At 75.8% G+C, this 42576-nt stretch carries 32 protein-coding genes (1 of these 32 cut by a window edge); 20 read left to right on the forward strand and 12 right to left on the reverse strand.

Annotated features, from left to right (window positions below; all coding sequences use genetic code 11):
* The 3 genes in view from ABZ493_RS12865 to ABZ493_RS12875 are tightly spaced (at most 57 nt apart) and all read right to left on the reverse strand, a layout consistent with a single transcriptional unit that may run on beyond the window.
* Positions 1 to 3180: the 5' portion of an FtsK/SpoIIIE domain-containing protein gene (locus tag ABZ493_RS12865; RefSeq protein WP_430582555.1), read on the reverse strand. 1572 nt of this gene lie to the left of the window's left edge; only the first 3180 of its 4752 coding nucleotides appear in the window; it begins with the start codon at positions 3178 to 3180; its stop codon lies beyond the left edge, outside the window.
* 57 nt (positions 3181 to 3237) lie between these two features.
* A complete protein-coding gene (locus ABZ493_RS12870) occupies positions 3238 to 5874 on the reverse strand; it encodes an FtsX-like permease family protein (protein ID WP_430582556.1) in 2637 nt (878 codons plus the stop codon).
* The gene (locus ABZ493_RS12875; protein WP_430582557.1) at positions 5871 to 6665 is read right to left on the reverse strand and encodes an ABC transporter ATP-binding protein; all 795 of its coding nucleotides are present in this window, start codon (positions 6663 to 6665) and stop codon (positions 5871 to 5873) included. The genes ABZ493_RS12870 and ABZ493_RS12875 overlap by 4 nt, the downstream gene beginning before the upstream one ends.
* Positions 6666 to 7059: 394 nt before the next feature.
* Here ABZ493_RS12875 and ABZ493_RS12880 point away from each other — a divergent pair, with 394 nt between their 5' ends.
* On the forward strand, positions 7060 to 7992 hold the full coding sequence (locus ABZ493_RS12880) for a hypothetical protein (protein ID WP_430582558.1): 933 nt from the start codon (positions 7060 to 7062) through the stop codon (positions 7990 to 7992).
* Positions 7993 to 8106: 114 nt separating this feature from the next.
* Here the strand turns inward: ABZ493_RS12880 and ABZ493_RS12885 are convergent, their stop codons facing one another.
* Together ABZ493_RS12885 and ABZ493_RS12890 are read right to left on the reverse strand one after the other, a co-directional pair.
* Entirely contained in the window at positions 8107 to 8832 is a 726-nt protein-coding gene (locus tag ABZ493_RS12885; RefSeq protein WP_430582559.1) for a response regulator transcription factor, read from the reverse strand.
* Complete coding sequence (locus tag ABZ493_RS12890; RefSeq protein ID WP_430582560.1) at positions 8829 to 10220, reverse strand: histidine kinase; 1392 nt, start codon at positions 10218 to 10220, stop codon at positions 8829 to 8831. The genes ABZ493_RS12885 and ABZ493_RS12890 overlap by 4 nt, the downstream gene beginning before the upstream one ends.
* Before the next feature lie 230 nt (positions 10221 to 10450).
* On the opposite strand from ABZ493_RS12890, the gene ABZ493_RS12895 reads away from it, so the two are divergent.
* From ABZ493_RS12895 to purE, 4 genes are all read left to right on the forward strand, one after another.
* Positions 10451 to 11134: a response regulator transcription factor gene (locus ABZ493_RS12895; protein ID WP_346456979.1), complete on the forward strand. Its 684-nt coding sequence runs from the start codon at positions 10451 to 10453 to the stop codon at positions 11132 to 11134.
* 24 nt (positions 11135 to 11158) lie between these two features.
* On the forward strand, positions 11159 to 12502 hold the full coding sequence (locus ABZ493_RS12900) for an ATP-binding protein (protein WP_430582561.1): 1344 nt from the start codon (positions 11159 to 11161) through the stop codon (positions 12500 to 12502).
* A gap of 82 nt (positions 12503 to 12584) precedes the next feature.
* Positions 12585 to 13829, forward strand: a complete 1245-nt coding sequence (locus tag ABZ493_RS12905; RefSeq protein WP_430582562.1) for a 5-(carboxyamino)imidazole ribonucleotide synthase — start codon at positions 12585 to 12587, stop codon at positions 13827 to 13829.
* Positions 13826 to 14362 (forward strand): 5-(carboxyamino)imidazole ribonucleotide mutase, encoded by a 537-nt coding sequence (gene purE / locus ABZ493_RS12910; protein ID WP_430582563.1) that lies wholly within the window; start codon positions 13826 to 13828, stop codon positions 14360 to 14362. The genes ABZ493_RS12905 and purE overlap by 4 nt, the downstream gene beginning before the upstream one ends.
* A 25-nt stretch (positions 14363 to 14387) precedes the next feature.
* Here purE and ABZ493_RS12915 read toward each other — a convergent pair whose 3' ends face one another.
* The 3 genes from ABZ493_RS12915 to ABZ493_RS12925 form a co-directional block, all read right to left on the reverse strand.
* The gene (locus ABZ493_RS12915) at positions 14388 to 15455 is read right to left on the reverse strand and encodes a TIGR00341 family protein (protein WP_430582564.1); all 1068 of its coding nucleotides are present in this window, start codon (positions 15453 to 15455) and stop codon (positions 14388 to 14390) included.
* A 120-nt stretch (positions 15456 to 15575) separates the two neighbouring features.
* A complete protein-coding gene (locus tag ABZ493_RS12920) occupies positions 15576 to 16961 on the reverse strand; it encodes an LCP family protein (RefSeq protein ID WP_430582565.1) in 1386 nt (461 codons plus the stop codon).
* Positions 16962 to 16974: 13 nt separating this feature from the next.
* The gene (locus ABZ493_RS12925) at positions 16975 to 18330 is read right to left on the reverse strand and encodes an LCP family protein (protein ID WP_430582566.1); all 1356 of its coding nucleotides are present in this window, start codon (positions 18328 to 18330) and stop codon (positions 16975 to 16977) included.
* A 117-nt stretch (positions 18331 to 18447) separates the two neighbouring features.
* On the opposite strand from ABZ493_RS12925, the gene ABZ493_RS12930 reads away from it, so the two are divergent.
* From ABZ493_RS12930 to ABZ493_RS12950, 5 genes are all read left to right on the forward strand, one after another.
* Positions 18448 to 20217 carry a DUF2142 domain-containing protein gene (locus tag ABZ493_RS12930; protein ID WP_430582567.1) on the forward strand — a complete coding sequence of 590 codons (1770 nt, stop codon included), beginning with the start codon at positions 18448 to 18450 and terminating at the stop codon, positions 20215 to 20217.
* The gene (locus ABZ493_RS12935) at positions 20214 to 21308 is read left to right on the forward strand and encodes a glycosyltransferase family 2 protein (protein ID WP_430582568.1); all 1095 of its coding nucleotides are present in this window, start codon (positions 20214 to 20216) and stop codon (positions 21306 to 21308) included. Before ABZ493_RS12930 ends, ABZ493_RS12935 begins: the two co-directional genes overlap by 4 nt.
* Positions 21305 to 22474 (forward strand): glycosyltransferase, encoded by a 1170-nt coding sequence (locus ABZ493_RS12940; protein ID WP_430582569.1) that lies wholly within the window; start codon positions 21305 to 21307, stop codon positions 22472 to 22474. The genes ABZ493_RS12935 and ABZ493_RS12940 overlap by 4 nt, the downstream gene beginning before the upstream one ends.
* The gene (locus tag ABZ493_RS12945) at positions 22471 to 23466 is read left to right on the forward strand and encodes a lysylphosphatidylglycerol synthase domain-containing protein (RefSeq protein WP_430582570.1); all 996 of its coding nucleotides are present in this window, start codon (positions 22471 to 22473) and stop codon (positions 23464 to 23466) included. The genes ABZ493_RS12940 and ABZ493_RS12945 overlap by 4 nt, the downstream gene beginning before the upstream one ends.
* A 92-nt stretch (positions 23467 to 23558) precedes the next feature.
* The gene (locus tag ABZ493_RS12950) at positions 23559 to 24374 is read left to right on the forward strand and encodes a class I SAM-dependent methyltransferase (RefSeq protein WP_430582571.1); all 816 of its coding nucleotides are present in this window, start codon (positions 23559 to 23561) and stop codon (positions 24372 to 24374) included.
* A gap of 83 nt (positions 24375 to 24457) precedes the next feature.
* Here the strand turns inward: ABZ493_RS12950 and ABZ493_RS12955 are convergent, their stop codons facing one another.
* Positions 24458 to 25222 carry a TIGR03089 family protein gene (locus ABZ493_RS12955; protein WP_430582572.1) on the reverse strand — a complete coding sequence of 255 codons (765 nt, stop codon included), beginning with the start codon at positions 25220 to 25222 and terminating at the stop codon, positions 24458 to 24460.
* A gap of 161 nt (positions 25223 to 25383) precedes the next feature.
* Between ABZ493_RS12955 and ABZ493_RS12960 the strand changes: the two genes are divergently transcribed.
* The 3 genes from ABZ493_RS12960 to ABZ493_RS12970 all read left to right on the forward strand — a co-directional run bounded on the left by ABZ493_RS12960 (position 25384) and on the right by ABZ493_RS12970 (position 30930).
* A complete protein-coding gene (locus ABZ493_RS12960) occupies positions 25384 to 25722 on the forward strand; it encodes a WhiB family transcriptional regulator (RefSeq protein ID WP_430559888.1) in 339 nt (112 codons plus the stop codon).
* Positions 25723 to 25810: 88 nt separating this feature from the next.
* Entirely contained in the window at positions 25811 to 29188 is a 3378-nt protein-coding gene (locus ABZ493_RS12965) for a glycosyltransferase (protein WP_430582573.1), read from the forward strand.
* Positions 29185 to 30930: a DUF5719 family protein gene (locus ABZ493_RS12970; protein WP_430582574.1), complete on the forward strand. Its 1746-nt coding sequence runs from the start codon at positions 29185 to 29187 to the stop codon at positions 30928 to 30930. The genes ABZ493_RS12965 and ABZ493_RS12970 overlap by 4 nt, the downstream gene beginning before the upstream one ends.
* 117 nt (positions 30931 to 31047) lie before the next feature.
* Here ABZ493_RS12970 and ABZ493_RS12975 read toward each other — a convergent pair whose 3' ends face one another.
* Positions 31048 to 31560 (reverse strand): metallopeptidase family protein, encoded by a 513-nt coding sequence (locus ABZ493_RS12975; RefSeq protein WP_430582575.1) that lies wholly within the window; start codon positions 31558 to 31560, stop codon positions 31048 to 31050.
* 119 nt (positions 31561 to 31679) lie between these two features.
* Here ABZ493_RS12975 and ABZ493_RS12980 point away from each other — a divergent pair, with 119 nt between their 5' ends.
* The gene (locus ABZ493_RS12980; protein WP_429764601.1) at positions 31680 to 32036 is read left to right on the forward strand and encodes a DUF3499 domain-containing protein; all 357 of its coding nucleotides are present in this window, start codon (positions 31680 to 31682) and stop codon (positions 32034 to 32036) included.
* 27 nt (positions 32037 to 32063) lie between these two features.
* Here the strand turns inward: ABZ493_RS12980 and manA are convergent, their stop codons facing one another.
* Positions 32064 to 33272: a mannose-6-phosphate isomerase, class I gene (gene manA / locus ABZ493_RS12985; RefSeq protein WP_430582576.1), complete on the reverse strand. Its 1209-nt coding sequence runs from the start codon at positions 33270 to 33272 to the stop codon at positions 32064 to 32066.
* A 104-nt stretch (positions 33273 to 33376) separates the two neighbouring features.
* Between manA and ABZ493_RS12990 the strand changes: the two genes are divergently transcribed.
* Both ABZ493_RS12990 and ABZ493_RS12995 read left to right on the forward strand, forming a co-directional pair.
* Positions 33377 to 34816 carry a phosphomannomutase/phosphoglucomutase gene (locus ABZ493_RS12990; RefSeq protein WP_430582577.1) on the forward strand — a complete coding sequence of 480 codons (1440 nt, stop codon included), beginning with the start codon at positions 33377 to 33379 and terminating at the stop codon, positions 34814 to 34816.
* Positions 34813 to 35001 (forward strand): hypothetical protein, encoded by a 189-nt coding sequence (locus ABZ493_RS12995; RefSeq protein WP_430582578.1) that lies wholly within the window; start codon positions 34813 to 34815, stop codon positions 34999 to 35001. Before ABZ493_RS12990 ends, ABZ493_RS12995 begins: the two co-directional genes overlap by 4 nt.
* 36 nt (positions 35002 to 35037) lie before the next feature.
* On the opposite strand, the gene ABZ493_RS13000 is transcribed toward ABZ493_RS12995, so the two are convergent.
* A complete protein-coding gene (locus ABZ493_RS13000) occupies positions 35038 to 36393 on the reverse strand; it encodes a SpoIID/LytB domain-containing protein (protein WP_430582579.1) in 1356 nt (451 codons plus the stop codon).
* A 157-nt stretch (positions 36394 to 36550) separates the two neighbouring features.
* On the opposite strand from ABZ493_RS13000, the gene ABZ493_RS13005 reads away from it, so the two are divergent.
* The 4 genes from ABZ493_RS13005 to ABZ493_RS13020 all read left to right on the forward strand — a co-directional run.
* Positions 36551 to 38482 (forward strand): N-acetylmuramoyl-L-alanine amidase, encoded by a 1932-nt coding sequence (locus ABZ493_RS13005; protein ID WP_430582580.1) that lies wholly within the window; start codon positions 36551 to 36553, stop codon positions 38480 to 38482.
* Positions 38483 to 38564: 82 nt separating this feature from the next.
* Positions 38565 to 40445 carry a glycosyltransferase gene (locus tag ABZ493_RS13010; protein ID WP_430582581.1) on the forward strand — a complete coding sequence of 627 codons (1881 nt, stop codon included), beginning with the start codon at positions 38565 to 38567 and terminating at the stop codon, positions 40443 to 40445.
* 10 nt (positions 40446 to 40455) lie between these two features.
* The gene (locus tag ABZ493_RS13015; RefSeq protein ID WP_430582582.1) at positions 40456 to 42336 is read left to right on the forward strand and encodes a glycosyltransferase; all 1881 of its coding nucleotides are present in this window, start codon (positions 40456 to 40458) and stop codon (positions 42334 to 42336) included.
* Positions 42337 to 42349: 13 nt separating this feature from the next.
* The coding region (locus ABZ493_RS13020; RefSeq protein ID WP_430582583.1) for an NAD(P)-binding protein at positions 42350 to 42576 on the forward strand (227 nt) is incomplete at its 3' end.

Below are 42576 nucleotides of genomic sequence, written 5' to 3' on the forward strand. Positions count from 1 at the left end.
GGGCGTGGCCAGCGCGCGAACGAGCGGGTCCCACGGGTCCGGGCCGGTGAGCGCGGCGCGCAGCTCGTCGACGCCGTCGACGACGACGAGCGTCCGCGCGGGGACCTGCGCCGCCAGCAGGCGGAGCAGCCGTGCCGCCCGCCGCGGCGACGCGGGGCCGGCGAGGGTGCCGAGGCCCGGATGCCGCTCGAGCGGCGCGAACCGGGGCAGCGCGGCCGCCGGCGCCAGCACGTGCACGTGCCAGCCCTCGTCGAGCGCCGCCACGGCCAGCGTCAGCAGCGCCGTCGTCCGGCCGGAGCGTGCTCGGCCCACGACGCCCAGGTGACCGGCGTCGGGATCCCAGCGGATGCCCGTGCGGCGCTGCGCGTCGGGGTCGTCGCCCAGCGCGAGGGGAAGGCCGGGTGAGTCGTCGACCTCGTGGAGGTCGTGGCGCCCGACGCGCTCGGGCAGCGGCGGCAGCCACGGTGCGGCCCCGGGGCGCAGGCCGCGCTCGGCGGCGGCGTCGACGCAGGCGTCCACGAGCGTGTCGACCAGGCTCGCAGGCCCGGGCCGGGGGCCGTCGGCGGCGTGCTCGTGCGGGTCGGGGGCGGCCGGCGGAGCGGCGACGGGTGGTGTCCCCCAGGCGGGGGCCCGGCGCACCCGGTCCTCGGCCGCCGCGGGACGCCCCGCCGCGTGGGCGCACTGGAGCGCCACCGGCGGCTCGGCGCCGCGGCGCAGGACGGCACGCCCGGGCGTCCCCGGCGGGATCCGGGCGGCCGCGGGCGTCTCGACCACGTCGAGGGAGTCCGCGGCGTCCACGACCCGCAGCGCGAGCCTCGCCGAGACGTTGGCCCGCACGTCGGCGCTCACGGCTCCCGCGGGCCGCTGCGTGGCGAGCACGAGGTGCACTCCGAGGGAGCGGCCCTGTGCCGCCACCCGCAGCAGGCCGGGCAGGAAGTCGGGCAGGTCGTCGGCGAGGGCGCGGAACTCGTCCACCACCACGACCAGCCGGGGTGGCGCGTCGGGCACCCCCGGGGGCAGGGCGGCGACGTCCGCCGCCCCGTGCCGGGCGAGGAGGTGCTCGCGGCGGCGCAGCTCCGCCCGGAGCCCGGTCAGGGCGCGCCCCGCCAGCCCGGGGTCGAGATCGGTGACCTGGCCGACGACGTGCGGCAGCCGCCCGCACGCGCCGAACGACGCGCCGCCCTTGAAGTCGACGAGGGCCAGCGCGAGGTCGCGCGGGGACCGCCGGGCGGCGAGCCCGAGCACGAGGGACTGCAGCAGCTCGGACTTGCCGGACCCGGTGGTGCCCGCCACCAGCAGGTGCGGGCCGTCCGCCACCAGGTCGAAGGTGACGGGGCGGCCGCGGGCGTCACGGCCGAGCGGCACGGCCCAGCCGCCGGGGGCGTCCCACGCGGGCCCGGGACCCGGCGGGTCGTCGAGCAGGCCGACCAGCGGGACGGCGGCGGGCAGCAGCGGGTCCGTCGGGTCACCGTCCTCGCCCGACCCCACGGCCTCGTCCGGGCCGCCGGCGTCGTCGAGCGCCGTCAGCGACCGGCGCAGCCCCGCGATCCCCGCGACGAGCCGCGCGGCCCGCTCCGCCCAGGCGACGTCCACGCCGACCAGCGGCCCGGTCGCCGCCGAGCCGTCCGGCGCGGCGCGGCGGACCCTGCCCCCGCGGACCCGCCACGTGGCACGGCACCACGACGGCACGGTCGCGCCGTCGGGCAGGCACAGCAGGACCGCACCGCCGCGCGCGAGGACGTCGGCGCGGCGGGCGGCGGACGTGACGACGTCGGACCCGTCCGGTGAGTCGACGACGAGCACCGGCGGCCCGGCGGGCGGCAGCCAGCGGCTCCACGACCAGGCCTCGACCGCCCCCAGCACGTCGACCGACGCGCCCGCCGCCGCCAGCTCCACGGTCATCGAGCGGGCGGCCGCGAGCACGTCCGCGCGCGGCCCCGTGACCGCGACCGCGCCGTCGGGCACCAGCGCGCCGATCGTCCGGGCAGTCGCGAGAGACCGCCCGTCGCCGGGGGCGCGCGCCCCCGACGGCGCGACGGCGCCGGGGCCCGTGCGGAGCGGGTGCGCGGACCTCGTGCGGGCGCCTGCGGTGCGCGCCTGGGCCGCGGCCCGCTCGCAGGCGGCGGCCCAGGCGCCGTCCGACGCCTGGTGCGCCGCCACCAGCCGGGCGATCAGGGGCCCGGGCGCGTCGCCCACGTCGCGCGCACCGGCCGGCGCGGGCCCGGGCGTCGCGCCAGGGTCGTCGGGGTGCGCGGCCGGGGAGGTGGCGGCACGCCGGCGCCGCCGGGCCGTGACGAGCTGGGGCACGAGGGCCGCCACACCGAGCAGCGAGAACAGCGCGTAGGCCGGCTGTCGCAGTACCGCGGCGAGCACGAGCGAGCCGACGACGGGCAGCGCGGCGGTGGCGAGCATCCCCGTGCCCGGTCCCGACGCCGACGCGTCGCCGCCCTCGCCACGGCCGGGGCCGGCGTCGAGCCACGTCGCCACCGTTCCCGAGCGGTGCAGCGTCCACGAGCGCGCCCCGCCCTCGCCCGGCACCTCGAGCGCGGTGCCCGGGCGCCAGCGGCGTGGCAGCCGCCCCACGGTCCGTGGGCGTCGTCGTGCCTGGTCAGGCCGGCGGGCGAGCCGCGCGACCGGCCGTCGCCCGAGCCCGCCGCCTGTCGGTGCGGCGTCGTGAGACGTCCAGAGACCGCGGCTCCGGAGCCGCACGGTGACGCGGTCCGGCCGGCGGGGGTCCACGCGCACCACGACGCGGTTCCCCGCCGGAGATCCCGTGTCGTCGAGGAGCGTGGTGGGCGCGCCGGGGGAGAGTTCGACGGTCGCGCCCGCCGCCGGGCCGTCGGCGCGGGCGGCCAGCCACGGACCCTCCAGCACGGACGTCTCGTCCGCGCCCCGGGCCGCCGCGTCGTCGTCCAGCGCGAGCACCGCCCCGGGCAGGAGCGGGCGGTGCCCGACGACGTCGTCGTCGGACACCGGGATCCCGCCGACGCACAACGATGCGTGCCGCAGCTCGGGCCGGCGCAGGAGCTCGGCGAGCCCCGCCCGACATGCCCCGAAGGCCAGGCCCGCGGGCAGCAGCACGTCCTCGCCGGGGCGCACGGTGACGCGGACGTCGTCGGTGCGGCCGCCGGCGGGGGCCGGCGCGGGGACGACGAGGGCGGGCACCGCGGAGGTCGACATGACCTCCAGGGTGCCCGCCCGGGGCGACCGTCGGGGACGGCCTGTGGACAACTCTCGTTACTCGCTCGCCAGGGCCTCCACCGGGGAGGTCTTCACCGCGGTCCGGGCGGGGGCCACGGACGCCACCAGCCCCGCCACGGCGGCGACGAGCAACATCACGAGGACGTCGCGCCACGGGACCACGATGACGGGCGTGCCCGCCCAGCCGAGCGCCGCGGCGGCGCCGGCCCAGCCGTAGACCAGGCCGAGCAGCACGCCGAGCACGGCGCCCACCAGGGCGATGAGCAGGCCCTCGATCGCGAGCATCCCGCGCAGCTGGCCCTTCGACAGCCCGATCGCCCGCAGGGTCGCGGACTCCCGGCGCCTCTCGATGACCGACAGCGACAGCGTGTTCGCCACGCCGATCAGCGCGATCACGACCGCCGCCGCGAGCAGACCGATGACGATCCCCAGCGCGGTGTCGATCACCTGCTGGAAGCCGGCGCGCTCCACCGCCGCGCCCATCACGTCCGCGGGGGCCTCGGTGTCGGCCACGGCGTCCTGGATCGACGGCACCACGGAGGTGGCGTCGGACGGGTCGTCGAGACCCACCAGCAGGCTGGTCACGGGGGCGTCGGGGTCGAGGGAGGACAGGTCGTCCGGCACCACGAGGACCCCGGTGTCCGCGAGGTCGGTGACCGCGGCCGTCACGTCGAGCGCGCCGTCCGGGCCGGTCAGGGTGAGTGCCTGGCCGTCGGTGATGTTCCAGTTCTCGGAGACCTCCTCCGGCACGACGACGGTGCCCGCCGCGAGCGGCTCGACCATCTCGGTGCTGCGCAGCACCGACGCCGCGTCGTCCGGCGTCACGCCCCGGACCGTGACGGCGAGGCCCTCGTCCACGCCGTCGCCGGTGACCGTGGCGGCCGTGGCGCGCGCCTCGACGACGCGGGAGACACCCGAGACGTCGCCCACGGTGCCGGCGAGCGTCGACGGGACGGGCGTCACGACGGCGTCCCCGGCGGCGACGCTCGTCGGGTCGCTCGACAGGTCGGTCGAGACGGTGACGTCCACGGGGTAGCGGGAGTCCAGCTCGGAGTCCATGGTCACCCGGGCGCTCGCGGCGCCGGTCGACATCATCCCGACGAGCGTGACGCCGATGAGCAGCGCGGTGGACGTGGCGGCCGTACGGCGCGGGTTGCGCAACGTGTTCGCGGCCGCGAGCCGCGCCGTCGGGCCGGACATCCCGACCAGGCGACCGGCGAGCGCCACCACGCGGGGCAGCCAGAACACCGAGCCCACCAGGACGCCGACGAACGACAGGGCGCCGCCCGCGACGCCGAGCAGGAGGCCCGTGGTGGGCTCCTCGCCGACCGTGCTCAGCGCGACGCCGCCGCCCAGCAGGGCGAAGCCGATCACGGAGACGAGGATCGAGAGCACCAGGCGCACCCGGCCGGCGCCGCGGGCCGCAGACGGTGCGTCGGCGGGGCGGAGCGCCTCGAGCGGGGCCACGCGCGTCGCGGCCCGGGCGGGGGAGAGCGCCGCGACCAGCGTGACGAGGGTGCCCACCGCGAGCGGGATGAGGACGACGGCGGGGGTGATCGTGACCGTCGCCGGCAGGGGGACCCCCAGGTCCATGCCACGCCCGATCGTGAGCGCGGCCTGCCCCAGACCGACGCCGGCCACCAGGCCGACGGCGGAGGACAGCAGGCCCAGGAACGCCGCCTCGAACAGCACCGACCGGCGCAGCTGGCCCTTGTCCGCACCCACGCAGCGCAGCAGGGCGAGCGTGCGGGTGCGCTGGGCGACCAGCACCTGGAACGTGTTCGCGATGACGAGCGCGGCGACCAGCAGCGCCACGGCGGCGAAGACCAGCACGAACAGCGTGAACATGACGTTCTCGCCGCCGGTCATCTCGCTGGCGACGGCCTCGGCGTGCTCCTCGGGCGTCACGACCTTGAGGTCGGCGGTGTCGGCGCCCGACGACGCGGCCGCGTGGGTGAGCGCGCCGGTGATCGCCGTGCGGGCCTGCTCGACGTCGGTGGGGTCGTCGAGGGTGACGAGCATGGTCGTGGGGGCGACCGTCTCCTCGCCGGGCGCCGTCAGGTCGTCCTCCCAGCCGGCGACGTCGGCCGCCGGGGCGACGGCGGCGCCGCCCTGCATGGAGTACGCCCCGTACGGGTCCTCGAGCGTGCCGCTCACGGTGAGCTGCTCGCGCACCTCGGTCCAGGCGTCCTCCTCGGAGCTCTGGTCACCCTCGAGGACGTTGCGCACGAGGGTGATCGAGTCGCCCGGGGCCGCGCCGAGGCGCTCCGCGACCTTCACGGGCAGCGCGATCTCGCCCGAGGCCTCGGGCAGGGCGCCGTCGGCGACCTCGAACGGGAGCACGTCGGTATCGGTCGGCTCCGCCAGTACGGGCTGGTAGATGGTGCGGCCGCCGGCCTCGAGCTGCTGGTACGTCATGAGCTGCGGGTCGGCCGTGGCCACGCCGTCGGTGCCGCGTACCGCGTCGAGGGCGTCGTCGTCCGCGGGGACACCGCGGACCACGAGGTCGGCGCCCGTGAACTGGGCGGCGATCGAGTCGTAGGTGGTGCGGGTGATGACGTTGCCCGCGAGGAGGGTGATCGTGACGAACGCGGTGCCGATGACGATCGCGACGCCCGCGGCGGCGAGCCGGCCGGCGCTGCGCCGCATCTGCGACAGGGTGAGGCGGATCATCGCGAGGCCACCGTCCGCAGCGCGTCGAGGCCGGCGAGAGCCGACTCCGGCGTCGGGTCCGTGATGTCGCCCGCGATCTTGCCGTCGGCGATGAGGACGACGCGGTCCGCGTAGGCGGCGGCCGCCGGGTCGTGGGTGACCATGATGATCGTGCGGCCGAGCTCGCGCACCGACCGGCGCAGGAAGCTCAGCACCTCCGCGCCGGAGCGGGAGTCGAGGTTGCCGGTCGGCTCGTCCGCGAACACGACGTCGGGCTGGGCGATGAGGGCGCGCGCGATGGCGACGCGCTGCTGCTGACCGCCGGACAGCTCGCTCGGGCGGTGCGTGAGCCGCTTGCTCAGGCCGAGCGTGTCGACGAGGGTGCCGAGCCACTGCTTGTCGACGGTGCCGCCCGCGAGCTCCACCGGGAGCGTGATGTTCTGCTCCGCGGTGAACATCGGCAGCAGGTTGAACTGCTGGAACACGAAGCCCACGCGGGTGCGGCGCAGCGCGGTGAGCGCCTTGTCGTTCAGGCCGGTCACCTCGGTGGAGCCGATGAACGCCTGCCCGCTCGTGGCCGAGTCCAGCCCGGCGAGCAGGTGCATGAGCGTCGACTTGCCGGAGCCCGACGGGCCCATGATCGCGGTGAAGCGGCCGGCCGTGAAGTCGACGTCGACGCCGTCCAGCGCGCGCACCTGCGCCTCGCCGCGGCCGTACGTCTTGGTCAGGGCGCGAGCCCGCACGGCCGGGGTGACGGTCGGTCGGGCGGCGGTGCCCTCGTCGGGGATCGGGACGTACACGGTCGTGTCCACGGAAGCTCTCCGGTGTCTCGGGATGGTGGCCGGGACGCTCCACGGAGCCTCCGACCAGGACACCACCGACGCTACGGAGAGCCCGCGTCGCCGACATCGGCCCGAGGGCTGGTCCTCGCGTGCTCCCAGGTCATCCCCAGGTATGACACCGACCCTGACCGGCACCCTGAACCACCCCTGACCTGCACCCTCGCGAGTTGTCAGAGCCACGTCGGGGTAGAGCACGACGTGCCTCTGACAACTCGGAGAGCCCGCCGGCTGTCAGAGCCAGGAAGGCATATGCACCGACGTGGCTCTGACAACTCGGGGCGGCGACGCTGCCCCCAGGTCACGACCGTCCACAGATGTCGACAGACACGGTGTCCACCCGCGGCAACGCCACCACGGTGGGCGCATGACAGGTTCCGCACGCCTCTACCACGACGTCCCCGGGCTTCGAGACCTCGCCCATCGGCAACGGGGCGTCGTCACCCGCGGCCAGGTCGGCCGGCTGGGGATGACGCCCGACAACGTCGAGCAGCAGCTGCGCTCGCTGCGATGGCGTGCCCTCAGTGAGCAGGTCCTGGTGGTGCACCGTGGGCCGCTCACTCGTGCGGCCTCGCTCTGGGCGGCGGTGCTCGGCGCGCCGCCGACGAGCGTCGTCGGCGCCTGGACGTCGCTGGAGCTCCAAGGGCTGGAGGGTTGGCACCGGGATCCGGTCCACCTGGTCGTCCCGCGCGGAGCACGACCGGACCGGCACCCGTGGCTCGTCGTGCACGAGTCACGACGGCTGCGCGAGGAGGACGTCGTCGACGCCGGCGGGCTGCCGGTGCACAGCGTCGCGCGGGCCGCCGTCGACGCCGCCGCGTGGCAGCGCTCGTGGCGCACCGCGGCGGGGCTGATGGCCGCCGTCGTGCAGCAACGGCTGACGACGACGGACGACCTGTTCGCCATGCTCGACACGGTCGGCAAGGTGCGGCACCGCACGGCCATGCGGTTGGCGCTCGCGGACATCGTCGGCGGCGCCGACTCGCTCGCCGAGATCGACTTCGCCCGGCTGTGCCGACGGGGCGGGCTGCCCGAGCCCGCGCGGCAGGCGGTCCGCACCGACGCCCGGGGGCGACGGCGGTTCCTCGACGTCGAGTGGCGGCTGCCGGGCGGGCGCCGGTTCGTCGTCGAGATCGACGGCGTCGGGCACCTGGAGCGCGAGCGCTGGTACGACGACCTCCTGCGCGACGCCGAGCTCGGCGCCGACGCCGCCACAGTGCGTATCCGGCTGCCGGCGATGGCCGCGCGCTACGAGCCGGAGCGAGTGCTCGCCGTCGTGCGCCGTCATCTGGGCTGGTGACTTGTCAGAGCGAGGTGGGGGTATGCACCGACCTGGTTCTGACAACTCTGCGAGCGTGCGAGTTGTCAGAGCCACGCCGGGGTATGCACCGACCTGGCTCTGACAGGTCGCGGGTCAGGAGCCGGGGCGGACCAGGCCGGTCTCGTAGGCGGTGACGACGGCCTGCACGCGGTCGCGGGCGTCGAGCTTGGCGAGGATGCGCCCGACGTGCGTCTTCACGGTGGCCTCGGCGACGAACAGGTCGGCGGCGATCTCGGTGTTGGAGCGGCCGCGGGCCATGAGCACCAGCACCTCGCGCTCGCGCTCGGTGAGGCCGGCGAGCGCGTCGTGCTGGGGTGCCGCCTGGTCCACGGGCAGGGCGGTGACGAGGTGCTCCAGCAGGCGGCGCGTGGACGACGGCGCGATGACGGCGTCCCCGGCGTGCACGGTGCGGATGGCGGCGAGCATCTCCTCGGGCGGGGCGTCCTTGAGCAGGAATCCCGACGCGCCGCTGCGGATGGCCTCGAGGACGTACTCGTCGAGGTCGAACGTGGTGAGCACGATGACCCGCGGCGCGTCGGGCGCGGCGGTGAGCCGGGCGGTGGCGGTGAGCCCGTCCAGGTGCGGCATGCGCACGTCCATGAGGACGACGTCGACGCGGTGGTCGGCGAGCAGCCGCAGGGCCTGCGCGCCGTCGCCGGCCTCGAGCGCGACCTCCAGGTCCGGCTGCGAGTCGATGACCATCCGGAAGCCCGCGCGCACGAGCTGCTGGTCGTCGACCAGCGCGACGCGCACGACACCGCCCGCGGGTCCGGGCACGGGGCCGGGCGCAGGCGGCGCGACGTCGGCGGGCGGGGTCATGCGTCCTCCTGGGTGGTGGTCGTCTCCTGGGCGGCGGCGGTCGGCTCGGGGGTCGGCGCGAGAGGTGCGGTCACCGGCGCGCCGGGCAGCGGGAGCTCGAGGTGCACGCGGAACCCGCCGCCGCGGCGGGGGCCGGTCTCGAGCGTGCCGCCGTACAGGTTGGCCCGCTCGCGCATCCCGCGCAGCCCGAAGCCGGGGTCGTCGCCGGTGGCGGCGGCGCCGCGGCCGTCGTCGGTCACCTCGAGCTCGACGGTCGACGGCGTCCAGCGCACCGCGACGGTCACGGAGGGGTCGGGGCCGGCGTGCTTGCGCACGTTGGTGAGCGACTCCTGGCACACGCGGTACAGCGTGAGGCCCATACCGGCGGGCAGGGGGCGCGGCTCGCCGACGCGGACCAGGGACACGCGCTGCCCGCCGTCGCGCGCCTGGGCGACGAGGTCCTCGATCTCCTCGGCGCCGGGCTGGGGCGCGGGGCGGGCCTGGCGCGGCTCGTCGCCGGGGGCGGGCGTGGTCCGCCCGTCGGCCGGCGGTCCGGCGGTGCGCCCGGCCCGAGGTGCCGGGCCGGACCCGGCGTCCGACCGTGCGGCGTCCTCGTCGTCCTGCGAACGCAGCACGCCGAGCAGCCGCCGCATGTCGGTGAGCGCGGTGCGGCCGGTCTCGCTGATGGTGCCGAGCGCGCGCACGGCGGCGTCGGGGTCGGACGCCGCGGCGTACCGGCCGCCGTCGGCCTGCGCGACGACGATGGACAGCGAGTGCGCGACGATGTCGTGCATCTCCCGGGCGATGCGGGCGCGCTCCGCGGCGGCGCTGATCCGCGCCTGCTGGTCACGCTCGATCTCCAGGCGGTGCGCGCGGTCGCGCAACGCGTCGATGGTGACGCGGCGGGAGCGGCGCACGAGGGCGAAGGCCCACACGGCGAGGGCCGTGACCAGGCAGAAGACGGCGACCGGGAGCATCTCCACGATGGCCGAGGCGCCGAGCGGGCCGCGGACCGCGACGGCGACCGGCAGGACGATCAGGCTCCCGAACGCGGTGGAGCAGATCGCGGTGATGTGCGCCCACGTGGGGCCGTAGACGGTCACGGAGAACAGTGCGACGAGGATCAGCAGGTCGCCCGGCATGATCATCGGGTAGCCGGCGAGCATGTGGGCGAGCGCGACGGCGAAGACGGCGACGGCCGACGGCACGGGCCGGGTGCGGCGCCAGGGGAGCGGCGCGAGCATGGCGAAGGTCCAGGCGACGGACCCGGTGCGGGTGAGATAGGGCTCGGACGAGTACAGGTCGGTGGCCGACGTGAGCATGAACGCGGCGAGCAGCACCGTCGCCGTCAGGTCGACGCCGAAGCGGTGCGCCTCGAACCAGCGCCCCAGCCTCTCGATCCAGCTCATGCCCGTCAGCGTAGGTGGGCGTCGGGGCGGGCGCGTCCGCCCGGGGGCGGACGGGCGGAGCGACGCGTCGTCCCGCAGGGGGACCGGACCCCCGCCCGCCGACGACGGGGTGGCTGCCGCCGTCGCGGACGGCGACGTGCCGGCGCGTCATCTCCATGTCACACCCGACTGACGCCGACGCGGCGTGGGGAGGGGTCCAGGACCAGCGACGTTGCCGCTAGCATGAGGGAATGACCCACGTACTGCTGGCCGAGGACGACCCGGCTATTGCCGAGCCTTTGGCGCGGGCTCTCACGCGTGAGGGTTACGACGTCATCGTGCAAGGAACTGGTCAAGGGGCCGTCGACAACGCCGGGAACGCGGACATCGTCGTCCTCGACCTGGGCCTTCCGGACATGGACGGCCTGGACGTGGCGCGGGAGATCCGTGGCTCCGGGCTGACCGTGCCGGTGCTGGTGCTCACGGCCCGCGCCGACGAGGTAGACCTGGTCGTCGGGCTCGACGCCGGCGCCGACGACTACGTGACGAAGCCGTTCCGCCTCGCGGAGCTGCTCGCCCGCGTCCGGGCGCTGCTGCGACGCACGCACGGCGAGACCGGCGAGGACGAGGAGCTGCGCGCGCAGGACGTGCGGGTCGACGTCTCCGCGCACCGCGCCTTCCAGGGCGAGCGCGAGCTGCACCTGACCACCAAGGAGTTCGACCTGCTCAAGGTGCTGGTCGCCAACGCCGGGTCGGTCGTGGTGCGCGACACGCTGATGCGCGACGTCTGGGGCTCCGACCCGGTCGGCTCCACCAAGACGCTCGACATGCACGTGTCGTGGCTGCGCCGCAAGCTCGGCGACGACGCCAACGCCCCGCGCTACGTATCCACCGTGCGAGGGCTCGGGTTCCGCTTCGAGCTCGGCGCGAGCTGACACCGACGGGCCAGGGCTGACCTCGTGCGTCGCCGCGTCCTGCTGGCGACCATCTCCGCGGTCGCCGTCGCCGTCCTCCTGCTCGGCGTCCCCCTCGGCATCTTCGGGGCCCGGTACGTCCTGGCCACCGAGGAGCAGCGCGTCACCAACCGCGTCGACACCCTCGCGCGCAGCATCGACAACACCCTCGAGCGGGGCGACGTCGTCAGCGAGGCGACGGTGGAGCGTGCCGCGGAGGGCAGCGAGGGCGACCTGCCGGCGTACGTCGTCGTGAGCCTGCCCGACGGCACGCAGCTCACGGCGGGCGAGCCGGTGTCGCCCCCGACGATCGAGAAGGCCAAGCTCACCGACGGGAGCGTCGCCGTCTCGATGACGGTGTCGGCGATCAGCGCGTACGTGAAGTCCGCGCAGACGGTGGTGCTGGTGATCATCGCCGGCATCGTCGCGATCGCGGCGGGCATCGCGGTCGCGGTGTGGCAGGCGAACCGGCTGTCCGCCCCGCTGGTGTACCTCGCGGCGTCCGCCGAGCAGCTGGGATCGGGGCAGGTGCGCCCGCGCCTCGAGCCGTCGGGCGTGGAGGAGATCGACCTCGTCGCCGCGGAGCTCGCCCGGTCCGCCGACCGCCTCGCCGGGCGGCTCGCGGCCGAGCGGCAGTTCACCCAGGACGCGTCGCACCAGCTGCGCACGCCGCTGACGGCGCTCACGATGCGGCTCGAGGAGATCACCCTCGCCTCCGACGACCCCGAGGTCGTGGAGGAGGCGCGCATCTCGCTGGAACAGGTGGAGCGCCTGGTCACCGTCGTCGACGACCTCCTCGCCGCGTCCCGCCGGTCGCAGGGCGGCACGACGGAGGCCGTGGTGCTGGCCGACGTCGTGCACCAGCAGGAGGAGGAGTGGGCGCCGACGTTCGAGCGGGCCGGGCGCCGGCTCGTCATCGAGGTCCCCGACAGGATGCAGGTGCTCGCGACGCCGGGCGCCCTGGCGCAGATCATCGCCACCCTGCTGGAGAACTCGCTCAAGTACGGCGACGGCACGACGACGGTGCGGTCGCGCCCCTCGGGCACGACCGGCGCGGTCGCGATCGAGGTCGCCGACGAGGGCGAGGGCGTGGCCGACGACGTCGCGACGCGCATCTTCGAGCGCGGGACGACGACGGGCGGCAGCACGGGTCTCGGCCTCGCGCTGGCGCGCGACCTGGCCGCCGCCGACGGCGGGCGCCTGGACCTGGTGCAGCGCCGGCCACCGGTCTTCGCGCTCTTCCTCGCGGGCGTGCCGCGCACGCTCGACCCGCACCTGGTGCTGCCGCCGGGCACGACGATCTCGTCGCGGGGCCGCCGGCGCGGCTGGCTCCACCACCACGGCGACTGACGGTCTCGCGCCGACGGACGGGCCGTCGCTCCCGGACCGGAGGACGCCCTGTGCGACGAGTGACGGCCGGCCGGTATCCTCGATGCCCGTGACCGGACCTTCTGCCTCCGCCCCTGTCGTCGCCGTCGTCGGAGGGGGTCAGCTCGCTCGCATGATGGCTCCTGCCGCCGCCGAGCTGGGTGTGGGGCTGCGGGTGCTGGTCGAGGACCCGGCGTCGTCGGCCGCGCAGGTGGTCACCGACGCGCCGGTCGGCGTGGCGAGCGACGACGCCGCGATCCGCGCCCTCATCGCCCCGGATGACGGACGGGTAGCCGCCGCGGTGCTCACGTTCGAGCACGAGCACGTGCCGAACGCCCTGCTGCAGGACCTCATCGACCACGGCACGCCGGTGCGCCCCGGCCCGGACGCGCTGGTGCAGGCCCAGGACAAGATCGTCATGCGCCGCAGACTCACCGAGCTCGGGCTGCCGTGCCCGCGCTGGGCCGCGCTGCCGGCGGACCCGGCCGAGGCACGCGACGCGCTCGCCGCCTTCCTCGACGCGGAGGACGGGCACGAGGCGGTCGTGAAGACGTCCCGCGGCGGCTACGACGGCAAGGGAGTGCGGGTCGTGTCGTCACCCGACGACGTCGCGGACTGGCTGCAGGCGGCCGCCGACGGTGCGCCGCCGCTGCTGGTCGAGCGGAAGGTGCCGTTCGTGCGGGAGCTCGCGGCGCTGGTCGCCCGCCGCCCCTCGGGCGAGGTGCGCACCTGGCCGGTGGTCGAGTCGATCCAGCGCGACGGCGTCTGCGCGGAGGTCGTCGCCCCCGCGCCGGACCTCGACCCGGCGGTGGACGCCGAGGCGCGCCGGATCGCCGTCGCGGTCGCGGAGGGGCTCGACGTCACGGGCGTCCTCGCCGTCGAGCTGTTCGAGACCCGGGGCGCCGACGGCACCTCCGAGGTGTGGGTCAACGAGCTCGCGATGCGGCCGCACAACTCCGGCCACTGGACCATCGACGGCGCGGTGACGAGCCAGTTCGAGCAGCACCTGCGCGCGGTGCTCGACCTGCCGCTGGGCGACACCGCCGCCCGCGCGCCCTGGACGGTGATGGCGAACGTGCTCGGGTCGAGCCTCGACGCCCTCACCGACGCGCTGCCCGAGGTGCTCGCGCGGTTCCCCGAGGCGCGCGTCAACCTGTACGGCAAGGGCATCCGCCCGGGCCGCAAGCTCGGTCACGTCAACGTCAGCGGCACGGACCTCGACGAGGTACGCCGTCGTGCGCTCGACGCCGCGGCGCTGCTGCGCGGCGAGACCGTCACCAGCACCCTCACGAACAAGGAGCACGCATGAGCACGCCCGCCGTCGGCATCGTCATGGGGTCGGACTCGGACTGGCCGGTCATGGAGGCCGCCGCCGACGCGCTGGCCGAGCTCGGGGTCGAGGTCGAGGTGGACGTCGTCTCGGCGCACCGCATGCCGACCGAGATGATCGACTACGGCCGCGCCGCGTCCGAGCGGGGCCTGCGCGCCATCGTCGCGGGCGCGGGCGGCGCCGCGCACCTGCCCGGGATGCTCGCCGCGGTGACGCCGCTGCCGGTGATCGGGGTGCCCGTGCCGCTGCGCTACCTCGACGGCATGGACTCGCTCCTGTCGATCGTGCAGATGCCCGCCGGCGTGCCCGTCGCGACGGTGTCGATCGGCGGGGCGCGCAACGCCGGCCTGCTCGCCGCGCGCATCCTCGCCTCGGGCACCGACGCCGAGTCGCTCGCGCTGCGCGAGCGGATGGTCGCGTTCCAGGCCGAGCTCGGGGACGTGGCCCGCGCCAAGGGAGACAAGCTGCGCGCGGCCCGCGAGGGCGCGCACCGCACCGGTTTCTCCGCCTGACGGGCGCGGGGTCGGCCCGGGGCCGTCAGCCCTCCACGCGCTCGCCCACCGTGTGCACCACGGTGACGGTCGGGTCCCACGGCACCAGGTCGTCGACGGCAGCCTGCAACTGAGCGACGTCGGGCACGTCGCCAGGTCCGCGGACCTCGACGACCACGTCCGTCCCCTGCCAGGTGACGTCCTCGACGTCCGCGTCCGGCGTGTCCGCGAGCCAGGCCTCCGCCGCGGCCCGCACCTGTCCGGCCCACACGTCGGCCAGCACCGACTGGGCGGTGTTGGCGATCATCGGCACCGCCACCACGAGCACCGCGACGGCGCCCACGACGACGGCGCGGCGCGGGCGCCGTCGGCCGCCCGCCTCCTGCCGGGCCCGGGCGGCGTCCGACGCGTAGCCCGCGCCGGTGAACACCACCGTGGACGCCACGACGAGCGCGACCACGTTGGACCCGAAGAGCAGGAGCGCGCCCGCGGCGAGCGCGGGCTCGCCGGCGCCGAGGCACACCCCGACGACGCCGAGCGGCGGCACGAGCGAGATGGCGATCGCGATGCCGGGCAGCACGTCGCCGAGGTCGCGCCGCGCGAGAGCGATCGCCCCCGCGAAGCCGGTGGCGAACGCGGCGACGAGGTCGCCCACACCGGGAGACGTGCGCCCCGTGACCTGCGAGTTCGTGACGACATCCGACGTCTGCGGCAGCACGAGCGCCACCAGCCAGCCGAGGGCGACGACGAGGGCGACGCCCCCCACGACGTACAGCGCGGAGCGGCCCACGAGCCCGCCGCGGCCGGTGACGATCCCGAGCCCGACGCCGAGGATCGGCGTGGACAGCGGCGCGATGATCATCGCGCCGATGACGGTGGCGGTGGAGTCGGTGACGACGCCGGAGATCGCGATGATCCCGGACAGCACGAGCATCGCCCAGAACGCGGACCGCTTGGCGCGCACGTCGCCCGACGACAGGTCGAGGCGGTCGGACAGCTCGCCCAGGTCGCGGCGCTGCGCGGGGGGCACCAGGACGCCGAGGAACCGCGTGCGGGACGTCTCCCGTGCGGCGGGCGCCGCCGGAGCGGCGTCAGGGATCGGGGTCGCGGGCATGGCGCCTCCGGGCTGGCTCGTGCCCGGCGCGGCCGGGCAGCCCGGGCACGGTGCACCGCGGCGAGGAAAGTATGCCCCGCGCCGCGGCCTCCGGGAGGATGCGCGAGAACTACTTCGGCATCAGCCGGGCATGCCCCCGACGGTGCTGCCGGGCTCCAGCTCGCCGTCGCGGACGTCGGCCCAGAACTGGTCGACCTTGTCCTCGTCGAGCAGCACGGCCGACCCGACGTCGGGGCGCGGGGTGTAGCCCGGGTCCGAGATCGGCGGGGTGCCGGTGACGCCCTCGGGGCCCGTGGCCGCCTTGAAGGCCAGGCCGAGCCGACCGAGGTCGACGATGCCCGTCTTCTCGTCCACGGTGAGCGCGTCGGTGCCGGCGTTGACGAGCTGCACCTGGTTGACCGGGTTGAGCAGCACGCTCGGCTTGACGACCTTCGCGGCGACGGCGGCGATGACCTGCTGCTGCCGCTCGGCCCGGCCGATGTCGCCCTTGGGGTCCTTGTAGCGCATGCGGGAGAACGCGAGCGCGGTCTCGCCGTCGGCCAGGTGGCAGCCGGCCTCCCACTCCATGCCGCTCTTGGGGTCGTCGACGTCGCGGTCGTAGCAGAGCTCCACGCCGCCGACGGCGTCGACGATCTCCTCGACGCTGCCGAAGCCGACCTCGACGTAGTGGTCGATCGTCAGGCCAGTGAGGCCCTCGACCGTCTCGACGAGCAGCGGGGCGCCGCCGAAGGAGTACGCCGCGTTGATCTTGTTCGGGTCGTGCCCGGGGATCTCCGTGTACGTGTCGCGGGGGATGGAGATGAGGGAGGCGGGCCCGCTCCGCGGCTTCTGCAGCACCATGATCGTGTCGGTGCGGGCGCCCTCGGTGCCGTCGTCGGCGACGCTGCCCGTGCCGCGCGCGTCCGACCCGGCAAGCAGGTAGGTGGTACCGGGCGTGCCCTTGGCGTCGGACAGGGCGTCGATGTGCTGGATCTTGCCGTTCGCCCAGAAGATCAGGCCGATCGGCCACGCCAGGAGGAGCACGAGGAGCAGCACGAGGACGAGACCCGCGACGCGGCCCTTGCGCACGCGGAAGCCGCCGCCCCCGGCGGTCGCCGCGGCGGCGCCCCCGCCGTGCCCGGGCGGGGGAGTGCGACGGGCCTGGCCCTGGGCCGAGGCGGGCATGACGCGGGTGCCGGAGCCCTGGCGTGCCTGCGGGGCGCGCGACTGGGGGGCGCGGGAGGCCGGCGCGGCCGCCGAGCTGCCCCGCGGCGCGTACGACCGGGGCTTCTGCTGGGCGCCACGCCGCTCGGGCGGCGTCGTCGGGATCTCGCGCGACGACTGCCGCCGCACGCGCGGCTCGACCGGGGCGGCGTCGTCGCGCCGGCCCACGCGGCCACCCGTCGGGGGCCCGGACGGACGGGAGGCGCCGCCCACGGGGATGGCGTCGCCGGAGCCGCTCGGCCGGTCGGAACGGCCGCCGGACGGCGTGAAGCTCGGCGGGATGCGCTGGTCGTCGCTGCTCATCGGTCTCCCGCGCTCATCCGCACACCGACGTCACGTCGGCGCCCGTGAACGCCTCCTCGCCGGCGTCGCGGGTCCGCGTCGGCTCCGGGTCCTTCGTGTCCTCGTCGGCAGCGTCCGCGTCGTCACCGGTCGTGGCGGTGTCGTCGTCGGCCACCGGGGTGGCGTCGACATCGTCGGCGGCCTCGGCGTCCTGCGTGCCTGCGTCGTCCTTCGTGCTGTCCTTCTCGCCGTCCTTGCCGTCGTCGGACTCGGTCTCGATCGCGTCGCTCAGCGGACGGTCGTGCTTGAGGTTGTCCCAGACCTCGTCCGCCTCGTCGGTGAGCAGGACGTTCGCCGCGTTGTTCGGGTCGTAGATGTACGGCGCGGTCATGAAGGCGATGGTGTCAGGGCGGACGTTGCGTGCGCTGTACGCGAGCCCGGCGAGTCCCTGGATGGACGCGAAGTTGCTGCTCATCGTCATCGACCCGGTCACGGCGCCGAGGAACTTCAGCGACTTGGTCGGGTCGGCGAGCGTGCCGGCGCTGAGCACCTGGCGGGCGAGGGCGGCCAGGAGCTCCTGCTGGCGGGCGATGCGGCCGAGGTCGGAGTTGTCCCCGAGGCCCTTGCCCTTGCGGGCGCGGGCGTACTTGAGCGCGGTCTCGCCGTCCAGCTCGTGCACCCCGGCGGACAGGACGAGGTCGTCGGCCTTCGGGGCGTCGATGTCGTTCGGGATGCACAGCTCGACGCCGCCGAGCGCGTCGACCATCTTCTCGAAGCCGGCGAAGTCCACGACGACGAAGCCGTCCAGCTGGACGTCGGTGATGGTCTCGACGGTCTTCTGCGCGCACAGCGCGCCGGACTCGACGTCGCCGCCGGTCATCACGCCCTGGGCGAAGGCGGCGTTGAACTTCACGCCCGACAGAGGAGAGGTCTCGCCGCCCGATGACGTCGGGCACGACGGGACGTCGATCGTCGTGTCGCGGGGGATCGACAGCATCTCCACCCGGGACCGGTCGGACGAGATGTGCATGATCATCGTGGTGTCCGAGCGGGCGCCCTCGGTGCCGTCGCCGACGATGTCGGCGTTGTCCCCGCCACGGCTGTCGGAGCCCATGAGCAGGATGTTCAGCGGCATGTCCGCGTTGGGGTCCTCCGGCATGACCTTCTCGGGCCGGTCCTCGCCGAGCAGCGTGTCGGCGTCGACGGCCGTGATGTTGCTCGTGAGCTTCACCGCCGCGGTCGCGCCGCCGACGGTGACGAACGCCAGGACCGCGGTCAGCCCCATCCCCAGGGTGCGCGCGACCGTGTGCCGGCGCAGGGCGCGGGCGTGCGAGGGCCCCGTGGTCGTGCCGGGGCGCGAGGCGACGTGGCGTGGGGTGGTGCGGGTCACGGGAAGCGAGCATAGAGGGTCCGTGTCACGTCGCTGCGGTCCCCGAGGACCGGGACGGTAGAGGAAATGTGTGGGTCGAACGTCGGCCCAGGTCCGCGACCCGCCGGGGGACGGCGGGTGAAGACCAGGCGAACCCTCGTGGCCGAGGCGCGGCGGCGCGGAGCCGGCGCGCACGCCGTGGGGGACACTGTGCTCGTGACGGACACGACGCCGCACGCGCGCCCGGCCCCCGCGGCGACCGGCACCCCTGACCCCCGCACGGCACCCGCGCGGCCCCGTGCCGGCCGCCGTTACCGCCGCGCCGTCGCCGTGCTCGCGCTCGCCGTGGCGGCGTGGACCGTGGTGTGGGCCGTGGTCACGCCGATGTTCCGCTCGCCCGACGAGCAGAACCACGTCAACAGCGTGCTGCGGATCGCGTACGGCGGCGGGTGGCCGGCGCCGGGCGACGGCTACTTCTCCCCGGCGATCGCGCAGGCGGTCGACGAGGCGGCGTACCCCGCCGACCTGCCCGGCCGGTGGCGCCACCGCGAGGACGCCCGCCAGTTCGTCGACGTCGTGCCCGTGCCGCGCGAGGACCGCACCCGCCTCGACGCCGCGGGCGCGCTGGGCGACGCGTCGTCGGGCACCGAGGTGGACCAGATGACGCAGCACCCGCCGCTGTACTACGCGCTCGGCGCCGGCGTGCTGCACGCGATGGGCCTGACCGACGCCCGCTGGGACCAGATCACCCTCGCGCTGCGGCTCCTGGACGCGCTGCTGCTCGCGCTCGTCGTGCCGCTGGCGGCCGAGTCGGCACGACGGGCCACCGGCTCACCCTCGGCGGGGCTGGTCGCCGGCGCCTTCCCCCTCCTCCTGCCGCAGCTCGGGCACGTGATGGGGGCGGTGAACAACGACGCCCTCGTCGTCCTCGCGTGCGCCGCCGCCACCTACCTCTCCGTGCGGGTGGTCACGGGCGACCTGCGCTGGCGCGTGGCCGTCGCGATCGGCGTCGTCCTCGGCCTGGGGATGCTCACCAAGGTGATGCTGGCGTTCGCCGTGCCGATGGTGGTCGCGGCGTACGCGCTCGCGCGGGGCAGCCGGTGGCCCGGCCGGCTCGGCCGCCTCGCCGTGGCCGGCGGCGTGACGCTCGCCGTCGGCGGATGGTGGTGGGTGCGCAATGTGGTCACCCTCGGCGCCGTGCAGCCCGTCGGCCGGCCCCGCGAGCTGACCATCCTCGCGACGGTGCCCGACGCCGACGTCCCGTCGATCATCGCGGGCCGGCTCGCCCAGTCGTTCTTCGGCAACCTGTCGTGGCTCGAGGTGCACGTCGCCGGCGCGTGGGTCGTCTGGGGCACGGTGGCGCTGATGGCCGCGGGGCTCGTGGCGCTCGTCCTGCCCGGGGCGCGCCGCACGGCCGTCGTCGTGCTGCTCACCCCGGCCGCGCTCGCGGCGGGGGTCGCCTACAACGCGTGGGACTTCCACGCCGAGACCGGCCGCCTCGTCGCGATCCAGGGGCGGTACGTCTTCGGCGGGGTCGCGGCGCTCGCGACGGCGGTGGCCATCGCCGCCTGGCAGCTCGCGCGGCGGTCGGACCGGCGCCTCGCGCGGGGGGTGCCCGTGGTCGTGACGCTCGCCCTCGCGGCGGCCGTGGGCGGGCTGGTCTGGGCGTTCGGCGCGTTCTACCGGGGCCCCGGCGAGACCGTCGGCGACGCCGTGGACCGGTGGCTGGCCTGGAGCCCGCTGCCCGAGCCCGCGCTCGTCGCCCTGCTGGCCGTGGCGGCCGTCGCGCTGCTCGGAGGCCTCGTCGCCGGGCTCCTGTGGCCCCGTAGACTCGCGGCGTCGTCGAACGACCCGGTCCCCGGCACCCTGCCGCCGGCGGTCCCCGGCGCCCCGAAGGATGCGCGATGAAGCTCTTCGTCCAGATCCCGTGCCTCGACGAGGCCGGGACGCTCCCGCTCGTGCTCGCGACCATCCCCCGCGAGGTCGAGGGGTTCGACAGCGTCGAGATCCTCGTGGTCGACGACGGCTCGACGGACGGCACGGCGGAGGTCGCGCGTCGCCTCGGCGTGCGGCACGTCGTGCGGCACACGAGCACGAGGGGGCTGGCGCGGTCGTTCCGCGACGGCGTCGACTACGCCCTCGCGCACGGGGCCGACGTCGTGGTCAACACGGACGGCGACAACCAGTACCCCTCGGAGCGCATCGGCGACCTCGTCGCGCCGATCGTCGCGGGCGAGGCGGACATCGTCGTCGCGGACCGTCAGACCGCGACCATCGAGCACTTCTCCCCGTTCAAGAAGCGGATGCAGCGGTTCGGCAGCCGCGTCGTGAGCGCCGCGGCCGGGACGTCGCTGCCCGACGCGGCGAGCGGGTTCCGGGCCTACTCGCGCGCGGCGCTGCTGCGGCTCAACGTGGTCACGCAGTTCAGCTACACCATGGAGACGATCATCCAGGCGGGGAACAAGCGCCTGCAGATCGCGAGCCTGCCGATCACCACCAACGCGAAGACGCGCGAGTCGCGGCTGTTCGACAACATCTGGCAGCACATGAGCAGGTCCGGGCGGGCCATCGTGCGCTCGGCGATCATGTTCCGCCCGCACCTGGTGTTCCTCACGCTGTTCGCCGTGTTCTTCGTCGCGGCGGCGGTGCCCGCCGTGCGGTTCCTCGTCTTCCTCGCCCAGGGGGACGCCGGCGGCCACGTGCAGTCGCTCGTCTTCGCCGGCGCGATGCTCGTCGGCGCGCTGCTGTGCCTCGCGCTGCTCGTCATCGCCGACCTGCTGCGCACCAACCGCACGCTCGCCGAGGAGACCCTCGAGCGGCTGAAGGAGCTCCAGTACGGCGCACGGTCCGACGACGCGGCCCTCGTCACCACGGGCGATCCGGTCCTCGACACCGACCTCGACGCCGACCACGCCGGCGACGCCGACGACGCCGACCGCGACACCGACCTCGATACCGACCGCCGCGAGGCGCGGGACGACGAGGACGCGCACGCGTGATCGTCGCGTTCGGCACGTACGACGCCGCCCGGCACCCGCGCGTCGGCGTGCTCGTCGCCGGACTGCGCGCGCACGGGTACACCGTGCACGAGCTCGACCGGCCCCTCGGCCTGAGCACCGCCGAGCGGGTGCGGATGCTGCGCCAGCCGTGGCGCCTGCCCGGCCTGCTCGTGCGGCTGCTGCGCTGCTGGGCGCTGCTCGTGGGCGACGTCGTGCGTCACCGGCGGTCGCACGGCCGCCCCGACGCGGTGCTCGTCGGGTACCTCGGCCACTTCGACGTCGCGCTCGCGCGCCTGCTGTTCGGGCGGACGCCGGTGCTGCTGGACCACCTCGTCTTCGCGGGGGACACCGCCGCCGACCGCGGCGCGCGCGGGGCCCGGGTCACGCTGCTGCGCGGCCTGGACCGGCTCGCCGCGTCGTGCGCGGACGTCGTCCTCCTCGACACCCCCGAGCACCTGCGGATGCTCGGCGAGCTGGTGCCCTCCCGGGCGCGCCGGGGACTCGTCGTGCCCGTCGGCGCCCCGCAGGCGTGGTTCGACGCCGCGCACGCGGGCGGCACAGCCGGGACCGGCACCGGGACGGGCCACGTCCGCGACGTCGCGGACCGGCCGCTGCGCGTCGTGTTCTTCGGCCTGTTCACGCCGCTGCAGGGCACCGACGTGCTCGCCGAGGCGCTGGCCGCCGCGCTGCCCCGGGCGGCGGAGGAGGGCGGGCGCGGGCTGGAGGTCACCCTCGTCGGCTCCGGCCAGGACCTGCCCGCGGTGCGGGACCGGCTGCGCGGCACGCCCGGCGTCACGTGGCGCGACTGGGTGGAGCCGGCCGACCTGCCCGCCCTCGTCGCCGCCCACGACGTCTGCCTCGGGATCTTCTCCGCGACGCCCAAGGGGCTGCGCGTCGTGCCGAACAAGGTGTTCCAGGGCCTCGCGTCCGGCTGCGTGGTCGTCACGTCGGACACCGAGCCGCAGCGGCGGCTGCTGGGCGACCACCTGGAGCTCGTCCCGCCCGCCGACCCGACGGCGCTCGCGGACCGGCTGCTCGCCCTGCGCGACCCGGCCGCGCTCTCCGCCGCGCGCGCCCGCGCGGCGGCCGGGCGCAGCCTCGCCCGGCCCACCGCCGTCGTCGCCCCGCTGGTCCGGCTGCTCGCGGCGCGCGGGGTCCGGCCATGACCCACGAGCCGGCGGACGAGACCGCGGGCGACGTCGCAGCCGGGCCCGACGGCGCCGCCCCCGGGGGGCGAGCGAGCCTCCTCACCAGGGCGCTCGCGGTGCTGCGGTCGCCGTGGGTGCGCTGGGGCTTCCTCGTTCTCGCGCTCGGCCTCGCGGTGTACGCCGTCGTCGCGGCGGGGGACGACCTCGCGCGGGCCGCCGCCGAGCTCTCCTGGCAGCGGCTCGTCGTCGCCCTCGTGCTGTCGGTCGCCTTCGTGCTGTGCACGTTCGCCGCGTGGCGCGTCGTGCTCGCCGACCTCGGCGCCCCGACCGGGCTGCGGGTCGCGCTGCGGGTGTTCGGGCTGAGCCAGCTCGGCAAGTACGTGCCGGGCGGGGTGTGGAACGTCGTCGCGGCCGCCGAGCTCGGCGTCGACCACGGGATCGCGCGCCGCACCTCCGTGACGACGACGGCGGTCGCGACACTCGTCGGCGTGGTCTCCGGGGCGGTCGTCGGGCTGGTGGCTCTGCCGTTCGTCGCGACCGGCGCGCTCGGTGCCGCCGGGCCGCTGCTGTGGGTGCTGCCCGCCGTCGCCGTCGTGCTGCTGCCGCCGGTGCTCAACCGGCTGGTCGCGTGGGCCTTGCGGGTCGCGCGCCGGCCCCCGCTCGACCGCCCGCTGGGCTGGCGGGGGCTCGGCGCCGCCACGGTGTGGTCCGTGGCCGGGTGGCTGCTCGCCGGGGCGCAGGTGTGGGTCCTGGCCGTCGGCCTCGGGATGCCCGCCGACGCGCGCGGCGCCGCGCTCGCCGTCGGCGGCTACGCCTTGGCCTGGGTGGTCGGCTTCCTCGTCGTCGTCGTGCCCGCGGGCGCTGGGGCGCGCGAGCTGGTGCTGCTCGCCGTGCTCGCCGGGGCGCTGCCGCACGCCGCGGTGCTGCTGCTGGTGCTGGTCAGCCGCGTCCTGGTGACGCTCGCCGACCTCGCCCTCGCCGGCCTCGGCGCGCTCGCCCGGCCGAGGTAGGCACCCGAGCCTGACGACGGGGTGGCGCCGCCAGCTCGGCGGGGCGTGGCGCCGCCACGGCCGACGTGCTGGCAGGCTGGCCCCGGCCGACCATGAAGCGGCTGCACGCCGCTGGTGCCACCGCCCGAGCCGTCGACGACGAAGGAACGCCCGTGCCGAACCCCGCCCCTGCACTGCCACCGCTCACGCTGTACGGCAGCCTGCGGTGGGACGTCGTGGAACCGCTGCTGCCGGGCGCCGCCGGGCGCGTGCTCGAGGTGGGCTGCGGTCAGGGCGCCGTCGGCGTCCGGCTCGCCGCCCGCGCCGCGGCGTACACGGGCGTCGAGCTCGACGCGGACAGCGCGCGGACCGCGGAGCAGCGCCTCGTCGAGGCGGGGGTGCCGGGCACGGTCGTGCAGGGACCGCTCGACTCCCTGCCCGCCGCCGAGCGCTTCGACCTCGTGTGCGCGTTCGAGGTGATCGAGCACATCGACGACGACGCCGCGGCGCTCCGCGAGTGGGCCGCGCGGCTGCGACCGGGCGGCACGCTGCTGCTGTCCACGCCGGCCTGGCAGCGCCGGTACGGCCCCATGGACGAGGCCGTCGGGCACTTCCGCCGCTACGACCCGGCCGCCCTCGTGGCCCTGCTGCGCGACGCCGGCCTGACCGACGTCGGCCTGCGCCTGTACGGCGTCCCGCTCGGGTACGCGCTGGAGGCGGCGCGCAACCAGCTCGCCCGCCGACGGCCCGGCCTGCGCGAGGAGGGCAGCACCGCCGACCGCACCGCGCGCAGCGGGCGCCTTTTCCAGCCGTCGACGTCCGCGCAGGGCTCGCTCGTGGCCGCCGCGACGTGGCCGTTCCGCGTCGCGCAGCGCGCGTTCCCGCGCACCGGCACCGGGCTCGTCGCCTGGGGCCGCGCCGCCTCCTGAGCCACGGGGAAGCGTTGTGGACGCTCGATCGGCGCTATCGCGAGGGGGAACGACGCCACACGAGCGCCCACAACAGGTTCGCGTCAGGCCGTGATGCGCTCGGTCTCGCGCAGGCGGTCCAGGCGGGCGGGGTCGGCCGCGAGCTCGGCCGCGGTGGCGGCGGAGGCGAGGACCACCGAGCCGTCGGCGGCCCAGACGGCGAGCAGCTCGCGCAGCAGGGTGCCGAGCGGTCGGGCGCCGTCCACGAACGTGCGGGCCCCGGGAGTGCCGGTGCCGGGCACCAGATCCCTGAACGGCACCGAGCCGGCCACCGAGCCGTCGTCGAGCGCCACGGCGCCCTGGTCGGTCTCGGGGGCCCACCCGATGACGTCGCCGTAGGTCATCACGGCGCCCGCGGCGTCGACGGCGCCGGGCGGCAGGTCGCCGTCGAACGACCGCGCGAGGGCGGGCAGGGCGACGGCGACGAGGTCGGCGGCGCCCGGCCCGGACAGCAGGTCGGCCCAGGCGTCGGGCCGCGCGGTGACGACGACGTCGCCGCCCGCCGCGGGGGCGTCTCCCGCGAGCTGCACGGTGGCGCCGCAGCGCCAGGCGGCCAGCGCCCAGAGCACGCTGCGCCAGTGCGCGGGCAGGTCGAGCGTCACGACCGTGCCCGGTGCGGCGTCGAACTCCTCCACGAGCAGGTTCACCGTCTTGCTCACCCAGTTCTGCAGGACGGCGCCCGAGAGCTCGACGCGTTCGCCGCCGTCGCCGTACCAGGTGAGGCGGGGCCGCCCCGGGTCGGACAGGACAAGATCGAGGACCTGGGAGATCGTCGTGGGGGTGCGGCCGGCCGCGGCGGGGGGATTCACGCAGGTCAGCCTACGAGGGGGCCGCTAGCACAGGACGCCGCGCATGTGAATGGGCAGTGGAGATCGCAATCACTAGCACATTTCGACTTGACGCCTCCGAAGGACACGCGTGTAATTCCAGGTATGCAGTTTCCCTAGAGAACGGCATGGAGGGGCACGCCATGTGGAATTTGCTCGATGGGGACCGGGGGGTCTTCCCGTCAGACGTCGGCCGTGAGCCCGAGCGCGTGGCGCCGGTTCTCCCGCTGTTCGGCGACGCAACGACGACCGACGACGAGACGCTCCTGGGATGGCAGGAACGGGCGCTGTGCGCCCAGACGGACCCCGAGGCCTTCTTCCCGGAGAAGGGCGGGTCCACGCGTGAGGCCAAGAAGGTCTGCACGTCCTGCGAGGTCCGGGCCGAGTGCCTGGACTACGCGCTCGCGAACGACGAGAGGTTCGGCATCTGGGGCGGGCTCTCCGAGCGTGAGCGCCGCAAGCTGAAGCGCCGCGCCGTCTGACCCGAGGTTCGACGAGATGTCCGGCCCGACACGCTCGGGACGGATATCCCACGACCGGATCGGGGCCCGTCGCATCATGGCGGGCAGGATGACTTCTGCGCACCCGATCCCAGCCCGCCCCGGCGGGGAGGTCGCCCCCGCGGGCGCGACCGTCGCCGTCGCGCCCGCCGGGGACCGCACGCTCGACGGCACCGGGGCCGTCCCTCTGGTGGTCACCGTGACCGCCGTGGTCGTCACCCGCGGACGCACGCGCTTCCTCGACGCCACCCTCGACGCGCTCGCACGCCAGCAGCGTGCCGCGGACGAGGTCGTGGTGGTGGACGTCGGCGCCGCGGAGACCACCGCGCACCCCGACCTGCGGCTCGGCGGCGCGCGCTTCGTCACCGCGGCCGGCGTGCGCAGCCTCGGCGAGGCCGTGGACCGCGCGCAGGAGGTCGTCGGCGTCCCCGAGGCCGGCTGGCTGTGGATCCTGCACGACGACTCCGCGCCCGACCCCGACGCCCTGTCCCGCCTGCTGCGCGCCGTCGAGCACTCGAGCGCGGTGGCGGTGGCGGGCTGCAAGCAGCGCCGCTGGCCCGTCGCCGCCGACGGCACACCGGCCGACGACGCGAGCATGCTCGTCGAGGTGGGCAGCACGGTCTCGCCGCTCGGGCGCCGGATGACCGGCATCGACGACACAGAGATCGACCAGGGGCAGCACGACGCGCGCGAGGACGTGCTCGCCGTCGGCCTCGCCGGGGCGCTGGTGCGGGCGCACGTCTGGGCCGAGCTGGGCGGTACCGACCCGGAGCTGGGGCCCTTCGGCGACGGCCTGGACCTGTGCCGGCGGGCCCGGCTGGCCGGGCACCGCGTGGTCGTGGTGCCCGACGCGGTCGTGAAGCACGCGCAGGCGTCGCTGCTGGGGCTGCGCGGTCGTGATGCCCCGACCCCCGACCTCGAGGCGTCGCGCTACGCCCGCCGCCGCAGCCTGCTCTACCTGCGCCTCGTCGAGGCGCCGCTCCCGCTGCTGCCGTTCGTCTGGCTCGCCACCCTCCTGTGGGCGCCGTTCGCGGCCATGTACCGGCTGGCGCTCAAGCGTCCGGCCCATGCCCGGGACGAGCTCGTCGCCGCCGTCGTCACCGCGCTGCGCCTGGTGCCGCTGTACCGCGCCCGACGGCGCGCGGCCCGCACGCGGCGCCTGCCGCGCCGCGTCCTGACGCCGTTGCGCGGCACCTGGCGACAGGTGGCCGGCGAGCGCCGGGACGCGCGGCTGGCCCGCGCCGAGGCGCAGCGCGCCCGGTGGGCGCCGAGCGAGCTGGAGCGCGCGGACCTGCGGCGGCTCGGGCGCACCCGCCGGACGGTGCTCGCCGTCGTGGTCGTCGCCGTCGTCGCGCTCGACGTCGCCCTGTTCGGTCCCTGGCAGGGCGTGCTGGCCGACGGCGGCCGCGTCGTGGGCGGCGGGCTGCTGCCGGCGCCCGGCACCGTGGGCGACGTGTGGGCGGCGGCGACGTCGGGCTGGGTGCGCGACGGCCTCGGCGTGCGCGCGCCCGCCGACCCCCTGCTGATGCCGCTCACCGCGTTCGCCGTGCTGGCGGGCGGCGGCCTCCAGACGGCGGTGAACGCGCTGGTCCTGGTCGCGCTGCCGCTGGCCGCCCTCGGGGGCTGGTTCGCGGCCGGCGCCCTGACGCGCTCGGTCGTGGTGCGGGCCGTGGCCGCGCTCGCCTGGGCGGCGGCCCCCGGCTTCCTCGCGTCGCTCGGTTCGGGCCGGCTCGGCGCGGTCGTCGTGCACCTCACGCTGCCGTGGCTGCTCGTCGCGGTGCTGCGCACCGTGGGGGTGCACGCGCGCGACGTCGCGCCCGCGCCGGGACGCCGCCGCGGGTCCCTCGGTGCCGCGGGCGCGGCGGGTCTGCTGCTGGCCGTCGCCGTGTGCGCCGCCCCCGTGCTCCTCCCGGTCGCGGTGGTGCTGGTCGCGGTCGGCGCGCTGCTGGTGCGTCGCGCGTGGCGCGCGCTGCTGCTGGTGCTGCTGCCGGCCGTGGTGGTGCCGCTGCCGTTCTGGGGCGAGGTGCTGGGCTCCTGGTCGGACGGCGGGTGGCGGCTGCTGGTCGCCGAGTCCGGTGCCCCGACGGTCGCGTCCGGCGCGCCCACGGCCGTGGAGCTCCTGCTCGGTCTGCCGGGGGACACCGCCTGGTTCGAGCCGTGGCTCGGGACCGACGGCGCGCTCGGGCGTGCCGCCGTGATCGCCCCCGCACTGCTGGGCGGCGCCGTCCTGGTGCTCGCGGCCGTCGCGCTGGTGCGCCCGCGGGCGGTGCGCGGGGTGCGCCTGGCGTGGCTCGCCGGGGCGGCGGGCCTGACGACGGCGGTGCTCGCCGTCGCGACCGCCGTGGCGAGCGGGTCCGCGGCCGACGGCACGGCGGCCAGCGTGACCGGCTGGCCCGGGGTGGGGCTCTCCGTGCTGCTGCTGGCCCTGGGCTCCGCCGCGATCTGCGCGTTGCCCTCGACCGGGCGGGTGCCGACGGCCCCGTCGGTCGTCCGGGAGGCACGGACGCGTCGGACCGCGACCGCGGGCGTCGTGGTGGTCGCCGTCGTGGCCCTCGCGCTTCCCGTGGCGCAGCTCGCGTCGTGGGCGCTCGGCTCGACCGGCGGCGGCGCGGTGGGCGACCTGCGGGCGGCCGAGACGGGCGTGGTGCCCGCCGTCGGCACGCAGATGCAGGAGCCGCCGCGGTCGGCGCGCGTGCTGCAGCTCGGCCGGGTGCAGCCGGGCGGCGAGGCGGAACCTTCGGGCGCGGCGGTGGTCGACTACGCCCTGCTGCACGCGGACGGTACCCGGCTCGAGGACTCCTCCACCGTGGTGCGGGCGCGCGCCGCCGGCCTGGTCGGCGGCGCGGAGCGCACCGACACCGCGCTCCTGGACCAGGTCGTGGCAGAGGTCGCGACCGGCCGCGCGACGGACGTCGTGGACCGGCTCGCGGCGCTCGGCATCGGCGCCGTGCAGGTCCCGGCCGGCGGGGACGCGGACCTCGCGACCACGCTCGACCTCGTGCCCGGCCTCGCGCGCGTGACCGAGGAGGGCCCGCTCGTCTGGCGCGTCACGACCGACGGTCCCGCGCCGGGCTGGGCGACCGTGCTGAAGGGCGACGGCGCCGGCGAGGCCGACGCGCCCGGGCCGTTCTTCGCGCCGGGGGACGCCGTGCGGACCGTGCCGTCGGACGGGACGAGCGCCGGCGGGCGGCTCGCCCAGGGCAGCGAGGACCGCACGCTGCGGCTCGCGGAGACGGCCGACCCCGGCTGGCACGCGACGCTCGACGGGCGTCGGCTGCCGGCCGTGGAGGCCGGCGGGACCCAGGCGTTCGCGGTCGGCGCGGAGGCGGGCCACGTGCGGGTGTCGTTCGAGGCGCCGCACCGCACCGCCTGGCTCGCCGCCGCGGGGCTGGTGCTCCTGGTGCACGCGCTGCTGGCGCTGCCGGTCGGACGGCGGCGGGGACGATGACGGCGCGCGAGGAGCGGCCGGCGCAGGAGCCCTCGACGCCGCCGGCGAAGCGGAAGCCGAGACGGAAGACGACGCAGGCGACGACGCAGACGACCGGAGGGGCGGGCCAGGACGTGCGCAGGACCCGGGTGCGGCGCGGGGTGCGCGCGACGGCGGCGGCGGTCACCGGGGTGGCGGCCGTCGGAGCGCTGGCGGCCGTGGCGGTGCTGGGCGACCAGTGGGCGCAGTCGTGGACGGGCGCGGAGCAGCAGGCCGTGGCGGCCGGGACCCGCACCGTCGGGGTGCAGCCGGCGGACGCGACGCTCGTCTGCCCGCCGCCGGTCGCGCTGCCCGAGGGCGCCGACGTGGGGGACCAGCAGTTCGACGCGACGCCGGTGCCGACGACGAGCGGCCTGGGCGCTCTCGTCCTGGGCGGGGCACGGGACGGGGCGCGCACGACCGCCCTCGGCGGCGAGGACCCGCTCCCGCTCGCCACGGGCGACGCCGCTGCCGCCTGGCAGGGAGGCGTGAGCACCGGTCGCGTGCTGCGGGCGACGCCGGTGGCCGACGAGCCGTTCCGCGCGGCCGGCGCGATGGGGTCGGTCACGACGCAGGGCGACCTCCGCGGGCTCGGGGTGGGCGCCTGCACGGCGCCGTCGACGTCGCAGTGGTTGGTGGGCGGGAGCACGGAGGTGGGCTCGACCGCGACGCTCACGGTGCAGAACCCGTCCGAGCAGCCGGCCACGGTGGCCCTCGACGTGTACGGGCCGGGCGGTTCCGTGGCCCTCGGCGGCAAGGGGACCTTCACCGTCGCGCCGCACGAGCAGGTCACGACGCGCCTGGAGTCCGTCGCGCCGGAGCAGGGCCGCCTCGCCGTCAACGTGCGCGCGGCCGGGGCCCGGGTCGACGCGAGCCTGCAGACCCAGGCCATCGACGGGCTGCTGCCGGCCGGGGTCGACCTGCTGACGGCCGGTGCGTCGCCGCGGGAGTCGCTCGCCGTCGGGGCGGTGCTGAGCCGGGGCGAGGCGGTCGACGACCCGCACGCCCCGCGGCTGCGCCTCCTCGCGCCCGGCGAGCAGGGCGGGACGGCGCGCGTCACCGTGTACGGGCCGTCCGGGCCGGTGGTGCTGCGCGGGGCCGACGAGGTCGGGCTGGAGCCCGGAGTGGTCACGGACGTGCCGCTCGGCGGGCTGCCCGAGGGCGCGTACACAGTGGTCGTGGACGCGGACGTGCCGGTCGTGGGCGCGGCCCGCGCCGACCAGCCCGGCCAGCAGCCGGAGGACGCCGTGGTCGGCGGCACGCCGTACGACGTGGCGTGGTCGGCGGCGCAGCCGGTCGGCGCGTCGGGCGGCGCGGGCCCGGCGGGCCAGCTGGGGGTGCCCGGCGGCGTCACGACGCAGCTCGCCCTGGCCGCGGTCCCCGCCGACCGTGGCCCCGACACCGACCCCGAGGGCTCGATCCCCGTCACGGTGCGCGCCTACGACGCGTCGGGGGCCGAGATCGGCCGCCGCGACGTCGACCTGGCCGCCGGGGCGACGACGTCCGTCGCGCTCGGCGACGTCGTCGCGGAGGGCAAGCTGCCCGCCGGGGTGAGCGTGGACCGCGCCGACGGTGGCACCGCCGACCTGGCCGTCACGTGGGCCGCCGTCCTGCGCGCCGACGACGGCACCGCGGCCCCGGGGACGCTGCTGGCCGCCGTCGCGCCGACCTCGGCAGTCACCACGCCCGGTGCCGTCGAGGTGCGCACCGTCGACGCCGGCTGACGACCTGTCAGACCCACGTCCCGCCATACCCCGTCCTGGCTCTGACAACTCCCGGTCCCGGGGAGTTGTCAGAACCAGGACGTGCTCTACCCCCATGTGGCTCTGACAGGTCGCCGGTCAGGAGTCGTAGCCGGGGTCGATCTCCTCGGGGGTGCGGGCCAGGAGGTGCGCCACCTGCTCGACGACGACGTCGCGCACGAGGTCGGCGCGGTCGGCGTCGTCGGCGGCGCGGAAGTCCACCGGCCGGCGGTACACGACGACGCGCGCGGGCCGGCCGGACTCGGCGGGGAAGCAGCGGCCCAGCGGGACGCCGTCGGACTCCCACGGCGCGGGCTCGGACGGCGGGACGTCCTCGACGGCGAACTCCGTGCCCGACAGCTGCGGGCCCCAGCGGCGCTGCAGCAGCTCGACGACGTCGAGCACCAGGTCGTCGAACTGCTCCGCGCGGGTGCGGTACGCGGGCATCCCCGGCGGCAGGAGCGGCCCGCGCACCCCGCGGCCGCGGCGGTCGCGGCGGCGGACCGGCGGAACCTCGTCGGGGGCGGGAGCCGGACCGGCAGTGGAGCCGTGCTCGGGGCGGCTCTCGGGATCGCGCTCGGGGTGGTGCTCGGGGCTCGGGGCGTGGTGCACCCGTCGAGCCTATGTCGCGGCCGGCGGCGGCGCGGGAGCCGGGGTCACGGTGCGGTCACGACCCGTCCCGACCGGCGAGCCCCGCGCACGCGCCCCCCACCCCGGCGTATTCTCCCCGCGTGAGATCGGTGAGGCAGTGCTCGCGCACGGCATGCACGCATGCCGCCGTCGCGACGCTCACGTACGTGTACGCGGACTCCACGGCCGTGCTGGGTCCGCTCGCGCAGCACGCCGAGCCGCACAGTTACGACCTGTGCGCCCAGCATGCCGAAGGGCTGACCGCGCCCCGCGGGTGGGAGGTCGTGCGCCTCACGCCCGCGTTCGAGGAGCCGGCCCCGTCGCCCGACGACCTGTCCGCGCTGGCGGAGGCCGTCCGCGAGGCGGGGCGGGTGCGTCAGGAGCCGGCGGGGGAGCCGTCGTCGGTCACCGAGACCGCCCGTCGCGGCCACCTGCGCGTGCTGCGCGAGGCCGACTGACGCGCCCCGGTCGTTCGCACGGTCCCCTCAGGGGACCCACGCGCAGACGGCGTGCCCGGAGCCGGACAGCCTGACCTCCCCGGCGGCGTGCGGCACGAACACGGAACCACCGCGGTGCAGCGTCGCCGGGGCGGGACATCCGTCGGCGGTGAGCTTGAGGTCGCCGGAGAGGCACAGCACGATGCGGGGCCCCTCGGCCGGCAGGTCGACGTCCTCGGCGGGGTCGACGTCGGCCACCGTGAGCGCGAACTCCCGCACCGGCGCCCGGTAGATGGTCACCTGGCCCCGCGCGCCGGAGGACCGCGTGCGGGGCGGCTGCGGCGGCCGGGGCACGAACGACGCGCACTCGACGAGGGCGGCCTCGTCGACGAGCTTCGAGGTGAGGCCCGCCCGCAGCACGTTGTCCGACGAGGCCATGATCTCGACCCCGAGCCCGGACAGGTACGCGTGCACCTCGCCCGCGGGGAGGAAGAGGCCCTGGCCGGGGTCGAGCGTGACCCGGTTGAGCAGCAGGGACGCGAGCGCCGCCGCGTCACCGGGGTGCTGCTCCGCGAGCTGGAGCACGGTCGCGTCGGCGCGCGACGACGGCGAGCCTGCGGCCAGTCGTGCGGCGACGGACGCGACGGTGGTCGCGACGTCCTCGGCGGCGCGCGCGTCGCGGCGCGCGGCGACGATGCGGGAGAACGCGGCCTTGACGCCGCCGGGGGAGCGGTCGCCCAGCAGGACGGCGCGGACGGCGTCCACGAGGTCGCCGTCGAGCCCGTCGAGCAGGTCGAGGACGGCGCGCGGCGCCCGGAACCCGGCCAGCCCCTCGAACTCGGTCAGCGCGACGACCATCTCGGGCTTGTGCTGGTCGTCGTGGAACGAGCGGCCCGGGTCGCCCGGGGGCAGGCCCTGACGGTTCTCCCGGTTGAACCCGGCGCGCGCCGCGTGCGGCTTCGGGTGCACCTGCAGGGACAGCGCCCGCTCGGCCGCGAGGACCTTGAGCAGGTAGGGCAGCCGGGGCCCGTACTCGTCGGCGACCCGGCGGCCCAGCATCGCGTCCGGGGCCGAGCGCACGAGCTCCAGCAGGGAGCGGTCGCCGGGCACCCGCGACGGCGCGCTGGGATGGGCGCCGAGCCACAGCTCGGCGGCGGGCGTGCCGTCGGGCTCGGTGCCCAGCAGTCGCTGGATCCGCGTGCGCGAGCCCCAGTCGGCGTGCTGGACGGTGTTCTCCAGCGGGTAGAGCTCGGGCACGGGACCACCCTTCCACACGCGCGCGCCCGCGGCGCCGCCCGGGCCGGAAGTCCGCCCGCAGAACCACCCGCCCCGGGGCGTGGCGGACACGTACGCTGTGGGTCGTGACGATCGACCTGGCCCAGATCATCAAGGCGTACGACGTGCGCGGCACCGTGCCCGACCAGCTCTCGCCGGACGTGGCCCGCGCGATCGGCGCGGCCTTCGCCCGGGTCGTGGCGGTGCCGGAGGGCGCGACGCGCGTCGTCGTCGGGCACGACATGCGTGAGTCCGGGCCCGAGCTGGTCGACGCGTTCACCGCGGGCGTCACCGCCGCCGGGGTCGACGTCGTGCGGATCGGCCTGTGCTCCACGGACGGGCTCTACCACGCGTCGGGCGCGCTGGACGCCCCGGGAGCGATGTTCACGGCGTCGCACAACCCCGCCGTCTACAACGGCATCAAGCTCTGCCGCGCGGGCGCCCGGCCCGTCGGGCAGGACACCGGCCTGGCGGACGTCCGCGAGCTCGCGCAGCGGCTCCTCGACGACCCGTCGCCAGACCTCTCCGACGACGACGCGGCGACGCCTGGAACGGTCTCCGACGTCGACACCCTCGCCGACTACGCCGCGTTCCTGCGCGGCCTGGTCGACGTGTCAGGGATCCGGCCGCTCAAGGTCGTGGTGGACGCCGGCAACGGCATGGCCGGGTACACCGTGCCCGCGGTGCTGGGCACGGCCGCGGGGCTGCCGGCGCTGCCGCTCGACATCGTGCCGCTGTACTTCGAGCTCGACGGCAGCTTCCCCAACCACGAGGCCAACCCGCTGGACCCGAAGAACCTCGAGGACCTGCGGGCCGCCGTCGTCGAGCACGACGCCGACCTTGGCCTCGCGTTCGACGGCGACGCCGACCGCTGCTTCGTCGTCGACGAGCACGGCGACCCGGTGTCGCCCTCGGCCGTGACGGCGCTGGTGGGGCTGCGCGAGGTGGCGAAGGAGCTCGAGGCGGGCCGCACGCCCACGGTGATCCACAACCTCATCACCTCCCGCGCCGTGCCCGACCTGCTGCAGGCCGCGGGCGCGACGACGGTGCGTACCCGCGTTGGGCACTCGTTCATCAAGGCGCAGATGGCGCAGCACGACGCCGTGTTCGGCGGCGAGCACAGCGCCCACTACTACTTCCGCGACTTCTTCTTCGCCGACACCGGGATGCTCGCGGCGCTCCACGTCCTGGCCGCGCTCGGCGGGCAGCCGCACCCGCTGTCGGTGCTGGCGGAGATGTACTCGCCGTACGTGGCGTCGGGGGAGATCAACTCGACCGTGGCGGACGCCGCCGCGGCGACGGAGCGCGTGCGCGAGGCGTACGCGACCGCCTACCCGCAGGCGGACGTCGACACGCTCGACGGCCTCACGGTGGCGCACTGGGACGGCCACCCGCAGTGGTGGTTCAACCTGCGCGCGTCCAACACGGAGCCGCTGCTGCGGCTCAACGTCGAGGCCGCCGACGAGGACATCATGACGAAGGTGCGCGACGACGTCCTGTCGCTCGTGCGGACGGAGGACGCATGACCAGCTCGATCGACCCGTGGGTGCGCTCGATCCTGCGCTGCCCGGTGACGGGCGCGGAGCTCGTCGACGCCGTCGGGCCGGGCGGCGAGCCCGAGCTGCGCTCGACCGACCCCGAGCGGCCCCTGGCGTACCCGGTGCGCGACGGCGTCCCCGTGCTGCTGGAGAGCGACGCCCGGCCCCTGTGACCCGATCCGGCGTGACCCGGCCCGGCGCCCGGGGACCTACGCCACCGCGGTGATCTTCGTGATCCACGCGGCGGGCATCGACCCCGCCGTGGTGCGCTTGCCCACGGTGGAGCGGATCGTGTCGGCCTTGCCCGTCACGGTCGCGGTCTTCCCGCTCGACGACGTCGCCGTGAGGGTGCGGGCCTGACCGCTCGTCCACTTCGCCGAGACCTTGATCGACGCCACGTCGGTCAGGCCGAACAGCGCGCGTGCCTGCGTCTGCGTGAGCTTGCGCGTCCACGACGCGTACGAGTTGCCCGGCGCGGCCTTGCTGTACGGGTCGGACACCGAGCGCTCGTACGGGACCACGGACGACCAGACGTCCTCGGAGTCGGCGGTGCGCCCGCCGCTCGAGGAGTAGTAGTGCGTCACGACCGGGACCCCGCCGTAGGTGAGCACCCGGGCCTGCGTGCGGCTGGTCGTGGTGGCGTCCACGGCCTTCTTCCAGACCTTGCCGTACCTGGCGTCCGTGCCCTCGGACTCCTTCTTCCAGCCCGTGTAGTACTGGTCGCGCACGTCGTCGACGACGTTGCACCGGCAGTCGTCGTCGACCGCCTTGGTCATCACGTACGAACGCGCCGTGATCGCCTGCGCGGCCAGCGCGGACAGCCCGCCGTTCAGGCCCCACGACGACGGCATCTCCGCGATCCCGTAGAGGTACTCGGTGTTGAGGAGCACGTCGTTGGTGAGGTTCGGCAGCCCGCCCTTCGAGGTGAGGGTGAGCCGGCCGTGCTTGTAGGACCCGTGCGCGCCCGCGACGGTCGCGACGGCCGTCGCCCCCGTGCTCTGGTAGTAGCGGGTACCGGACCAGTTGATCCGCAGCATCGTGTCGTCGTAGGTCTTGCCCCCCACCGTGACGCGGGCCTTCCCGCCGCTGACCACGGTCACCGCGAGCTTCGTGGTGCCGGTGCCTGACGCCAGGGTCTTCGAGGCGGCGTCGAGCAGGCGCCAGCTGCCGCCGGTCACGGTGACCGACGTCGTCTTCGACGTGTCGCCGTAGCCGCTCCGCCCGGCCGGGTCCTTGCCGTAGACCTGGACCAGGATGTTGTTGCCCGTGGTGGTCTTCGTCGAGACCGCGGAGCCGCTGTAGTAGTGCGTGAGGACGTCCCAGCTCGCGTTGCCCTGCCGCGCCATCTGGTACGCGCCGTACTGCGGCATCCCGACCCCGTGCCCGTACCCCGAGCCGGTGAGGGTGAAGGAGGAGGGCACCGCCGCCTGGGCGGACGTCGCGCCCACGACGCTTCCGCCCGTCGCGAGCACGGCGGCCACGACGGCGGCCACGAGCGACCGTCGTCGGGTGCGCCGCCGGCGGACCGAACCGTGGGCCACGTGGGCCGAGAGCACGTGCGTCATCGTCATACCCCCCCTGTTCAGCGTGCGCCCCCGGAGCCGTCGAGGCAATCCCTGACCGGGCAGCCCGCCGGTCTCGAGGTGCCGGACGTCCGATCCGTCCCTATCGTCGTGCGGGTCAGGTGCCCGGCGCGACCGTGCAGGACGAGCGGAGATGACGATGACGACACGAACCAGGGCCCGAGCGGCCCTCCGCGGCCTCGTCACGACGACGACCGTCGTGGCGCTGGCGGCCGTGGGGGTGGTCGTCCCTACGGTCACGCTCCCGGCGCCCGAGGCGCACGCGGTCGCCCCCGACGTCGAGAACCTCGCGGTGCGGGGGGTCGACCGCGAGGCGAAGGCGCAGAAGGGTGCGCTGAGCGCACCGGTCGGCCACGAGGACGAGGACACCGGGCACGAGGACGGCGAGCTCGCCGCGCTCACCACGAAGACCTCGACCGACGACTTCCTCGTGGCTGGAGTGACGTGGGACGCGGACACGGACGCCGAGGTGACGGAGGTGGCCGTCCGGGTCCGAGAGGACGGCGCCTGGACCGACTGGCAGTCGCTCGGGATCGACGGGGACGCGCAGGACGACCTCGACACCAGCAGCGAGGAGTTCGCGGACGCGCGCGCCGGGACCGAACCGCTCGTCTCCACCGGCGCGGACGGCGTCCAGGTGCGGGTGCGGACGGCGGACGGGGCGGCGCCGCCCGACCTGCAGGCGGACCTCGTCGACCCCGGTACCTCCGCGGCGGACACGGCGATCGGCGACGACAGCCGGCCTGCGTCGTCGGCGGACGCCGGCACGGGCATGGAGATCAGGCCCAAGCTCGTGTCCCGCGCCGCCTGGGGGGCGGACGAGTCCCTGGGCGGCTCGTGGCCCGAGTACTCCAAGAAGCTCAAGGCGATCTACGTGCACCACACCGCCGGGACGAACAGCTACAAGGAGAGCCAGTCGGCGGCCCTCGTGCGCGGCATCTACGCGTACCACACCAAGTCGCGGGGCTGGCCGGACATCGGCTACCAGTACCTCGTGGACAAGTACGGCAACGTCTTCCAGGGGCGCAAGAACGCGAACACGGACAACCCGGTCGGCGCCCAGGCAGGGGGCTACAACACCGGCACCGTCGGGGTCTCGGCGATGGGCAACTTCGAGACGGCGCAGCCCAGCAGCGCCCTCCTGAGCTCCATCAGCAAGGTCGTGGCCTGGAAGGCGTACATCGACGACGTCGACACGACCGGGAAGGTCACGCTCACCACGGGGGGCAGCACCGGGTCGGGGACGCGTGCCAAGCCCGGGTCCAAGGTGACGGTGCCCACCGTGCTGATGCACCGGACCACGAACGAGACGGCCTGTCCCGGCAGGTACCTCGCGGCCAAGATGGGCACGATCCGCAGCAAGGCGCACACCCTCAAGAAGGCGGCGATCGCCAAGTACGGGGCGTCGAGGTCACCCGTGAAGGCGCCCACCCGGGTCGCCCCGACGTCGTCGCAGGCCCCGGTGCAGTGGAGCAAGACGGTGACCTACCGGTGGAAGGCGGTGCCGGGGGCGGCTTACTACCAGGTGCTGTCGCGCTCGGCGCGGTTCACCTCGGACATGCCCAGCACCAACAACTGGCGGATGGTCGTGCACGAGACGAAGAACCTGTCGGTCACGGTGAGCACGAGCTCCAACTACTCCCGCGACCTCGCGGTCCGCGCGGTGGCCAAGAACGGCGTCCGCGGACCGATGAGCACGCTCGTGCGCACCAGCCGCCCCGTGCACTCCAACAGCTGGAAGCTCTCCAGTGGCTGGAAGAAGGTCACAGCGAGCAACTACTACGCCGACAAGGCCTTCCAGACCTCGAAGTCGGGCGCCACGATCGCGCTCGGCGGTGCGAACCAGGTGCGGAGGGTCGTGGTCCGCGGGGCGACGAACCCGGCTGACGGCAAGCTCCAGGTGCTGGTGGGCGGCAAGGTCTACAAGACCCTCGACTTCAGCCAGCCGAGCAACGGGTCGCGGGTCTTCAGCTACACGCTGCCGTCGATGAAGGACGGCACCGTGACGCTGCGCAAGGTGGGCGACGGCAAGAAGGTGCGGGTCAGCTCGATCGCCCTGGTGCGCTGGTAGCGCCGCAGGTCGAGCCGGTCGGGTCCCGTCCCGACCGGCTCGACGCGTCGGACCCGACCGGCGGGCGCGTTAGGGTCGGGCGGTGCATCTCGCGCAGCAGCTGATCCTCACGCTCCCGCCCGACCGTCGATCCCTGGCGCTCGAGGACGGGCCCGCCGTCGTCGACGACGGCGCCGTCCGCGTCCCCGCGGGCGCCACCCAGGGCTTCGCCGCGTACTTCTCCGCGTTCCCGACGTCGTACTGGGTGCGCTGGGCGGGAGTCGCGGCCGTGCGCCTCGAGGTCGACGTCACCGGTGCCGGCACCGTGCGGCTCGTGCGGTCGGACGCGCGGGGGACTGCCGTGGTCGTGGCCACGTCGCCGGTCGACGGGAGGGGGTCGGTCGCGCTCGAGGTGGACGTGTCCGGCGGGTCCGACGGCGGCTGGCTGTGGTTCGAGGTGGACGCGGGCGACGGCGGCGCCGTGGTCACCGACGGGCGGTGGCTCGTGGACGTCGCCCCGCGCCGCACCGGTGACGTGTGCCTGTCGATCACCACGATGGACAAGCCGGAGTTCTGCGTCGCGACGCTGCGCCGGGTCGCGTCCTCGGAGGCGCTCCGCGCCGCGGTCGGCACGGTGTTCGTGGTGGACCAGGGCACGCGCCGCCTGGTCGACCACCCCGACTACCCGGAGGTCGCCGCGGCCCTCGGTGACCAGCTCACGGTGATCGAGCAGCGCAACCTCGGCGGCTCCGGCGGCTTCTCGCGCGGCATGCTCGAGACGCTGGACCGCGACGGCGCGGACGCCGTGCTGATCCTCGACGACGACGTCGAGGTGGAGCCGGAGGCGCTGCTGCGCGCGATCCGGTTCCACCGCGCCGCGCGTCAGCCCGTCGTCGTGGGCGGGCACATGCTCGACCTGAACCGCCCCACGGTGCTCAACTCGTTCAGCGAGGTGGTGCACGAGCGTGACTTCAACTGGGGTCCGCCCGAGGCAAGCCAGCAGTGGCACGACCTGGCCGCCGCGCCGCTGCGCGACACCTCCTGGCTGCACGCGCGCGGCGAGAGCGACTTCAACGGCTGGTGGATGTGCCTGGTCCCGACCGCCGTCCTGCGCGACGTCGGGCTGTCGCTGCCGCTGTTCCTCAAGTGGGACGACGCCGAGTTCGGGCTGCGGGCCCGCGACGCCGGGCACGCCACCGTCTCCTTTCCGGGCGCGGCGCTGTGGCACGTGGCGTGGACCGAGAAGGACGACACGGTCGAGTGGCAGGCGTACGTGCACGTGCGCAACCGCATCATCGCGGCGCTGCTGCACGCCCGCCGCCCCCGCGCCGGCCTGCTCCTGGCGAGCCTGCTCGCCACCGACCTCAAGCTGTTGCTGGGGATGCGCTACTACCCGGTCGACCTGCACGTCCGGGCGCTGCGCGACCTGCTCGCCGGCCCGGGCGACCTGCACGCGGGGCTCGGCGACGTCGTCCCCGCGTCGCGTGCGGTCGGCGCGGCCTACCCCGAGACCACGGTGTACCGGCCCGGGGACCCGGTGTTCGACGGCGCGCTCGCGCGCCGCTGGACGGCGCCGGTCCGGCCGAAGCCCACCTCGGTCGGGGCGTTGGTCGGTCTGACGCTGCGCGGCCTGACGCGCAATCTCCGCCGGGCGCCGGGCGGCATGCCGCGGAGCGCGCTGAGCCGCGACCAGGCCACCTGGTGGGAGGTGCCCGAGCACGACTCCGTGCTGGTGCTGGCGGGCGACGGCGCGTCCGGGACCTGGCTGCGTCACGACCGGCGGCGCGTGTGGCGCCTGGCCGGCGCGACGGTGACCGCGCACCTGCGCCTGGCGGTGCGGTGGGACGCGGTGTCCCGCCGCTGGCGCGCCGCGGCCCCGGCGCTGGCGGCTCCGGCGACGTGGCGCGCGACCTTCTCCCGCGCCACGGTGGCCGCGCACGACGCCGCCCACGGCAGGCACCAGCGCCCCGTCGAGCACCACTAGGATGTGCGGGATGTCCACTCCCACCGTCGTCGCGGTCGTCGTGTCGTACAACAGGGCCGCGCTGCTCGGCGCGGCCCTCGACGCCCTGGCCGCCCAGAGCCGGCCGGTCGACCGCACGGTCGTCGTCGACAACGCGTCGACCGACGACGCGCTGCAGGTCGCCCGGTCGCACGCCAGCGCCCCCGAGGTCGTCGCGCTCCAGCGCAACACCGGCGGCGCGGGCGGCTTCGCCGTCGGCCTCGCGACCGCCGTCGCGGACAGTGCCGCCGGACCTGCCGCCGACCTCGTGTGGCTCATGGACGACGACACCGTCCCCACCGAGACCGCGCTCGAGGCGCTGCTCGGCGCGCGCGACGCCTACGCCGGCGACGTCACCGCGATGGCGAGCCGCGTCGTGTGGACCGACGGCAGCGACCACCCGATGAACACGCCCCGCAGCCGCCCGGGGGCGTCGCCCGCCGAGCTGGCGCGGGCGCGTGCCGCCGGCGCGATGCCGGTGCGGTCGATGTCGTTCGTGTCGATGCTGGTCGACGCGCACGCGGTGCGGGAGCACGGCCTGCCCGTCAGCGACTTCTTCATCTGGAACGACGACTTCGAGTACTCCACCCGCCTGCTGCGCCGCGGCACCGGGCTGTACGTGCCGGGCAGCGTCGTCGAGCACCGCACCGCACGCCTGGTCGGCACCGACCACGACCCCGGCCCGCGCTTCTACTACGAGGTGCGGAACAAGGTGTGGACGTTCACGCGGTCGGCGGCGCTCGCGCCGTCCGAGCGGCTGCTCTACGGCGGCTCCACGCTGCGGCGCTGGGCCCGCACCGTCGCGCGCTCGTCCGACCGGGGCACCCTGCTCAAGGCCGGCGGACGCGGGCTGTGGCACGGTCTCGTGCGCCGGCCGCGGGCCGACAACGAGGTGCTCGCCGGCGTCGGGCCTGCCGGTCTGAGCGTCGCGCGCGTCGAGCGTGGGCAGAAGGACGCGCCCGAGCGCCCGGCCGACCGCACGGCGGCGGCGTCCGTCGCGCCGGTCGTCACCCGCGGCCCCCTCGACGACCGCCGGTTCTCCGTGCTGCTGCCCGTGTACGCGGGCGACGACGCGCGGCACCTGGAGCGCAGCTTCCTGTCCGTCACGCGCGACCAGACGTTGCGGCCGGACGAGGTCGTGGTCGTGCGCGACGGGCCCGTGGGCGACGACGTCGCCGCCGTGCTCGCCCGACTGCACGAGCTCACCCCCGTGCCGGTCACGCTGGTGCCGCTGGAGAAGAACGTGGGCCTCGCCAGCGCGCTGGAGGCCGGCCTGGAGGCGTGCAAGCACGAGATCGTCGCGCGCGCCGACGCCGACGACATCTCGCGGCCCGAGCGGTTCGCCGTGCAGGTGCCGCTCGTGGCCGCCGGGTGCGACATCGTCGGGTCCGCGATCCAGGAGTTCGACGACGACGAGCACGCGCCGGGCATGGTGCGCGTGCCGCCCACCGGCGCCGACATCGCGACCACCGCGCGGTTCCGCGACCCGTTCAACCACCCGTCGGTCGTGTACCGGCGCTCCGCCGTCGCCGCCGCGGGCGGGTACGAGCACCTGGACCTCATGGAGGACTACCTGCTCTTCGCCCGCATGATCGCGGGCGGCGCGGACGCGGAGAACGTCGTCGAGCCGCTCGTGCTGTACCGCGTCGGCGCCGGGGCGTACGCGCGGCGCGGTGGGCGGCGGCTGCTGGCGTCCGAGCTCGCGCTGCAGCGCACCCTGCGCGCCGAGGGCTTCGTCACCGGTCCGCAGATGGTGCGCAACGTCGTGGTGCGCGCCGGCTACCGCGTGGTGCCGGAATCCGCGCGCAAGGCCGGGTACCGCGCGTACACCCGTCTGCGTGGCGGCTACGAGCCCGACCGACCGACCCCCTGACCAGGAGGAACGCATGACCGACCTCGTCGTCGTCGGCACCGGGCTCTTCGGCCTGACCGTCGCGGAGCGGATGGCCGAGCAGGGGCGCAAGGTGCTCATGATCGATCGTCGTGACCATCTCGGTGGCAACGCGTACAGCGAGACGGACCCGGACACGGGGATCGAGGTGCACCGGTACGGGGCGCACCTGTTCCACACGTCGAACGAGCGGGTGTGGGAGTACGTCAACCGGTTCACGTC

This window comes from Isoptericola sp. NPDC019482 (assembly GCF_040632295.1).
Lineage (GTDB): Bacteria > Actinomycetota > Actinomycetes > Actinomycetales > Cellulomonadaceae > Isoptericola.

What these genes read in the sequence shown, in the direction of transcription:
- ABZ493_RS12870 (WP_430582556.1), bottom strand. Translation starts at nt 5,874, where the DNA reads ATGATCCGCCTCACCCTGTCGCAGATGCGGCGCAGCGCCGGCCGGCTC.
- ABZ493_RS12880 (WP_430582558.1), top strand. Translation starts at nt 7,060, where the DNA reads ATGACAGGTTCCGCACGCCTCTACCACGACGTCCCCGGGCTTCGAGAC.
- ABZ493_RS12885 (WP_430582559.1), bottom strand. Translation starts at nt 8,832, where the DNA reads ATGACCCCGCCCGCCGACGTCGCGCCGCCTGCGCCCGGCCCCGTGCCC.
- ABZ493_RS12890 (WP_430582560.1), bottom strand. Translation starts at nt 10,220, where the DNA reads ATGAGCTGGATCGAGAGGCTGGGGCGCTGGTTCGAGGCGCACCGCTTC.
- ABZ493_RS12895 (WP_346456979.1), top strand. Translation starts at nt 10,451, where the DNA reads ATGACCCACGTACTGCTGGCCGAGGACGACCCGGCTATTGCCGAGCCT.
- ABZ493_RS12905 (WP_430582562.1), top strand. Translation starts at nt 12,585, where the DNA reads ATGCCCGTGACCGGACCTTCTGCCTCCGCCCCTGTCGTCGCCGTCGTC.
- purE (WP_430582563.1), top strand. Translation starts at nt 13,826, where the DNA reads ATGAGCACGCCCGCCGTCGGCATCGTCATGGGGTCGGACTCGGACTGG.
- ABZ493_RS12915 (WP_430582564.1), bottom strand. Translation starts at nt 15,455, where the DNA reads ATGCCCGCGACCCCGATCCCTGACGCCGCTCCGGCGGCGCCCGCCGCA.
- ABZ493_RS12920 (WP_430582565.1), bottom strand. Translation starts at nt 16,961, where the DNA reads ATGAGCAGCGACGACCAGCGCATCCCGCCGAGCTTCACGCCGTCCGGC.
- ABZ493_RS12935 (WP_430582568.1), top strand. Translation starts at nt 20,214, where the DNA reads ATGAAGCTCTTCGTCCAGATCCCGTGCCTCGACGAGGCCGGGACGCTC.
- ABZ493_RS12945 (WP_430582570.1), top strand. Translation starts at nt 22,471, where the DNA reads ATGACCCACGAGCCGGCGGACGAGACCGCGGGCGACGTCGCAGCCGGG.
- ABZ493_RS12950 (WP_430582571.1), top strand. Translation starts at nt 23,559, where the DNA reads ATGAAGCGGCTGCACGCCGCTGGTGCCACCGCCCGAGCCGTCGACGAC.
- ABZ493_RS12960 (WP_430559888.1), top strand. Translation starts at nt 25,384, where the DNA reads ATGTGGAATTTGCTCGATGGGGACCGGGGGGTCTTCCCGTCAGACGTC.
- ABZ493_RS12965 (WP_430582573.1), top strand. Translation starts at nt 25,811, where the DNA reads ATGACTTCTGCGCACCCGATCCCAGCCCGCCCCGGCGGGGAGGTCGCC.
- ABZ493_RS12970 (WP_430582574.1), top strand. Translation starts at nt 29,185, where the DNA reads ATGACGGCGCGCGAGGAGCGGCCGGCGCAGGAGCCCTCGACGCCGCCG.
- ABZ493_RS12995 (WP_430582578.1), top strand. Translation starts at nt 34,813, where the DNA reads ATGACCAGCTCGATCGACCCGTGGGTGCGCTCGATCCTGCGCTGCCCG.
- ABZ493_RS13000 (WP_430582579.1), bottom strand. Translation starts at nt 36,393, where the DNA reads ATGACGCACGTGCTCTCGGCCCACGTGGCCCACGGTTCGGTCCGCCGG.
- ABZ493_RS13005 (WP_430582580.1), top strand. Translation starts at nt 36,551, where the DNA reads ATGACGACACGAACCAGGGCCCGAGCGGCCCTCCGCGGCCTCGTCACG.
- ABZ493_RS13015 (WP_430582582.1), top strand. Translation starts at nt 40,456, where the DNA reads ATGTCCACTCCCACCGTCGTCGCGGTCGTCGTGTCGTACAACAGGGCC.